This window comes from Streptomyces rishiriensis, assembly GCF_003112535.1.
GTDB classification, from domain to species: domain Bacteria; phylum Actinomycetota; class Actinomycetes; order Streptomycetales; family Streptomycetaceae; genus Streptomyces; species Streptomyces rishiriensis.
Genome location: NZ_BEWA01000005.1, coordinates 213,857 through 269,174, shown reverse-complemented (window position 1 = coordinate 269,174; position 55,318 = coordinate 213,857). Strand labels below are relative to the sequence as shown.

Genomic DNA, 55,318 nt, shown 5'->3' with positions numbered 1-55,318 from the left:
ATCGTCTTCCCGCAGGCGCTGCGCTCGATCATCCCGAACTACGTCAACCAGCTCATCGGCCTGATCAAGGGCACCTCGCTGGTCTTCTACGTCTCCCTGCTCGACCTGTTCGGCTCCGCGCAGACGATGGGTTCCACCTACCCCGGCGACATCGTGCCGCTGCTGCTGGTCGTCACCGTCTGGTACCTGATCCTGACCAGCGTCGTCTCCGTCGTCCAGTTCTACGTCGAGCGGCACTACGCCCGCGGGGCCACCCGTAGCCTGCCGCCGACGCCGCTGCAGAAGCTCCGCACCGGTCTTTACGACCTGCGGGCCCGTATCCGCCGGGAGGCCGCCGTATGACCGCCGACACGCTCGAAGCCCTGGCGGACGTCGAGGCGGCCACCGTCGAGGTGCACGACGTGCACAAGTGGTACGGCGCCCACCGGGTGCTGGACGGCGTCGACCTGACCGTCCGCCCCGGCGAGGTCACCGTCGTCCTGGGCCCCTCCGGCTCCGGCAAGTCCACCCTGCTGCGGGTCATCAACCACCTGGAGAAGCCCGAGATCGGCTACGTCAGCATCAACGGCGAGCTGATCGGCGTGAAGCGGCAGGGCGACCGGTTGAAGGAGCTGAGCGAGCGGGCCATCCTGACCCAGCGCGGCAGGATCGGCTTCGTCTTCCAGAACTTCAATCTCTTCCCGCACCTGACGGTCCTGGACAACGTGGCCGCCGCGCCGGTCGCCACCGGCAGGCTCGGCAAGCCCGAGGCCCGGCAGCTCGCCCGCGAGCTGCTCGACCGGGTCGGGCTCGCAGGGAAGACCGGCGCCTACCCGCGGCAGCTGTCCGGCGGCCAGCAGCAGCGCGTCGCCATCGCCCGCGCCCTCGCCCTGCGCCCGGGCGTGATCCTCTTCGACGAGCCCACCTCCGCCCTGGACCCCGAGCTCGTCGGCGAAGTCCTCGCCGTCATCGAGGACTTGGCGACCAGCGGCACCACCCTCGTCATCGTCACCCACGAGATCGGCTTCGCCCGGGAGATCGCCGACCGGGTCGTCTTCATCGACGGCGGGAAGATCGTCGAGCAGGGCCCGCCCTCCGAGGTCCTCGACAGGCCGCGGCACGAGCGGACCCGGGACTTCCTCAGCAAGGTCCTCTGACCCTCCGCACCCCCAGACCTCCCCCCTCACGCCACCCTCATCACCTTCAGCGACAAGGAACGGCCATGCCCACCCACTTCACCCGACGCAGCCTGATACGCGGCATCACCGTGGCGACCGCCGTCGCCTCCCTGGCCACGGGGCTCGCCGCCTGCGGTGGCACCAGCGACGCGGCCACCACCACCGACAGCGCCAAGTCCGGCGAGGTCGTCATCGGTCAGGTCTCCAACGGCGCCGCCACCCGGACCACCGTCAAGGTCTCCGAGGTCAAGTCCATCAGCGCCGAACTGCCCGCCGCCGTCAAAAAGCGCGGCAAGCTGGAGATCGGCATCGGTGCCCTGCCCGCCGGGTTCCCGCCGCTGGCGTACGTCGGCGACGACCAGAAGACCCTCACCGGTTCCGAGCCCGACCTCGGCCGCCTGATCGCCGCGGTGTTCGGGCTCAAGGCCGAGGTCAAGAACTCCACCTGGGAGAACCTCTTCGTCGGCGTCGACAGCGGCAAGGTCGACGTGGCCTTCTCCAACGTCACCGACACCGAGGAGCGCAAGAAGAAGTACGAGTTCGCCTCCTACCGGCAGGACAACCTGGCCTTCATCGTGCCGAAGAAGAGCACCTGGAACTTCGACGGCACCTACGAGAACCTCGCCGGCAAGACGATCGCCGTCGGCTCCGGCACCAACCAGGAGAAGATCCTCCTGGAGTGGAAGGCGAGGCTGGCCAAGGAGGGCAAGAAGCTCACCGTCAAGTACTTCCAGGACAGCCCCAGCACCTACCTCGCCCTGAACAGCGGCAAGATCGACGCCTCCTTCGGTCCCAACCCCGGCTTCGCCTACCACAACCGTCAGGTGGCCGGCACGCCCAACGCCACCCGCACCGCGGGCACCTACTCCGGCGCGGGCGCGAGCCTGCAGGGCCTGATCGCGGCAACGGCGAAGAAGGACAGCGGACTCGCCGAGCCGCTGGCCGCCGCGATCAACTACCTGATCAAGAACGGTCAGTACGCCGAGTGGCTCAAGGCGTACAACCTCTCCGACGAGGCCGTCGCCAAGTCCGAGGTCAACCCGCCGGGCCTGCCGCTCGACAACTCCTGACCACCGCGTGCCGGGGACTCCACCGCCACCCCCGCGATGGAGACCCCGCGCGCCGGCCACCCCGAGCCGCACCCCGGAGACCGCCACACCATGTCCGTCACCACCCTCGACGCCAGCCCCTCGCACATCCTCGACAACCCCGCCTGGGCCGCGCTCACCGGCCCCCACGCCCTCCCCCATAGCCTTAAGGGCATGGGCGGTACCCCCATCGCCGAACGAATCGGCCACGCCGCCCGCTATCACCAGGACGTGGCTCCCTTCCACGCCGTCTCCGACGAGGACGCCCCGCGCGCCTGGGCCGACCTTGCCGCGCTCGTCGGCCCCGGCGGCACCGCCTCGGTGCGGGGCGTCACCGAGGCGGCGCAGGGCTGGGAGGTCGTCGGCACCGGACACGGCGTCCAGCTCGTGGACACCGGCCTGCGCGCGGAGCCCGACCCCGAGGCCGTACGGCTCGGCCCTCACGACGTGCCCGAGATCCTCGACCTGGTCGCCCGCACCGAACCCGGCCCCTATCTGCCCCGCACCGTCGAGATGGGCGCCTACCTCGGCATCCGCCACGACGGCCGCCTTGTCGCCCTGGCCGGTGAACGCCTCCATCCGCCCGGCTGGACGGAGATCAGCGCCGTGTGCACAGACCCGGCGTACCGCGGCCGGGGTCTGGCCACCCGCTTGGTCCGGGCCGTCGCGGCCGGCATCAAGGAGCGCGGCGAGCGGCCCTTCCTGCACGCCAGAGCCGACAACGCGAACGCGATCCGGCTGTATGAGCCGATCGGCTTCACCCTGCGCCGTCGTACGGCCTTCTCACTCGTACGGCGGACCGAAGCCGCCGTACTGGAAGAAACGGCATAGCCGTGCCGTTGTCCTTGTCGAAGGCGATGACTCGGAGGTGGGCCGCGTGACACGTGCACCGCGTGCCGTGCGCCTCCACAGCCGGCCCCACATCGACCTCCAGCGCGTGGCCGGCGCTCTCTGTCGTTCCTGACCCCCAGTCTTCGGCCGGGCCCCATCTCCCTGCGGTCGCCCACCACCGTTCGCCCCGCTCCGCGGGCCGGTGATCTTGTACGGACCTCCAGGAAGGCACCCTCGTGTCCTCAACTCCCTCTTCCCACCTGCACCTTGCCGTCGCCCTTGACGGCACCGGCTGGCACCCCGCCTCCTGGCGTGAGCCGGTCGCGCGCCCCCGGGACCTGTTCACCGCCGGCTACTGGGCCGACCTGGTCGCCGAGGCCGAGCGCGGCCTGCTCGACTTCGTCACCTTCGAGGACGGCCTCGGCCTGCAGTCCTCCCGCTACGGCGAGCTGGACGGCCGTACCGACCAGGTCCGCGGCCGCCTGGACGCCGTGCTGATCGCATCCCGCATCGCACCGCTCACCCGGCACATCGGACTGGTGCCGACCGTGATCGCCACCCACACGGAGCCGTTCCACATCTCCAAGGCGATCGCCACCCTCGACTACGTCAGCACCGGCCGGGCCGGCCTGCGCGTGCAGATCAGCGCCCGCCCGCACGAGGCCGACCACTTCGGCCGCCGTGCCTTCCCGCCGATCGACCTGGCGGAACTCCAGAGCCCGGCCGGACAGGAGCGGCTCACCGGCCACTTCGACGAGGCCGCCGACTACGTCGAGGTCGTCCGTCGCCTCTGGGACAGCTGGGAGGACGACGCCGAGATCCGCGACGTCGCCACCGGCCGCTTCGTAGACCGTGACAAGCTCCACTACATCGACTTCGAGGGCACGCACTTCAGCGTCAAGGGCCCCTCCATCACCCCGCGCCCACCGCAGGGCCAGCCCCTCGTCACCTCCCTCGCCCACCAGGCCGTCCCGTACCGGCTGGTCGCCCGCCAGGCCGATGTCGGCTATGTCACCCCGCACGACACCGACCACGCCCGGGCGATTGTCGCCGAGATCCGGGCCGAGCAGGAGGCTGCCGGACGCGCCGGTGAACTCGTGCACATCTTCGGTGACTTGGTGGTCTTCCTGGACGACGAGCAGGCCGCCGCCGAGGACCGGCGCACCCGCCTCGACGCCCTGGCGGGGGAGCCGTACACCAGCGACGCGCGCGTCTTCGCCGGCACACCCGCCCAACTCGCCGACCTCCTTCAGGCGTTGGCGGCAGAGGGGCTGAGTGGGTTCCGGTTGCGGCCCGCCGTCGCCGGCCACGACCTCCCGGCCATCACCCGTGGGCTGGTCCCCGAACTCCAGCGCCGGGGCGTCTTCCGCACCGCGTACGAGGCCGACACCCTGCGCGGTCTGCTGGGCCTGACCCGCCCCGCCAGCCGCTACGCCGCAGCCACCACCGCCTGAAGCCGGAAGGACCACACCGACATGAGCAAGCCGCTGAAGCAGATCCATCTGGCCGCGCACTTCCCCGGCGTCAACAACACCACCGTGTGGAGCGACCCGAAAGCCGGCAGCCACATCGAGTTCAGCTCCTTCGTGCACTTCGCGCAGACCGCCGAACGCGCCAAGTTCGACTTCCTCTTCCTCGCCGAGGGACTCAGGCTCCGCGAACAGGGCGGAAAAATCTACGACTTGGACGTCGTCGGCCGCCCTGACACCTTCACGGTCCTCGCCGCGCTCGCCGCCGTCACCGAATACCTCGGCCTGACCGGCACCATCAACTCCACCTTCAACGAGCCATACGAGGTCGCCCGCCAGTTCGCGAGTCTCGACCACCTCTCCGGCGGCCGCTCCGCCTGGAACGTCGTCACCTCCTGGGACGCCTTCACCGGCGAGAACTTCCGCCGCGGCGGCTTCCTCCCGCAGGAGGAGCGCTACTCCCGCGCCAAGGAGTTCCTGGCCACCACCCAGGAACTCTTCGACTCCTGGCACGGCGACGAGATCATCGCCGACCGGGCGACCGGCGCCTTCCTGCGGGACGCGAAAGCCGGCTCCTTCGTCCACACCGGCCGGCACTTCGACATCCACGGTCAGTTCAACGTGCCCCGCTCCCCGCAGGGCCGTCCCGTCGTCTTCCAGGCGGGCGACTCCGACGAGGGCCGCGAGTTCGCCGCCTCCGACGCCGACGCGATCTTCAGCCGGTACGCCACTCTCGAAGGAGGCCGGGCCTTCTACTCGGACGTCAAGAGCCGCCTCGCCAAGTACGGCCGCCGCCACGACGAACTGCTCATCCTGCCCGCCGCGAGCTTCGTCCTCGCCGACACGGACGAAGAGGCCGGGGAACTGGCCAGGGAAGTGCGCCGGCAGCAGGTCAGCGGGGCCACCGCCATCAAGCACCTGGAGTTCGTCTGGAACCGGGACCTGTCCTCCTACGACCCCGAGGGCCCGCTTCCCGGCATCGACCCCGACGTCAGCGACGACCACATCTCCAAGGGCCGTGCCCAGGTCCGCATGTACCGCGACCCGCTGGCCACCGCCCGCGAGTGGCGTGAGCTGGCCGCGGCCAACAACTGGTCGATCCGCGACCTGGTCATCGAGACCGGCAACCGCCAGAACTTCATCGGCTCCCCGTCGACCGTCGCCCGCACCATCAACGAGTACGTCCAGGCGGACGCGAGCGACGGCTTCATCCTCGTCCCGCACATCACCCCCACCGGCTTGGACGACTTCGCCGACAAGGTCGTCCCGCTCCTGCAGGAACAGGGAGTGTTCCGCAGCGACTACGAGGGCCCGACCCTCCGCCACCACCTCGGCCTCGACCTCCCCCGCTCTCGGCCTCGCTCGAGCGGCGGGACCCCCACGGACGACCTGAGGGGCGAGGAGCGGGCGGCGTCGTGAAATTCCTCGCCATCACCCTCATCGTGCACCGCCCGGATCCCCTCACCGGGATACAGAAGGCGACCCACGACCGCTTCCGCGAGGTCCTCGACAACGCGCTGCTCGCGGAGGAGCTGGGCTTCGACGGCTTCGGCGTGGGGGAGCGGCACGAGCGGCCGTTCATCTCCTCCTCACCGACCGTCGTACTCAGCCATGTGGCCGCCCTGACGAAGAGGATCCGCCTGTTCACGGCCGTCACGACGCTCAGCCTGCTGGACCCGGTCCGGGCATACGAGGACTACGCCACCCTCGACCACCTGTCCGGCGGGCGTCTCGACCTGATCATCGGCAAGGGCAACGGCGCCGCTCAGCGCGACCTGTTCCACGTCACCCCTGAGGACCAGTGGGACCGCAACGCCGAGAGCTACGAGGTCTTCCGCAAGATCTGGCGCCAGGACAAGGTCACCGCCGACACCCGCTTCCGTCCCCCGCTGACGGAGGCCGAGGTGTGGCCGCGGCCCTATCAGCGGCCGGTCCGGATCTGGCACGGCAGCGCGACCAGCAAGGAGTCCGTCGACCTGGCGGCCCGCCACGGCGACCCGCTGTTCTCGGCGAACGTGACCAACCCCGTCGAGCCGTATGCCGAGTTGATCCGGCACTGCGCCCCGTCGCTCCAGAGGGTCGCCGACGACGCTGAAGTCCGGCAGCACCGTGGCCCCCGGCCCTTCGGCCACCATCAGCTTGCCCATCTCCGCGCCGTCGGTGGAGTACGAGAAGGACGGAGTCCGGCCACGGAGCAGCCGGTGCACGAAACGGTGCATCACATAGCCGGATCGCATCACGACCAGCGGCTCGGCCAGGAGACTGTCCGCGTCCACCGCGTCCAGGGCCGCCAGCAGACTGTCCGGACGCACGCACACCACCGGCCGGCCGCACAGCAACTCGGTCGTCTCGAAGCCCGGCGGCATGTCGTCGCCCCGGAGGTAGTTCACCAGTCCCAGGTCGAAGGCGCCCTCCAGCAGTCCACGGTGGATGTCCGCCTGCTGCGCGCCGACCAACTCCACCTGCGTGACCGGGTGCGAGGCCCGGAACTCCCGCACGGTCGGGATGACCAGCGGCACGGTGGCCGTGTTCACCGTGCCGAGCCGGACCATACGGCTGATGCGGTGCTGGTCGCCGGCCGCGCCGCGCAGCCGGTCCACCGCGTCCAGCACACTCGTGATGTGCGGCAGCAGCTCCCTGCCCTCATCACTGATCTTCGCCCCGGACCGCTTGCGCTCCAGCAGGTCCACGCCGAGCTCGCGCTCGAGATCGCGAACATCCCTGTCACAACCTCGTGAATACCGACTCTCACCATGTGGAATCACATCCGGGCGTTCTTGACCGGCCGGACTCCCTCCTGGTTCGATCGATGACATGAAGCGACAGGACCTCACGCAGCGACGCCACGTCGACCTTGCGCGTGTATCCAGCGCCTTCTGTCGCTGTCGGGTCTGAGCGCACCCGAGGGAAACCCTCCCACCCGCTCCCTCCACGACTGCCTGCCGTGCATTCCGGCCCCGGCTCATCTCCGTCGTGACGACGGCTTTCCCGGAAAACGCCGCTCCAGCGTGTCTGAATTCCGCGGAGCTCATTCGTCCCGCCCGCGCAGCATTCCCTGCCAGGAGTTCCCATGCCCGCCTCCTCCGCATACCCCGGACCCGATCCCGTCCGCTTCGCCTACTGGGTGCCGAACGTCAGTGGCGGTCTGGTCACCAGCAAGATCGAGCAGCGCACCGACTGGGGCTACGACTACAACCGCGAACTCGCCGTCCTCGCCGAGAACAACGGCTTCGACTACGCCCTCAGCCAGGTCCGCTACATGGCCGGCTACGGCGCCGAGTACCAGCACGAGTCGACCAGTTTCAGCCTGGCCATGCTCCTCGCCACGCAGCGGCTGAAGGTCATCGCGGCCGTGCATCCCGGCCTGTGGCACCCGGGCGTGCTCGCCAAGTTCGGGGCCACCGCCGACCACCTGTCGAAGGGCCGCTTCGCCGTCAACGTCGTATCGGGCTGGTTCAAGGGCGAGTTCACCGCGCTGGGCGAGCCCTGGCTGGAGCACGACGAACGCTACCGGCGCTCGGAGGAGTTCATCCGCGCCCTGCGGCAGATCTGGACCGAGGACCATGCCGAACTCGCCGGTGACTTCTACCGGTTGCGCGACTTCTCCCTCAAGCCCAAGCCACTCGGCACCCCCGAGCGCCCTCACCCGGAGATCTTCCAGGGCGGCAACTCCACCGCCGCCCGCGCCATGGCCGGCCGCGTCTCCGACTGGTACTTCTCCAACGGCAAGGACTTCGACGGCGTCACCGAGCAGATCCGGGACGTCCGTGCCTCCGCCGCCCAAGCGGGCCGTACCGCACCGAGGTTCGGCCTCAACGGCTTCCTCATCGCCCGCGACACCGAGGCCGAAGCCCGCGACACGCTCCGCGAGATCGTCGCCAAGGCCGACACCCGGGCCGTGGACGGCTTCCGCGACGCCGTCCAGCAGGCCGGCCCGTCCACCCGCGACGGCAAGGGCATGTGGCAGGACTCCACGTTCGAGGATCTCGTCCAGTACAACGACGGCTTCCGCACGGGTCTGATCGGCACCCCCGAGCAGATCGCCGAGCGGATCGTCGCCTACAAGCGGCTCGGCGTCGACCTCTTCCTCCTCGGCTTCCTGCACTACCTGGAGGAGGTCGAGTACTTCGGCAGGCGGGTGCTGCCCCTGGTGCGCGAACTGGAGGCACGGGAAGCCGCGTCCGAGCCCGCCGCTGCCCGCGTCTGACCGCGGGCCGCACACGAAACGACGAACCGAAAGGTCCTCCCATGGCCACTGTCCTGTCCGTCTCCGGAAGCCCCTCCGCGACCTCCGGCACCGCCCGGCTGCTGCGCCACCTGGACGAGCGGCTCATCGCGCAGGGGCACGAGGTGATGGCGCTGGATGTTCGTACCCTGCCGGCCGAGGCGCTGCTCGGGGCCGACTTCGCTCACCCGGCGATCGTCCGGGCCACCGCCCTGTTCGCGCAGGCGGACGGGGTGGTGATCGGTACCCCCGTCTACAAGGCCGCCTACGCGGGGCTGCTGAAGTCCCTGCTCGACCTGCTCCCGCAGTACGCCCTGGCGGGCAAGACGGTCCTCCCGCTGGCCACCGGCGGCTCCACCGCCCACGTCCTGGCCATCGACTACGCCCTGCGCCCGGTCCTCGCCTCCATGGGCCCGGCCCATGTCACGCCGGGCTGGTTCACGCTCGACAAGGACATCACGGTGGGCGAGGACGGCACGCTGACCGTCGCGCCGGGCTCGGCCGAGGCCCTCGCCCAGGTGACGGACCGGTTCTCGGCCGCGCTGGGCGGTCGGACGACGCTCCTGGCGGCCGCCGGATGAGCGTCCCGCACGTCATCGCGGACGACGTCGAGGCCCTTGCGGTGGCCGCGGAGCTGGCCGCGGGCTTCCGCAAGGGCGCAGCCGAGCGGGACGCGCGGCGCAGGCTCCCGCACACGGAGCTGGAACGGCTGTCCGCCTCCGGGCTGCTCGCCGTGACCGTGCCCGCCCGGTTCGGCGGCGCGGACGTCCGTGCGGTCACGCTCGCCGAGATCTTCCGACTGCTCTCAGCCGCCGACGCCAGCCTCGCCCAGATCCCGCAGAGCCACTACGTGTACGTCAACGTGCTGCGCCGGCAGGGGACTGACGAGCAGCAGGAGTTCTTCTTCGGCGAGGTACTGGCCGGCAAACGGTTCGGCAACGCCCAGTCCGAGGCGGGCACGCAGCACGTCCAGGACATCCGCACCCGCCTCGCCCGGCTCCCGGACGGGTCGTACGCACTCGACGGCGTCAAGCACTACTCCACCGGCGCGCTGTTCGCCCACTGGATCCCCGTCCTCGCCCGCACCGAGGACGACACGCTGCACGTGGCGTACGTCCCGCGCGACGCGCCCGGCCTCACCGTCGTGGACGACTGGGACGGCATGGGACAGCGCACCACCGCCAGCGGAACCGTCCGCCTGGAGTCTGTGCCCGTGCCCGCCGACCGTGTCGTGCCGCACCACCTCACCTTCCGGGGTCCCCAACTCCACGGCGCGGTAGCTCAGTTGCTGCATGCGGCCATCGACGCAGGGATCGCCTCCGGGGCCCTGGCCGAGGCGGTGGAGTTCGTCCGTACGAAGAGCCGCCCCTGGTTCGAGAGCGCAGCCGAAGGGCACGCGACCGCCGCGGAGGATCCGCTGCTGATCCAGCGGTTCGGCGAACTGGCGATCAGGGAACGGGCTGCCGGAGCGTTGCTTCGCGAGGCCGCCCGCGCGGTCGACGACGCCCGCGCCGACCTGACCGACGACTCGGCCGCCGAGGCCTCGATCGCCGTGGCCGCCGCGAAAGTGACGGCGGCCGAGGCCGCCGTGGAGGTCGCCAGCGCACTTTTCGAGGTCTCCGGCACCCGTTCGGCGCTCGGCTCCCTGGGCCTGCACCGCCACTGGCGTGACGCGCGCACCCACACCCTGCACGATCCGGCCCGCTGGAAGGTGCAGCACATCGGCCGTTACGTGCTCAACGGCGCCAAGCCGCCCCGTCACGGCCTCCTCTGACGAGCGCTGACCACCGCTGACCACCGCTGACGAACACCGAACGGAGCCCCTGCATGGCCCTCACCTTCCACTGGTTCCTGCCCACCAACGGCGACAGCCGCCACGTCGTCGGCGGCGGCCACGGCACCCCCGCCACGGAGTCCGGGCGCGACCGGCCGCCGACGGTCGCCTACCTGAGCCAGATCGCCCGCGCCGCCGAGGACCTCGGCTTCGTCGGTGCGCTCACGCCGACGGGCGCGTGGTGCGAGGACGCCTGGCTGACCACCGCCATGGTCAGCCAGAACACCGAGCGCCTGAAGTTCCTCGTCGCCTTCCGCCCCGGCTTCGTCTCACCGACGCTCGCCGCGCAGATGGCCTCCACCTTCCAGCGGCAGACCGGCGGACGGCTCCTGCTCAACGTGGTCACCGGCGGTGAGAGCCACGAGCAGCGGGCCTACGGAGACTTCCTGGACAAGGACGCGCGGTACCGGCGGACCGGCGAATTCCTCGAAATCGTCCGGGGGTTGTGGGAGGGCAAGACCGTCGACCTGTCCGGTGAGCACCTCCATGTCGAGGACGCCAGGCTCGCCCGGGTGCCCGACCCGGTGCCCGAGGTGTACTTCGGTGGTTCCTCGGCGATCGCCGGGGAGGTGGCCGCGCGGTATGCCGACGTCTACCTCACGTGGGGGGAGCCGCCGGCGCAGGTCGCCGAGAAGATCGCCTGGATCCGGAAGCAGGCCGCGCAGGAGGGTCGCAGCGTCCGCTTCGGAATCCGGTTGCACGTCATCACCCGCGACACCTCCGAGCAGGCCTGGGCCGAGGCGGAGCGGCTGCTGGCGGGCTTCGACGCGGAGACCGTGCGGCAGGTTCAGGCCGGGCTTGCCCGCAGTGAGTCGGAGGGACAGCAGCGGATGCTGGCCCTGCACGGGGGTGGCAGCGGGGACGGGCTGGAGATCCATCCCAACCTGTGGGCGGGCATCGGGCTGGTGCGGGGTGGTGCGGGGACCGCCCTGGTCGGCAGTCACACCGAGGTTGCCGAGCGGATCCAGGAGTACGCCGCCCTGGGGATCGAGGAGTTCGTCTTCTCCGGGTATCCGCATCTGGAGGAGGCGTACTGGTTCGGCGAGGGCGTGCTGCCGAAGCTTCAGGCGCAGGGTCTGTGGCGGCACCCGGACGGGGAGCAGGCGGCCCCCACCGCCCAGGTCCCCTTCGCCGGGGCCGGGAGCGCCCGCTGACCCAGGTGATCGCCGACGACGCTCAGCAAGGGCCGCCACTTCGCTGTCCCGGGCGTCTTCCCGCCCGAGCCGTCCCCCGGCGCACCCCGGTCATCTGCCGGGACTGCGCCTCCCGGGTGGCCGGCAGCCCGGGGCAGGGACGACCACCCGGCCGCCCGCCCTCGCGAACTCGCCATCCGGGAAAGCGAATCAGCCGGATCGTCCCGGCTTTCATAGTTTTCCTATCGGATTACTAGGGAAAGTGTTGACGGTGGTCGAAGAGGAGGGTGAGGATGACGAAGCCGACGCATCGCTGCGCACCGCCGCACCCCCACACCGCCTCGCCGGGCACCGCGTCGTCCTCGGTCCCCTGAAGGAAGACGCCGCCATGACCACAGCACTGAGCTGTAGCGACAGCCGCAGCCGCAGCCGTATGAAGCGGGCGGGGATATGACGGTGACGGCGGACGAGGTGAGCGACGCGGGAGCCGGGCAGTCCGACTGGCTGCACATCGCCCGTGAGATGGCGGACGATCTGGCCACGGACGCGGTCGAGCGCGAACAGGCCGGCAAGGCGCCGCTCGACGAGGTGGCACGGTTGCGCGAGTCGGGACTGCTGACGCTGCCGGCGCCGGCCGATCTCGGGGGAGGCGGTTCGGACTGGCGCACGGCCTACGCGGTCATCCGGACCGTCGCCGCGGCCGACGGGGCCATCGGCCGCCTGCTGGGCAACCACTACTTCCTGTCCCGCAGCGCCCGGTTCTTCGCCGACCGCACCCGTGCCGCCCGCATCGAGCGGGAGTCGACGGCGGGGCAGTGGTGCTGGGGAGGCGGTATCGCCTCACATGAACCACCACTCATCCTGACCCCCACGTCGGGCGGCTATCTGCTCAACGGCTTCCAGAGGTATGCCACCGGAGTCGGGGTCGCCGACCGGCTGATGGTTCGAGCCGCCAAGTACGGCACCGGTGAGCCGTTGGCCGTCCTGGTCGACCCCGCCCGCCCGGGCGTCGTGGGCAGCAGCGGGGACGCCTTCGGCCAGCGGCTGGCGGCCGGTGGCGGCGTGGAGTTCGATTCCGTGCCGGTCGCGGCCGACGATGTGCTCGGCACCCTCTCGCCGGACGAGGGCGTCCTGTCACCCTTCGCCTCTCTGGCCGCGCCGACCGCGCGTCTGGTCTCCGTCCAGTTCTGTCTGGGCGTGGCGGAGGGCCTGCTGGCCGAGGTTCGCGAGTGCGGAAGGGGCATGAGGTCCTCCTGGCAGCCGCTCTCGCCTCTGACCTGGCCGGACGGTCCGCCGCAGGATGCGTACGCGCTGACCGTGTACGGCGAGCTCACGGTCGTCGCACGGGCCGCGTCCGCCCTCGCCGAGCAGGCGGTGGACGCCCTGGTGTGCGGCCTCGCGCAGGGTGAGGATCTCGACGACGAGGAGTGCGCGGAGATCGCCGTCCTCGCGAGCGTGGCCGAGTCGGCCGCCTCCCGGGCCGCGCAGGAGATCACCACTCGTGCCCTGGACGTCATCGGCGCCGACGCCGCCTCCGCTCGGCACGGCTTCGACCGCTTCTGGCGCAACGCCCGGACACACACTCTGCGCGAGCCGGTCGCCCACAGACTGCGCGAGGTGGGCGACTACTTCCTCAACGGCGCGCACCCGCCCTTCGCCCTTCCAGCCTGACCGGGAGGGCGACCGGTGCGGGGGCCCACACGACAGTGATGAATAATCGCGGCATGCGGATCTCGGCGCGAGCGGACTATGCGGTGCGGGCGGCACTGGAGCTGGCCGCAGCAGGGAGCGAGGCCTCGCTCAAGGCCGAGGCGATCGCAGCGGCGCAGGGCATCCCCCACAAGTTCCTGGAGGGCATCCTGGGCGACCTGCGCCGGGGCGGTCTCGTGGTCAGCCGGCGGGGCGGCCAGGGCGGCTACCGGCTCGCCCGCGCGGCGGAGTCGATCGCCATCGCCGACGTCATCCGCGTCGCGGACGGCCCCCTGGTCTCGGTGCGGGGAGTGCGCCCACCCGAGCTCTCCTACTGCGGTCCCGCGGAGTCCCTGCTGCCGCTGTGGATCGCCGTACGCGCCAACGTCCGCAAGGTCCTCGGCGAAGTCACCCTGGCCCACGTGGCCGCGGCCAAGCTGCCCGACGAGATCCTGAGCCTCGCGGAGGACCCCGAGGCCTGGACGAATCCCTGACCGACGTCCGGTGAGCGCGACGAGCTGACCTCCGGGACGGACGGCCCGAGGGGAAGCGGAGGGCGGCAGCACGTCGGCCGGGCGGGCTCGGCGAAGGGCGCCTGACGGGGTGGACCGGGGAGGCCGCTCGACCGGGCTCGGGGAGCCTCCGTCGTGCACCGGGTGGACGCCCTGATCGGCCGGCCGACGCTGTGCCGCATCCGCACGAAGCGGCCTGCGGCCGCGGGCCGATGGCCGGGAGGCGGATGTGGCTTGCGGACGGGTACTCGCCCGCCGGGCCGCGCTCTAGACTGCGACCGCTCCGAAATCTGACGATCTTTTGGAGGGTGTGCAGGATGAACCGAGCTGTCATCACCGCATGGGCGGCAGCCGCGTTGGTCGTGTCCGGGGGCAGCACCACCGCCTCCGCTTCCGACGCCCCGCCGCGAACCACGCACGGTCCGTGCCAGTACACCCAGACCCCGGACGAGCCGGCGGCGCGGCCGGTTCCCCTGCCGCCCGACCCGCGGCACACCCCCGGTCACGGCACCGTCGATATGGCAGTCCCGACCAGCCAGGGCCCGCTCCCGCTGCGTCTGGACCGGGCGAAGGCGCCGTGCACGGTCCAGAGCTTCGTGCACCTGGCGCGGCACGGGTTCTACGACCGTACGGTGTGCCATCGGCTGACGGCGTATCCGACGCTGAAGGTCCTGCAGTGCGGCGACCCGACCGGCACTGGCGAGGGTGGGCCGGGGTACGAGTACAAGGACGAGCTGCCGGTTGACCTGCCGCCGGCGCCGAGCGATCCGACCGGCGTCCGTCGCCTTTACGGTCGTGGTGTGCTGGCGATGGCCAACGCCGGTCCGGACACGAACGGTTCGCAGTTCTTCGTCGTCTACGGCGACTCCGCGCTGCGACCGAATTACACGGTGTTCGGCACGGTCGGTGCCGCCGGCCTGAAGACGCTCGACAAGATCGCTGCTGGCGGAATCGAGCCAACTACCGAGGACCCGGCGCCCGTCGACGGCACGCCCGTGCTGCGGACCGAGCTGCTCAGCGTCCGGCCGACCTGCCGGCCCCGATGAACTGAGGTGCGGTCACCGTGGGTCCAGCTGTGCCTGGTCTCACGGTGATGTGAAGTAGCCGTTGCTGAACGCCGCGTGCCGCAATCCGCTGTGCCGCTGGGCGGGCCGTCGGGCGGGTGGCGCGTGGGCCGTAGGGGCTCCAGTGCCCGAGCAAGGGCTTCGGGCCGTCGGCTCGCGGCTCGGGGATGTCGGGCAACTGGGGCGGAGTCTCCAGGAGGCCGAGACGTTCCACGGCGTCCGCTGCCACCTGGCTCCAGGGCTCGTCGAGCACCTTGATGTCGCGCCATACGCGCTCGTACTTCGCACGTACCGCACGCACCGCACGGACCCACGGGGGTGGAGCGCTCACAGGCTGTGGGCGATGGGGTGCAGCGGTTCGTAGAGCGGAAGTTCGGCGCCGCTGGGGAGCCGGATGGCAGTCAGTCTGCCCCAGCGTTGTTCGCTGACCGGGCGGGTGATCTCCACGCCCTTGGCGCGGAACTCGCCGAGCTGGGAATCGAGGTCGTCGCACATCAGGTAGAACTCCTGCTGGGGCCGGCCATCGGTCGGGTGCACGGCGACTTCGGCCGGGGGCAGCTTGAAGAGGAGCCAGCCGCCGCCCGCATCCACGCCGGGAAAGTCGAGGACGTCACGGATGAAGGCACGGTCCGCCTCGGCGTCCTGGCTGTAGAGGATGACATGCGCGCCGCTGATCATGGCTGGCTCCGGTCGATCGACGTGCTGGCGGTCGTGTCCCCGGCATCCTGCCACGCCAAGGCCAGGAAGATCTTCGACTGGGTTCGATGACACGGCGGCTGACTTGAAGGTCAACGGACAACACGTCGTTCGTTCGCCGTCGCGTGGCATCGTCCGTACCCGAGCCCGTACCCGTACCTCAGCCCGTACCCCGAGCCCGAGCCCGAGCCGGAAGGATGAACGGTCTTGCCCGCCGGGTCACTCCTGGTGTCGGCGGCGCAGCAGGTGCCGGAGGACGAGGGCGGCGATCAGGACGCCGAGAGCGATGAGGGCGTAGAGCTGGTAGCGGGTGATCACGGCGTAGACGGCCGTGATGTGGGTGCCCGCCGCGTAGGCCAAGGCCGCCCACAGGCCGACCCAGAGCGCGGCGCCGATGGCGTTGAAGACGAGGAAACGGCGCCAGGGCATGCCGCTGGTGCCCGCGATGATGCCGTTGACCTGGCGCAGTCCCTCGACGAAGCGGGCGACGACGACGATCTTGCCCCCGTGTCGGGTGAAGAACTCCTCGGCCTTCCGGAAACGCTCCGGGGTCAGGTACACGTACTGGCCCCAGCGGTGGACGACGGCCCGTCCGCCGGTGTGGCCGATCAGATAGCCGATGTTGTCCCCGATCACGGCGGCGGCGAACGCGATGACCGTCACGGCCACGATGTTCAGCTGTCCCGCCCCCGCGTAGATTCCGGCGGCGATCAGGACGGTTTCTCCGGGGGCGGGGATGCCGAAGTCCTCCACGAGGACCACGGCACCGACGGCCCAGTAGCCGTAGTGGGTGAGCAGCGGGGCCAGGTGAGCCAGCGGGCCCGGCAGAGGGGGCGCCATGCCCCCACCGTACGCGGGCGACGAGTCGGTGGGCCGGTCAGCAAGGCAGGTCGAGGACGACGCGGGCTCCGTGTGCGGTGTTCTCGGCGTGGGCGGTGCCGCCGTGGGCGGCGGCCACCGCCTGGACGAAGGCGAGGCCCAGGCCCGACCCCCTGCCGGTGCGGCTGGCCTCGGCGCGGGCGAAGCGGTCGAACGCCCGGGGCAGGAACTCCGGCGGGAAGCCCGTCCCCTCGTCCGTGACGCACAGCCGCAGTCGGCCCTCGTGGACGGCGGCGGTGAGGCGGACGTCCCCGGTGGCGTGGCGCAGGGCGTTGTCGAGGAGGTTGCCGATGGCGGGCCGGAGCCAGCGGGTGTCGACGTCGACCTCTGTTCCGGGCGCCTCGACCGTCGCGGCGCGCCCCTCCAGTCCGGCGGTGCGCAGGTGGGGAGCGACGGCGGCGGCGAGAAGGCCGGCAAGGCCGGCGGAAGCCCGGCTGATGTGCTGGGTGGTGCCGAGTTCCTCCAGGTCGAGGAGCGCGTCGGAGAGGTCGATCAGTCGCTGGACCTCGGTGTCCACCGAGCGGAGGGTCTCGGCGAGTTCGTCGGCGGAGCGTGGGCGGTGCAGTGCGACGTCGAGTTCGGCCCGCATGAGGGTGAGCGGGGTGCGCAGTTCGTGGCTGGCGTCGGCGACGAACCGGCGCTCGCGTTCGGCGGACGCTTCCAGGCGGTCGAGCATGTGGTTGAGGGTGTGGCCGAGCCGGGTGATCTCGTCGTCTCGGTCGGCGGGCACGTCCAGGCGCAGGTTCTGGGCGCCGTCGGCGAGCCCGGCGGCGCCGGCGCGGTAGCGCTCGACGGGTCGGAGGGCGGCTCGGGCGGTGCGGTAGCCGACGTAAGAGGCGGCGATCAGGGTCAGACCGGAGGCGAGGGCGAGCTGGGCGAGAAGTTCGCGCAGCGCCTCGTCGCGGTGGCCGCGCCGGACGGCGGCGATCACGATCCGGCCCTGGCCGCCGACTGTGACCCGTCTGGCCTGCAGACGCAGGGTGTCCGAGGTGATCGGCAGGAGGGAGCCGACGTCCCGCCGGACGGTGGCCCCGTGCGCGGTGGCGCCCAGCTCGGCCACGGACAGCAGCGGCCGGTCGCGCAGGGCGGCGCTGCAGACCAGGACATGGCCCCGTGCGTCCAGGACCTGCTGGAGGCTGCCGCTGGGGCCCGGCGGGGGTTGGACTCCGTCCCGTACCGCCTGGTCGAGGCTGCGTTGGTAGGTGGTCAGGTCGTCGTTCAGCTGCCGGTCCAGGGCGGTCTGGACCCGCCAGTAGACCAGGCCCGCCGCGCCCGCCAGAACCAGGGACATGGTGACGGCGACGGCCAGCACCAGGCGGGCGACGACGGGCAGCCGCCGGAACCAGGGCCGCAGCCGCCGGGGAAGACGGCTCACGGGGCGGTCTCCAGGCGGTAGCCGCGTCCGCGCAGGGTGGTGATCGTCGTACGACCGAAGGCGCGGTCGGCCTTGGCGCGCACCTTGGAGACGTGCACGTCGATGGCGTTGCTGCGCAGGTCGGTCTCGCCGTCCCAGACCTCGTCGAGCAGCTGGAGGCGGGTGACCACGCACCCGGCGTTCTCCATGAGCACCCGCAGTACGTCGAACTCCCGCCGGGACAGCTCCAGTTCGGTGTCCGCACGCCAGGCTCGCTGCTGTTCGGGGTCCAGGACGAGGTCGCCGACCGTCAGGCGTCCCGAGTGTTCGGGGCGTCGCCGGGATATCGCCCGCAGCCGGGCCAGCAGCTCCTCCATCGCGAACGGCTTGACCACGTAGTCGTCGGCGCCGGCGTCGAGCCCGGCCACCCGCTCACTGATCGCACCGCGCGCGGTGAGCAGGATCACGGGTACGTCGATGCCCTCACCGCGCAGGGTCCGGCAGACCTCCACGCCGTCCATGCCCGGCAGCATCACGTCCAGCAGTACGGCGTCCAGGCGGGGGTCGCGCGCCGCGGCGAGGCCGGACGGGCCGTCGTAGCGGCCCTCGGCGGTGTGTCCGGACTCGGTCAGGTAGCGGACGACCAGGTCGGTCAGGCGGGTCTCGTCGTCGACGACCAGGCAGTGCATCCGGTCAGGCTAACCACCCGCCGGGCGCACCAGGACCACCGGGAAGGCTTCATGGTCTGTTCATGTGACATCCCTACCGTCCTTCAGGTCGCGGTGCTCCGCGGGCCGCGACCGGTCCTCGTCCGACGTGCCGTGACGGAAAGGACCCCCATGCGCGCATCGGTGCTCGCCGCCAAGGGCATCACCGACCACCTCACGGTCACCGATCTGATGACCCACGGCGGTCTCGACGTCATCGCCCTGCTGATCCTCGTCGGCTGGCTCTACCGGCGCCGCCCCAGCGTGCCGGCGATGCCGCTGGTGCTGGCCGCGCTGAACATCGGCCTGTTCGCCGCGATGAGCACGATCAGCGCCGGCAAGTTCCCGGCCGGGGTCGGGTTCGGCCTGTTCGGCATCCTCTCCCTGGTCCGCCTGCGCAGCGCGGCGTTCACCCTGCGGGACGTCGCCTACACCTTCGTCACCCTGGTGATCGCCCTGTGCACGGGGCTGCCGCACCGGCAGACCTGGCTCGTGGTCGCGCTGGACGTCGTGGTGCTCGTCGCCGTCCTCGTGGTCGACGACCCCACGTCGTACGAGCCGCCCACCCGGACGGTCAGGCTCACCCTCGACCGGATCTACCCGGACCCCTCCGTGATCGCCGGGGACGTGGCCTTCCGCTTCGGCCAGGTGCCGCTGTCCGTGGTCGTGGACGAGGTCGACTACGTGCGGGAGACCACCCGGGTCTCCGCCCGTTACCCCGCCGAGCCGCAGGAGTCCGCCACCGCTTCGGACACCGAGCCGCGCGAGCCGGTGATGACGCCATGACGTTCGCCCCGTCTCTCGCGACCCGGCTGGGCCTGGCGGAGCTGCGCTGTGCGACGCTCGCCGAGGTGGACGCGGCGGCGGCACTCCAGCACCGCGTCGACCGCAAGTACCTGGTCCCGTTCGACCGGGCCCGGCGCCTCGTCGCCCGCCTCGCCGACAGCCACCACGTCCTCGACCTGGGCGACGGCCGTCGTACGACGAGCTACCTGAGCACGTACTTCGACACCCCGGAACTGGGCTCCTGGCGCGCCCACGTCCAGCAGCGGCGACGCCGCTGGAAGATCCGCACCCGCCTGTACGCGGAGGACGGTCTGTGCCGGGTGGAGGTGAAGACGAAGGACGGCCGCGGTGCCACGGTCAAGCACGCCCTGCGGATCCCGGCAGCCGAGTACGGCGAACTGACCGCCCTTGCGGCCGAATTCGTCGACGACGTACTGGAGCGGGCCGGTGTCCCCGTCACGGCCGGGGAACTGTCCCCCGTGACCGAAGTCCGTTACGTCCGCGCGGCCCTCGCCGACCTCGGCCACGGCAGCCGCGTCACCCTCGACAGCGCCCTCAGCTGCCGGCGTGACGACCGTACCGCCGCGCTCGATCCCGGGTACGTCCTGATCGAGACCAAGGGCGCGGCCGGCCCCGCCCTCGCCGACCGTCTCCTGCTCGGCATGGGGGTCCGCCCGGTCTCGCTCAGCAAGTACGTCGTCGGCCAGTCCCTGCTCACCCCTGGCCTGCCCGACAACGACGTACGCCGCCTCGCCCGCGCCCACTTCACCACCGAGGCACACCCGGCACCGCTCTCCGCGCCGCTCTCCGCACCGTTCTCCGAAAGGATCCCCGCCGCATGAACGTCCTGCGTGGCGTCAAATGGCGCTACCCGCTGATCGCCCTGCTCGCCGTCGCGGCCCTAGGCATCGGCACTCTGCGACCGCAACTGGTCACGGCCGTCACCTCCGCGGTGAAGAACCCGAGCGCGACGGACCTGATCAAGCAGGACCCGCCGCCCACGCTCTTCACCGACACCGAGATCGCGGCGATCGGGAAGGCGGTGGAGGCCCAGCGCGCTAAGGCCGACGCTCTCTTCGCCCAGTGGAAGAAGGCGCACGGCACCGCTCGCGACGACAAGGCGTTCACCGACTGGGCGGCCCAGCAGGTCCCGGCCCCGCCGTCGGCGAAGGCGCGCACCGCCGAACTCCGCCAGGACCAGGCCCTCGCCAAGACCCGCACAGCGGCGGGGAGGAAGGCCGCGACCTGGCTGGAGCTGCACGGCAAGAAGGACATCTGGCAGGTCTACCTCCACGATCAGCGCGAACTGATCCCGGCCGCGCGAGGCGCGACGGAGAAGGCCGAGCTCAAGGCAACCCTGAAGCTGGCCAAGACCATCAGCGACCAGCTGGCGGCCAGGGACAAGCAGCCGGCTCCGTTCGTCCTCGACCCGGCCCTGCGCCCCGACAAGCACATCACGCCTGGCGCCAAGGGCCCGTACTCCTACCCCTCCCGGCACGCGACCCGCTCCGCCGCGGCCGTCACCTTCCTCACTGCCCTCGCCCCGCACCGCGCCGGGGACTACCGGTGGATGCAGGACGAAGTCCTCTACTCCCGCCTCTACATGGCAGGCCACGTCACCAGCGACCTCACCGCGGGCACGCTGCTCGGCAACCTGATCGGCGACTACGAACTCACCGTCAGCGGCCACTGACCCCCTGACATCTCACCGATCTGCCCCGTACACCTCACCGAGCTGCCCGTCCCGCGACTCGCGTGGGCGGCACCGGTGGCCCGGCCGGATCGGGCCGGACATCTCGCACCGGAGCCGGCCGCGGTGGCTACACCTGGGTGAGGCTCAGCGGACCCCGGCCGCCTCCGCGGTGGCGGGAGTGTCGCGCAGGCCGAGGCGCAGGTGCTCGACGTGGTGGAGGGCCTGTTCGAGGAGTTCGGCGACGTGGTGGTCGTAGAGGGCGTAGATGACCGAGCGGCCCCGGCGCTCGCCGGTGACCAGGCCGAGGTTGCGCAGCAGGCGGAGCTGATGGGAGCAGGCGGACTGTTCCATGCCGACGGCGTCGGCGAGTTCGGTCGCCGCGCACGGGCCCTCCTGGAGACGGGCCAGGATCCGCAGTCGGGACGGGGTGGCCAGGGCCTGGAGCGTGGTGGCCACGTCGGTGGCGCCGACGGTCTCCAGGCGCTCGCGCACGGTGGCGGCGGTCTTCTCGGCATCAGCTCCATGGCCCATGAGCTTCATCCTACGGATCCCCGCACATGAACGCATGAACGGATCTTCATTCATTCCTGTACCGTGGGAAGCGCGGAACCCGTGCATCCGGTGTCCGCAGCCGCGCCGTACTGTCCGTCGTGAAGGACCTCCGCTCCGATGACCTCCGCCACCCTCGCCCCGCCGTCCGTCGGCCGGGGCACGCCCGCACGCGAGGACACCGCACCCCGTCGCACCCGCGTTCTCGCGCTGTCCGAGGCCCGCTGGGCCGCCGCCGCCCTGGTGCTCTTCCTGCTGGCACTGCCCCTGCAGCTGACCGGCGCCCCGGCCTGGACCTGGGGGCCGCTGTACGCACTGACCTACGCGGCCGGCGGCTGGGAACCGGGCTGGGCAGGGCTGAGGGCACTGTTGGAGCGGACGCTCGACGTCGACCTGCTGATGGTCGTCGCGGCGCTCGGCGCGGCGGCGATCGGGCAGGTCACGGACGGCGCGCTGCTGATCGTCATCTTCGCCGCCTCCGGCGCCCTGGAGGCGCTGGCCACCGCCCGGACCGCCGACTCGGTGCGTGGCCTGCTGGACCTGGCACCGGCCACGGCGACGCGCCTGACGGCGACCGGGGAGGAGAGGACCGTCCCCGTCGAGACACTGGCTGTCGGTGACACGGTCCTCGTGCGGCCCGGTGAGCGGGTCGGCGCCGACGGCCGCGTCCTGCACGGGGCGAGCGACGTCGACCAGGCGACCATCACCGGCGAACCGCTGCCCGTGGTCAAGGAGCAGGGCGACGAGGTCTTCGCCGGCACGCTCAACGGCACCGGCGCGCTGCGCGTCCGGGTCGAGCGGGAGGCCTCCGACTCGGTGATCGCGCGGATCGTGCGCATGGTGGAGGAGGCGTCCGGGACCAAGGCGCCCACGCAGCTGTTCATCGAGAAGGCCGAACAGCGCTACTCGCTCGGCATGGTGGCGGCGACCCTCGCCGTCTTCCTCGTCCCGCTCGCCTTCGGCGCCGCGCTGGCCGGCTCGCTGCTGCGGGCCATGACCTTCATGATCGTGGCCTCGCCGTGCGCGGTCGTCCTGGCCACGATGCCGCCGCTGCTGTCCGCGATCGCCAACGCCGGACGGCACGGGGTGCTGGTCAAGTCCGCGGTGGTCATGGAACGGCTCGGCGAGGTCGACGCGGTCGCGCTCGACAAGACCGGCACGCTGACCGAGGGCACCCCGCGCGTCACCGATGTCCGGCTGCTGCCGGGCTCCGGCCTGGACGAGGAGGAGCTGCTGACGCTGGCTGCGGCGGCCGAGCACCCCAGCGAGCACCCGCTGGGCCGTGCCGTGGTCGAGGCGGCCCGGGAGAAGGGCCTCGCCATGCCGACCGCGGAGGACTTCGCCTCCACGCCCGGTGTCGGGGTCACCGCGACCGTCAGCGGCCGAAAGATCTCCGTCGGCGCACCGACACGACTACTCGTCGGGGCGGGGGGCGGCGCCGGAACCGCAGCCACGGTCGAGGACGGAGCGGGGGCCGCGGCCCTTCGATCGGCGCGGGCCCTGGTGGTCGCCGACGGGCTGGAGGACGGCGGCCGGACCGCCGTGGTGATCGTCGTCGACGGCGCCCCGGCCGGACTGCTCGGCATCGCCGACCGGCTGCGCGCCGACGCCGCCGCGACCGTGTCCGCGCTGACCGCTCTCACCGGCACCGCGCCCCTACTGGTGACCGGTGACAACCCGCGTGCCGCTGCCCGCCTCGCCGCCGAGGTCGGCATCGGCGATGTGCGGGCAGGGCTGCTGCCCGGGCACAAGGTGACCGCTGTGCGGGAACTGGAAGACGCCGGCCGCAAGGTCCTGGTCGTCGGCGACGGCGTCAACGACTCCCCGGCGCTCGCCGCCGCCCACACCGGCATCGCCATGGGCCGGGCGGGCTCCGACCTCGCGCTGGAGACCGCTGACGCCGTGATCGTGCGCGACGAACTTCGCACGGTCCCCGCCGTGATCGCGCTGTCCCGGCGCGCCCGCGAGCTGGTCGTGCAGAACTTGGTGATCGCGGGCGTCTTCATCGCCGGCCTGGTCGCCTGGGACCTGCTCGGCACCCTGCCACTGCCCCTGGGCGTGGCCGGCCACGAGGGTTCCACCGTCATCGTCGGCCTCAACGGACTGCGCTTGCTGCGCGAGGCGGCCTGGCAGCGGGCCGCCGAATGAGCCGCCGCAGGCCACCCGCGGCACAGGGCTAGCCGCACTGCATGGTCACCGTGTGCCGGGGCTGCTGTTGCGGCACCGACAAGATCCTGGGTGTCGACCACACTGCCCAGGTCGTCACGCTCACGTCCGAGTTGAGCTCCATCGCCCGGGTCCGTGCCGTGAACTGCCTGGACGCCTGTGAGCAGGCGAACGTCATCGTCGTCCAGCCGTCCTCCGCAGGGCGGCCCGCGGGAGGCCGGCCGGTCTGGCTCGGACTGGTCAACGACCCCGACGCCACGGCCGACATCGCCGCCTGGGTCGCGGCCGGAGGGCCCGGACTCGCCGATCCTCCCGCCGTCCTGGACCTGTACGAGTTCGCCCCGTCGCGGCGGGTGCGACGGGGCGTGGAGGACTGAGCAGCCTCGTCCACTGTCGCGGGCCCAGGACGCGTCCGCCCCGGTGGCGACGCGCCCCACCGCCTGCTCGGCCGGCTGCCGCGCTTCCTCCGGCCGACGAGTTCGGCCATGAGGGCGGCCTTGCAGCCGCCGGAGCCGGTCTCCAGGCAAAGTCGAGAGCAGGTTGAGCGACGGGCGCCTGACGGGTGAAAAGCCAGGTCAGACGCCTTTCGCAGGCGCCTAGAAGAAGCCCAGCTTCTTCGGCGAGTACGACACCAGAAGATTCTTCGTCTGCTGGTAGTGCTCCAGCATCATCTTGTGCGTCTCGCGTCCGATCCCGGACTGCTTGTAGCCGCCGAACGCCGCGTGCGCCGGGTAGGCGTGGTAGCAGTTCGTCCACACCCGGCCGGCCTGTATCGCCCGGCCGGCGCGGTACGCCGTGTTGATGTCACGGGTCCACACGCCGGCTCCCAGGCCGTACAAGGTGTCGTTGGCGATCTTGATGGCGTCGTCGAAGTCGTCGAAGGAGGCCACCGACACCACCGGGCCGAAGATCTCCTCCTGGAAGATCCGCATGCGGTTGTCCCCTTCGAAGATCGTCGGTCGGACGTAGTAGCCGCCCTTCAGCTCGCCGTCGTACTCGGCGCGTTCGCCGCCGGTGAGGACCTTGGCGCCCTCCTGCCGGCCGATGTCGATGTACGAGAGGATCTTCGCCAGCTGGTCCCCCGACGCCTGCGCGCCGATCATCGTGTCCGTGTCGAGGGGGTGGCCCGGTTTGATGAGTTCGGTGCGGGCCACGGCTGCCTGGAGGAAGTCGCCGTAGTTGCCGCGCTGGATCAGGCCGCGCGACGGGCAGGTGCACACCTCGCCCTGGTTGAGCGCGAACATGGTGAAGCCCTCCAGGGCCTTGTCGCGCAGGTCGTCGTCCTTGTCCCACACGTCGTCGAAGAAGATGTTCGGCGACTTGCCGCCCAGTTCCAGCGTGACGGGCTTCAGGTTCTCGGCGGCGTACTGCATGATCAGGCGGCCCGTGGACGTCTCGCCCGTGAAGGCGACCTTCGCCACCCGTGGACTGGACGCGAGCGGCTTGCCCGCCTCCGGGCCGAAGCCGTTGACGATGTTCACCACGCCCGGCGGCAGCAGGTCCGCGACCAGGCTCATCCAGTAGTGCAGCGAGACCGGCGTCTGCTCGGCGGGCTTGATCACCACCGCGTTGCCCGCGGCGAGAGCCGGAGCGAGCTTCCATGTGGCCATCAGGATCGGGAAGTTCCACGGAATGATCTGCGCGACGACCCCGAGGGGTTCGTGGAAGTGGTACGCCACGGTGTCGCCGTCGACCTCGCTGAGGGAGCCTTCCTGGGCGCGGACCGCGCCGGCGAAGTAGCGGAAGTGGTCGATGGCCAGCGGGATGTCCGCCGCGAGCGTCTCGCGCACCGGCTTGCCGTTCTCCCAGCTCTCCGCGACCGCCAGCGGCTCCAGGTGCGCTTCCATACGGTCGGCGATCCTCAGCAGGATGTCGGAACGCTCGGTCGCCGACGTGCGGCCCCAGGCCGGCGCGGCCGCGTGCGCCGCGTCCAGCGCCCGCTCCACGTCCTCCGCCGTGCCGCGCGCCACCTCCGTGAACGTCTCCCCGTTCACCGGCGAGGGGTTCTCGAAATACCGTCCGCGAGCCGGGGGCACGTACTCGCCGCCGATGTAGTGGTCGTAGCGCGCCTGGTAGGAGACGATCGCACCTTCGCTTCCGGGTGCCGCGTAACGGGTCATCCTGGTCAGCCTCCTTCAGCAGCGCTGCCCGCCGTCGGACAGCTCTGCGGGCGACGGTAGGGAGTCGGACGTTGCGGTCACGTTGCGGCGCCGGCCGTGTTCACGGACGCGGCCACTCGCGCGGCGCCGTCAGTTCGAACTCCAGCGACGCGAGGCGGGCCCGTGTCGCGGCCGTCGGACGGGCCGCCGCGAGAGCACGCCACACGTCGAGGTCGTCCTCGCCCCACGGTGCGTGCGCCCAGTCCGCCAGCAGGTCGGGGTCGCCGCAGGCGATCAGTGCGGCGCGCAGCCCGTCGGCGAGACGCCGTCTGAGCCGCGTCACCGCCGGCGCCCGGGACCCCGGCAACGGCGGCCCGGTGTACGCCGTCAGCGCCCCCGTCACCGCGCCGGCGGCCAGCCGTCGTTCGACGACGTCAAAGTCGGACTCGAAGGCGGCGGTGAGCCGGTAGGGCCGCGAGACCAGCAATCCGGGGCCCAACACCCCGCGCAGCCGGGCCAGTTCGGCCCGCAGCGTCACCGGTGTCACCGACTCGTCCTCGTACAGCGCGCACAGCAGTTCATCGCCCGTCAGGCCTTCGGGGTGACGGGCCAGCAGCAACAGGATCTCGCTGTGCCGACGGCTCAGCCTGATGCCCCGTCCGCCGGTGACCACGTGTGCCTCGTCCCGGCCCAGCACGGTCAGGCGCGATGTCTCGGCGGCCGGCCGCACCGGGGTGAGCAGCGCCAGGTGGGCCTCCGCGGCCCGGGCGACCGCCTGCACGAAGCCCAGACTGTGCGGGTGCGCCAGCCCGTCCCCGCCCGTGATGTCCACGGCGCCCAGCACCCGGCCGGTCCGCGGATCGTGCACGGGGGCGGCTGCGCACGTCCACGGCTGCACCCGCCGGATGAAGTGTTCGGCCGCGAACACCTGCACCGGCCGGTCCAGGGCGACCGCCGTGCCCGGCGCGTTCGTCCCCACCGCGCTCTCCGCCCAGCGCGCGCCGGGCACGAAGTTCATCCGCCCCGCCTGCCGCCGGGTCGCCGCATGTCCTTCCACCCACAGCAGCCTGCCGTGCGCGTCGCACACCGCCAGCAGATGCTCACCGTCGGCGGCGAACGTGCCCATCAACTCGCGGAACAGCGGCATCACTCGCGCAAGCGGGTGCTCGCTCCGGTAGACGCCGAGCTCGCCGTCGTCCAGCTCGACGCTCGCGGCGCCGTCCGGTCCGACGCCTGCCCGCGCGGAACGCCGCCAGGAGTCGGCCACGACGGCCCGCACCGGCCGGGGCACGGTGCCCGCCTCGGTGAACGTGTCGTGCGCGCGGCGCAGGAGCCGTACGCGCTCGGTGGGATCGGCCCCGGGTTCCAGGGCCACCCAGGGATCGGTCAACTGGTCCTCCCGGAAGGCGTGACGGCTGAGGGCGGGTCTCAGGGTGCGGCTGGGGACATCGTCACGCCGGGTGCGCGGGCCGACAACCGTCCGGGCGACGTTCAGCCGAATCGTCGCCGTGCGATCACGCTACGGTGCCGGTCGGGCGGACGCGGGGCGCGGCCGAGATCCGTGGATGAACCCGCGTATGGGGACAACTCGCTCACCCGAATGTGGAATTCCGGTCGGTCGGCGGCCCCGGTGAGGTATACGCTCCGGCCCTCGATCCCGGCGGTCACACGGACGAGCGTGCACTCCGCACGCGTCAGGCCCGGCCCTCAGGCCCGCTCCGCCACCGTCGCAGGGTCGTCCAGCACGGACCGCACCACCGAGTGCGCGGCCCCGAGCAGGGGGCCCTCTGGGCCCAGCCGGGAAACGGAGACGGGACAGGCGGGGCCCGCCGTGCGCCGGGAGAGTTCGGCCTCCAGCGACGGCACAAGCCACGGCGCGAGTCCCGCGAGGGCGCCGCCGAGCACGACGGCCTGTGGATCCAGCAGGTTGAGCGCCCCGGTCAGGGCGATGCCGAGGGCTGTTCCCGCCTCGCGCAGAGCGCGCCGCACCTCCGGATCGCCGTCCGCGGCCCGTCCTGCGAGGAGGCCGACCCGGTCCTCGCCCGGTTCCAAGCCGGCCGACCGCAGCACCGCCTCCTCGCCGGCGTACTGCTCCAGACACCCGCGTCCGCCGCACCCGCACCGCGGCCCGTCGGGATGCACCGGCACATGGCCCAGCTCGCCCGCGAAGCCGCGGGTGCCGCGCAGCAGGCTGCCTTCCACGACCAGCGCTGCGCCGATGCCGATCTCGGCCGACACGTGCAGGAAGTTTCCAGGAGTGTCCGCGCCGAGCCAGAGTTCGGCCAGCCCGCCGAAGTTGGCCTCGTTGTCGACCGTCAACGGGAACTCGCCGGGCAGCAGCGCGCCGAGGTCGACGTCCTGCCAGTCGAGGTTCGGCGCGCGGACCACCGTGCGGGCGTCGCGTGCGACGAGGCCGGGGACGGCCACCGCGAGCCCGGCCGGCCACAGCCCCTCACGCTCGGCGTCGGCGACGACCCGGCGCACGAGCCCGGTCAGTTCCTCGACCACCGGCCCGGGGGAGCGGCCCCGGTTGGCGCCGTGCCGTTCGGCGCGCGCCCGCACCTCGCCGCGCAGGTCGACGGCGCAGACCGCCAGGTGGTCGACGCCCACCTCGGCGCCGATGCCCGCCGGGCCGCGCCCGCTCACCGCCAGCGCCGATCCCGGTCGCCCCACCCGGCCGGGTCGCTCGGGGCCGAGCTCCTCCAGCAGGCCGGTGCGTATGAGCTCGTCGACGAGGGTCGAGACCGCCGCCCGGGTCAGACCGATGTGTGAGGCGACCCCCGCGCGCGAGAGCGGCCCCTCCGCGCTGACGGCGTGCATCACCCTGGCCAGGTTGCGGCGGCGCATGCCCTGCTGGGTGTCGGGCAGCGCGCGCCCCGGGCCGGTCGGCCGGGCCTCGTGCGGCGGTGCGGTCATGCCTCCGTCGATTCGTCGATTCGTCGATGTTCCGGCGTTGATGTTCTGCGTCGTACGGTCGGTCCTTGATGTCAGCGGGCGTCCGTGCTCCGTTCCAGCAGCGGGGCCGCGTCGGAGAGTACCCCGGCGATCCTGGCCAGCGTCGCCTCGTCCCGCTCGACGGCATCGAGGACCGGGCCTCGTGCGGTGTTCCAGCGGCGGGCGACCGCGGCCGGGTCCTCGCCGGTCAGCAGGCCCGCCGCCTGGGCCGCGGCCCCCAGCGCGACGAGTTCCCTGGCCTCGGGCACCTGGACCGGCCGTCCGGACAGCCGGCGCACGGTCTGCTGCCAGGCGCCGCCCCGGGCTCCGCCGCCGATCAGCAGAAGGGGGACCGAGCGGTCCGCGTCCGCGTCCAGGACCAGGTCGAGCGCGCCGAGCAGCGAGTGCACGGCGCCGTCGTAGGCGGCCTGGAGGAGCTGGCCGGCGGTCGTGTCGTGGCGCAGACCGTGCAGCAGGCCGGAGGCGTTCGGCAGGTTCGGGGTGCGTTCGCCGTCCAGGTAGGGCAGCAGGGTGAGGTGTGCGGTGGGCTCCACGGCCTCGCGGTCCAGACCGAGCAGGGCCGCGACGCGGTCGACGGCGAGCGTGCAGTTCAGGGTGCAGGCCAGCGGCAGCCAGTCACCGTGGGCGTCGGCGAAGCCGGCCACGGTGCCGGTGGGGTCGGCGGGGCGGTGCTTCGCCACCGCGTACACCGTGCCCGAGGTGCCCAGGCTCAGGACCGGCGTGCCCGGGCGGAGCCCGAGACCCAGGGCTGCCGCCGCGTTGTCGCCGGTGCCCGGGGCGACCAGCGTCCCCTTGGCGAAGGGCAGGTCGTGGCTGTCGCGTACGGTGCCGGCCACCTCGCCGGGCCGCGCCACACGGGGCAGCAGCGCCGGGGACAGCCCCACGTGGGCGAGGATCTCCTCGTCGTACGCCTCGGTGGCCGAAGCCCACCAGCCGGTGCCGGAGGCGTCGCCGCGGTCCGTGGTGCCCTCGCCCGTCAGGCGCTCGGTGAGGTAGTCGTGGGGGAGGCGCACCGACTTCGTGGCGCGCAGGGCCTCCGGCTCGTTCTCGGCCAGCCACGCCCACTTCGTGACGGTGAAGGAGGCCGCCGGCACGGATCCGGTGCGCTCCGCCCAGAACTTCGCGCCGCCCAGTTCCTCGGTCAGCCGACGGGCCTGCGGCGCCGACCGCACGTCGTTCCACAGCAGCGCCGGACGTACCGGCTCCCCGCGCGCGTCCAGCGTGACGAGCCCGTGCTGCTGCCCGCCGACGGAGACCGCGGCCGCCTCGCGCGCCGCGTCGCCGCACTGGTGCAGCGCCTCGCGCAGGGCGTCCCACCACTGGCGCGGGTCGCTCTCGCGACCGGCCCCGGAGGACACCGTGTGCGGCGCCTGGCCGCTCGCGACGACCTCGCCGGTGGCCGCGTCGACGACCAGCGCCTTGGTGGACTGGGTGGACGTGTCCACGCCGACGACGAGCGGACCCTCGGCTGCTGACATCGGGTTCTCCCTCAAGTTTTTCCGCGGCTCTGCGGGATCTGTCTTCCCAGAGATGCGTCCGCATACTAATTTGTAAACGGCCATGACGAAATAGTTCGCCACCGCCAGCACGACAGTCTTCCAAGCAAGGAGCCGCGGCATGAGCTACCAGCCCACCCCCGACGACAGGTTCACCTTCGGCCTGTGGACCGTCGGCTGGCAGGGAAGGGACCCGTTCGGCGACGCCACGCGGCGTGCCCTCGACCCGGTCGAGACGGTGACGCGCCTGGCCGAGCTGGGCGCCTACGGCGTGACCTTCCACGACGACGACCTGATCCCCTTCGGATCCTCCGACAGTGAGCGCGAGGAGCACGTCAAGCGCTTCCGCCAGGCGCTGGACACCACCGGCATGACCGTGCCGATGGCCACGACCAACCTGTTCACGCACCCCGTCTTCAAGGACGGCGCGTTCACCGCGAACGACCGTGACGTGCGCCGTTACGCCCTGCGCAAGACGATCCGCAACATCGACCTGGCCGCCGAGCTGGGTGCGAAGATCTACGTCGCCTGGGGCGGCCGTGAGGGTGCGGAGTCCGGCGCCGCCAAGGACGTGCGCGTGGCCCTCGACCGCATGAAGGAGGCCTTCGACCTCCTCGGCGAGTACGTGACCACCCAGAACTACGACCTGAAGTTCGCCATCGAGCCCAAGCCGAACGAGCCGCGCGGCGACATCCTGCTGCCCACGGTCGGCCACGCCCTGGCCTTCATCGAGCGCCTGGAGCGCCCGGAGCTGTACGGCGTCAACCCAGAGGTCGGCCACGAGCAGATGGCCGGGCTGAACTTCCCGCACGGCATCGCCCAGGCGCTGTGGGCGGGCAAGCTCTTCCACATCGACCTCAACGGCCAGTCCGGCATCAAGTACGACCAGGACCTGCGCTTCGGCGCCGGTGACCTGCGTGCCGCGTTCTGGCTGGTCGACCTGCTGGAGAGCGCCGGGTACGCAGGTCCGAAGCACTTCGACTTCAAGCCGCCGCGCACCGAGGACCTCGACGGCGTGTGGGCGTCGGCCGCGGGCTGCATGCGCAACTACCTGATCCTCAAGGAGCGGGCGGCCGCCTTCCGCGGCGACCCGGAGGTCCAGGAGGCCCTGCGTGCCTCGCGCCTCGACGAGCTGGCCCAGGCCACGGCCGCCGACGGGCTGCAGAGTCTGCTCGCCGACCGTACCGCTTTCGAGGACTTCGACCCCGCGGCGGCCGCGGCCCGCGGTATGGCCTTCGAGCAGCTCGACCAGCTCGCCATGGACCACCTCCTCGGCGCCCGGGGCTGAGCCGCCGCACACGCGCGCGTGTGCGGCGCGGGGCCGGACGCACGCACGTCCTGCGGTGGGGGCCGCACACACGCGTGCTCCGTGGAGGCCGCACACGCGCGTGCCGCCGGGCGCTCCCGTCCGGCGGTCGACGCAACCTCCGCGCGCAATACGCCGGAATCATGTCCTCCGTGACCTGAACCGGTATCAACTCGCGCGCGGGGGTCGCGTCCCGGGCGGGCCCACGGCCACGCTGGGCGGCATGGCCCTACCGCCCGTACCGCCTCAGCCGCCCGTACCCCCGGGTGACATGCCGCCTTCCGGCGGCTTCGGACCGCCCACCGCCCCATACGCCACCGTCGGCGCCGGCGATCCCGGGAGCCCCGGCGGCCCCGGCCGGCGCAGGAACCCGCTCATCGTGGTGCTCGTCCTGCTGCTCGTGGCCGGAGCCGTGCTCGCCGTCGTCCTGATGGCTGCGCGCAACGGCTCGTCGGACGACACGCCGAGCCCCGCGGGCAGCGCCACGACGTCTCCGACGCCCTCCGTCAGCCTCCCGGTGGAACTGCCCAGCGGTTTCCCGAGCGGCTTCCCCAGCGAACTGCCGTCGCACCTGCCGAGCGAGCTGCCCACGGAGCTGCCGGGCACCCTGCCGACGGAGTTGCCGAGCACGTTGCCGTCCGAGTTGCCGAGCGCGCTGGAGTCGCTGCTGTCCCAGGCGGGGGAGCCTGCGTCGTAGCCGGCGTCACCACCCCCGCGGCAGCCGCACGTACGTGACCGTCGTCTCGATGCCGCTGTCGACCAGCCGGCCCTGCGCGTCGAAGGCGCCGGCGCCGTCCGTCATCCCGAAGTCGTTGTCGTTGACGAGGGCCAGCGTGTCGTGGTCCACGCGGGCCACGCCCTCGATCTTCCCGGGCACCCCGGCGACCTTGCCCAGATCGACGACCAGCCGCTTGGACAGCACCGCAACCCCCGAGCCGGCCGGGTCGTCGAGTTGCTCCAGGGACGGCGACGTGGCGTCGTCGTCCCAGCGGCTGCCCAGGATGTCCGACTCCCGCCCCAGTCGCACCGCCTGCAGTCGAGCGGCCTTGTCCGTGCGTTCCTCCACCAGCAGTCGGTCGCCGCCCACGGCCACCACCGAGGAGATCTTGAGTTCGGAGGGGTCGTCCTCCCCGGGGTCGACCACGTTCACCGGGTCGAAGCGGTACGCGTACTCGGCGGTGACCGTCTTGCGCCTCGGGGAGAAGCGCAGCAGACGCGCCGTGCGCGAGGCCTCTCCCGCAGCCGTGTCCGGGAGCGACAGCGGGCTCTGCACCGCCAGTACGAGGTCTCCGCCCGGGAGTTGTGCGAGGCCCTCGAAGCCGCGGTTGACCTTCCGGTGGAGCAGGACCGCGGGCAGCGCCTCCACCACGGGGTAGTCCGCCCCCGTGAGGTTCAGCCCCTCGGGCACGTAGCGCGTCAGCACCCTCCCGCGCGCGGAGACGTGCACCAGCGAGGGCCCGTACTCGTCGACGAGCCAGAACGTTCCGTCCGCCGCCCGGACGACGCCCTCCGTGTCCAGGCCGTTCGGGTTGTAGGACAAGGGCGTCCGGGCGTCGTACGAGTACGGTGCCTCGTCGCGTCCGGCCTGGTTCGGCAGCCCGGTCACGGGCTTCCCCGACGACGTGGTGACGGGGATCGCCTGCAGTACCTTCACCGTCTTGGCGGACACCCGGATCCGCACGATGGCCGGATCGAACCCGGGCACGGGGAACGTGCGGCGCTTGGCGCCGCCCACCTTGATCTGTCCGTTGGGACCGCGGTCGGTGACCGTCCAGAACTCGCCCTTGCGGCCCGCCGGGTAGATGTCGCTGCCGATGCCGCCCAGGTCCACGCCCCGGTCGTCGTCCACCGTGCCGGGCAGCAGAGCGTTGCTGAACGCCCCCAGCGGGATGTCGCCGAGCGTCGCCGTCCGGGTGACACGGGCCGTCGGGGACGACGTGCCCGCCGCGACCGGTCCGGCAGGGGAGAGCGCGGCCAGGGCGGCGAGCGGTACCCCCGCCGCGAGGCAACGGCGGACGCGGCGCCGGCCGGTGACGTGCCAGGACATCGGGCCTCCTGAGGAGCGGTTCGGCAAGTTCGTCGACAGCGGCCAGAGTTGAGGCGCGCGCCGAACGGCGTGCTGCCTGGAGGTGAACGCGGGGCGTCGAGCGTCCGTCGGGCCGGCACTCCGCCGTTCGGACCGACCGGCAAGCAATCGCGCTTCGCGAACGGGCCCAGCAGTTGGAGATAAAAGCCGGCCACGTTCCTGGTCCACTGGCAGACCGCGGTCCCGCGGCAGCCCGGCAGTTCCGCGGCCAAGCCGACGAACACGACCGCAACGTCACTCCGCTGCGGGCGGGACCATCAGGTAGCCGGTGAGCGGTAGTGCGGGACAGCATCGCGCACAGTGAATCCACTACAGCCTGGTGGTAGCCCGCCCGCCCGTCCGTCCGTCCGAGACGAACCCTCGGACGGGTAGCAGGTCGCAGATTCCGTCGTCATCAGGCGGGCTGGACGGTGATGGTGCAAAGGCGCTTGGTGGCCCGGGTCAGGGCTACGTACAAGTCCCTTTCCCCACCTGGGCGGGCCGTGATGATTTCCTCGGGGTTCATGACGACGACCCCGTCGAATTCCAGGCCGCGTGCTTCGGACGCCGGCACGATGCGGGCGTGGTGAGCGACGCCCTGGGCCGTCAGCTCACCCACCCTGGTGTCCGCGCAGATCACTCCCAGAAGCTCGCCCGGGTGCGCGGTGCTTTGGGTGCGGAGTTCATGAACGACGGCGGTGACCGACCCGTCCGCAGATGTGGTCACGGTGCGAGGGCTCTCACCGCGTCGCAGTGACCGTGTGGGCTTCTGGTCCGGAGCGATCCGCGTGAGCAGGTCCCGGACGCTCTCCAGGATCTCCCGCGTGGTGCGGTAGCTGACGGTCAGCTCGTGCAGTTTGAACCGCGGTCCGACGTGGGGGCTCAGTGCTTCCTTCCAGTCGCGTGCTGTCGCGACCGGGCCTGCCTGGGCGAAGTCGCCCACCAGCGTCATCGACCTCGGCGGGCAGCGCCGGACGATCATCCGCCACTGCATGGCGGTCAGTTCCTGCGCCTCGTCGACGACGACGTGCCCGTACGTCCGCTCAGGGGGACCGTCGACCAGGTTCGCCGCCTCGTCCAGCAACGGCGCATCGGCATCGGTCCACGGGTCGCCCGGACCACGCAGCAGAAGGGACCGCTCCTGCGCGGTCAGGTGGGGCAGGCGCTCGGCGAGAGTGTCGGCGTTCGTCAGGAGCGCCTTGACGAGGTCACCGGCTACCAGCCGCGGCCACAACGCCTCGACCGCTCGGTCGACGCCGGTGTCGTCGAGGAGATCGGCTCGAATGGCGTCCAGGTCCAGCGCGTGGACCGGACCTGGGTCGGCCGCACCTTCGGCACGGCGCTGGGCGACTCCCGTGAACCGGTCGAGGTTCAGGCCCGTCATCCTTTCGGTATCGGCGTCGATCTGCTCCAGAAGGTCGCCCATGTCTCGTTGCATCGCGTCGGTGACGGCGTCGACCAAGAGCTCTTTGAACACCTGGCGCGCGGGGTTGTGCCCCGGTACGGCTGCCACGGCGGCGTCGCGTGCCGTGGCGACTTCCTCGCCGGAGAGGTGAACCGGTTCCTGTCCGATCCGCACGGTGAAGTCACCGGCGGGGGCTTGGTGGACGCGCAGCAGGCCGGCCAGGGCGTCGGCGAGGTCGGAGACGCCTTTGAGACGCGCCGTGTCGCACGGGCCGACCGGGTCCGTGGACACTCCGGCCAGTTCCCGGCAGGTCGCCAGAACGACGTCGTTCTCGCCGAGCGAGGGAAGGACTTGGGAAATGTAGTCGAGGAAGCGGGCGTTCGGGCCCACCACCAGGACACCCTCCTCCGTGGCGCGCGGGAACGCGTACAGGACATAGGCCGCCCGGTGCAGGGCGACCACCGTCTTGCCGGTGCCGGGCCCGCCCTGCACCACGGTCACCCCGCGGTGGGCGGAGCGGACGATCTCGTCCTGCTCGGCCTGGAGCGTGGCGACAGCCGCGTGCATCCTGCCCGTACGTCGTGCCGACAGAGCCTCGGTCAACGGGCCGTCCCCCACGACGTCCTCGTCGGTCGGGGCGGTCCCGTCCAGCAGTTCGTCGCTCACCGAGACGACCGCGCGCTCCTCGAGACGCAGGTGCCGGCGCCGCCGCAAGCCCATCGGGTGGACCGGTGTCGCCTCGTAGAAGGGCCGCGCCGCGTTCGCGCGCCAGTCCACGAGCTGAGGCAGGTCATCCTCCTCCGTGTGCAGTCCGATCCGCCCGATGTGCAGGGCCGTGCCGTCCGTCCGGTCGATACGCCCGAAGACCAGCCCCTTTTCGGCGCCCTCCAGCCGGCCGATTTCCTTGGCCAGACGCTCGGCGGCGTTTTCTCTCTCGTATGCCTCACCGGCGCTGTCCGCCGGAGCCTTCAGCACACTCGCTCGGTTTACTCGCGCCTCCGAGATCCGCTCGGTGAGCAACTCATACAAGGAGGACACATAACCCTGCTCCGATTCAACCGCACGCGCAGCAGAATCATTATTTTTCGACAACAAGGGGCTCCTTCGATTCGAGCCTAACCATACGGTCAAGGTTCCCTAAAGGTAAGTCTTGACTTACCTGGTGCGCCTATGTCCTCGCGGCTGATCGCATTTCGTATCACGCATTCCACCGTTCCCCATATCGCCAGTTACGCTCCCGGCGGCCGCCTGACTCATGGCCGAGCCTGCTCTTGAATGCCGACGATATTTTGCCGCATTCGGAAAAAATGGAGGGCATTCAACCTCCCGGAAAGTTTCGTCGTCCGAGTCGGAGGCGTGCTTTATGTCGCCAGCTTGTGGGGCAAGACGCGATCTCGCGATGGTGGTCGCGCCACAGGCCGGGGACGGCACTGGCTTGCATTCCCAAGCGGGATACCGGCGGCCGCCGCGATCCGGTTGTGCGACGCGATGAGTTGGGTGATGTTCCGGAGGAAGGCGGCGCGGCATCGCGCCTGTTCGGAGATCTCGGACGGTGCTTCGACGGGAACCCTCTGCGCGGAGATGAGGCCTCTCCTCAAATTTGACTACTTGGTGAGCCGCCGAGGCTACAGCACCTCGGCGTGAACGTGCACCACCCTCGGATCGGCCTTGCACGCGGACCTCGGACGAGAGGGTTCTCAGGGGAGTCTCGGGGGAGTACCTCAGGGACGTCTCAGGGTCGAGTTCGGAACCGCGGGCGGCGCAGACCCGTTTTCATGACAGAGAGCGGCAGTGGCCGCGAAGGAGGCGACGCAGATGTCGAAGAACGCGAAGATCGCCGCAGGGGGTGTGGCGGTCGGGCTGCTCCTGTTGATCTGGCTGCCCTGGTGGGCTGCCCTGTTGATCGTGGTGGGGGTCCCGGTCGCGGCCTACCTCACGCTGGATCCGTCACAGCGGCGCAGACTGCGCCGCGCCACACGCAAGGAAATCGGCCGCTGAGGCGCGGGCGCCGCGGGTCGGGCGGAACGACCGGTACGGCCCTCTGGAGCCCTTCCGGTCGAAGCGCCCTCCCGGGGACCCCCGCTGCCACCTCGGCCACCGCTGTCGCCGTAGGTGCTTCACAGAGGTCGTACGGCCATCTTGTCGAGCGCCTCCAGAAGCCCGGGCAGTTCGGGCCCCCGGCCCACAGGGAGCACCTCGCCGGGCTCGTCGTCGAGGAGGACGAACGCGATGTCGTCGGTCCTGGCCACCAGTGACCAGCCGGGCCCGTCGGCGCGCAGAGTGCGCGCCTCGCCGGGAGCGAACGAAGAGCGCACGCGTCCGAGCGGAGGCGGGGTGTCCACGTAGGCGCGTACTTCGGCCAGCACACGTCGGATGCCGCTGTGGCCCTTCGGCGCGTCCCTACCGGCCTCTGGCGCCGCTGCAGCCCCACCGGTCCCTGCGGCCTCTGCGGAACCATGGCTCCCGTCGTTCCCGCCGGTCCCGCCGAACCTCGAGGCCTCGTCGCGCGCCGAGGATCTGCCGGGCCGGCCCGCCTCGCGCCCCTGGTCCGCCCGGTCGGCCGTGTCCGGCTGATCCGCGCGGTCCGCCCCCGCGGTGTCCGCCCGAGTCCCGGCGCCGCTCTCCCGGGAGGGCGCGAACTCCGCGTCGTCGATCTGCTCCCGCCACAGCGCCCACTGCAGCGCGATCTCGTCGGCCCCGAGCCGCCGCTGGGCCGGACCCCAGGTGCTCGTGTCGGGCGGGCACAGGGCCGGACCGTCCGTCACCTCCGGGGCGGGATCGTGCGGCGCGGGCACGCCGGGAGCCGCGACCGCGACCGCCAGTGGCCAGCCGGGCAGCGCGGCGACCACCGTCCGCTCATCGGGCGACAGGTCGTACTCCATGCCGCAGTCCCACGACGCGATGGCGACGGCGACCAGTGACACGTCGTCGATGACGACGGTCCAGCGCGCGCCCTCGCCGTCCTGGCCCAGCACCAAGCCGTAGCCGTCGGCGAGCGGCGGGAGGCCGAGCGCCGCACAGGCCTCCGGATAGTCGTCGCCCAGCGCACTCGGGAACTTCGCCGGCGTCAACAGCACCGCCGTGAGCACATAGAGCGCGTCGTCCGCGGCGGCGACGGCGTCCTCGTCCGTCCCGGCCATCCCAGCCTCCCCATCGGTTCGTCCAACGGCGCGCACCCTAGTGCGGTGGGAAGGTGCTTGTCACGGCGGCCGACATACCCGGAGCTGCAGTTTTCCGGTCGGAGGGGGCGAATCGACCACGTTCGGCCGTCGGACGCGTCACGTCGCCGGCAGTCCGAGGAGCGCGCGGGCCACGGCATGAGGCGACCGGTCGCGCTCCCGTGCGAGAGCGACGACGGCGCGACAGGCCAGTTCGTTGACCCCGAAGGACAGGGCCTCCGGCGACACCCAGCCCGCTGCCTCGTCGATCCTGTCCTGGTCGTTCTCCGCGCAGGCCGAGACGTAGGCGGCGGCCGCCTCGAAGAGATTGGGCGCGCGTCTCCTGGCGAGGTTCGCGGTGTCGCCCGGGTGTGCCGGCCCGTCCGGACGCGAGGGCGTGCGCGTCGCGTCGCGAAGTCTCCCGTAAGCCATGCGGATCCTGCCGAACATGCCGACCGCCTTCCCGGGCGATGACTGCGACTGAACGTTCGTCTCCTGGTTTTCAACCTAGAGTTGGCGGCCCGGCGGCAGAAGGGGGACGCAGTGGTGAAGCGCTTCGAGCGACTCGAGCGGATCCGGCGGCTGGACCCGCACGAGGACGCGTCCGAGATCTACCGGCTCACAGCGGCGTACGAGTTCCCCTGGGACGTCACGCGCGCCTTGGAGCTGGCCCTGTACCGCACCTACGCGGTCCCCTCCATCGGGCGTCTGCTCGCGGAGACCGCGGAACTCACGGATCGCGCCCAGAAGCGCTACGACGACACCTCGCTCCTGCTCGACGCCGTCGTCGAGCACGGCTTCGACAGCGAGCAGGGGCGCACGGCCGTGCGCCGTATCAACCGGATGCACCGCAGCTACGACATCAGCAACGACGACATGCGGTATGTGCTGTGCACGTTCGTCGTGATGCCCAGGCGATGGATCGACGCCTACGGATGGCGCAGGCTGTCGCGCCACGAGATCGTCGCCTGCAGCGTGTACTACCGCACTCTGGGGCAGCGCATGGGCATCAAGGACATCCCCGAGAGCTACGAAAAGTTCGAAGCCTGCCTCGACGCCTACGAAGCGGCCCACTTCGCCTGGGACGAAGGTGCGCGACGCGTCTCGGACGCCACCCTCGCCCTGATGGCCTCCTGGTATCCGCGCCCGCTTGCTCCCGTCCTGCGCCGCGCCACGCTCGCCCTCCTCGACGCCTCCCTCCTGAAGGCCTTCCGCTACCCCGCGCCCGACCCTGTCACCCGTGCCCTGGTGCGCGGAGCGGTACGCGCGCGTGGACGAGTGGTGCGGCTGCTGCCGCCACGCCGCGCCCCTCACCACGCCCGACAGAACCGGGAGATCAAGGGTTACCCGAACGGCTACCGGCTGGAGGAGCTGGGCACCCGCCCGACGCCTGGCATCGCGGGCTGTCCCGTGCGGCGGCGCGGCGAGTCGCTCGACCAGTGAGTCGAGCGTTTTCGCGCAGCCGGCGGGGCTCGGCCCGAGACGCGGCCCGCGCGATGGTGAGGATCGCCGCGCCGGAACGGGTCCGCCGTCGTGGTGAAGCTGGACCGCCCGCAGCCCTGGAAGAAGCGCCCCCACGTCTCAGCTCCTCGGCGATCAACGGCCGGTCGCCGTCGCCGAAGAAGCTCGCGGGCTCCTCCACCGGCGGGCGTGCGGGTGGTGACCGTCCGGGCGCGGCCCACAACGGCATGTTCGACCGGCCTGACGCGTTCGTGCGCGCGGTCGCCGGACGGACCCGAGCCGTCAGCCCTCTCGGACGGCCAGGGCGAGGAAGCGGGCGTCCTCGTCGACGTACGACGTCATACGCCAGCCCGAGCGGGCCAGCAGCGGGCCGAGGTTGGGTTCCGCGCGCAGGTCCTCCGGTGTGATCCGCCGGCCCTGCCGAGCTGCGAGAGCCGCCCTGCCGATCGGGTGGAAGAGCGCCAGCGTGCCGCCGGGGCGTACCACGCGTGCCAACTCGCCCAGGCCGTCCGCCGGGTGGGGCAGATGCGCGACGAGCCCCGCCGCGAACACGGCGTCCAGCGAGGCGGAGCGCAGCGGAAGCGCGGTGACGTCGGCGAGCACCAGCCGCCCGTCGCGGTCGCGCCCGGCCTGTACGGCGGCCTCCAGCATGGCCGGCGTCAGATCGACCCCCACGACCGTTCCCGAGGGCCCCACGGCCGCACGCAGCGGCGTCAGGGCGCGTCCGGTGCCGCAGCCGGCGTCCAGCACACGGTCCCCCCGGCGCAGCCGGAGCTCGCCGGCCGCGGCTTCGTAGGCGGGACCGTCGTCGGGGAACCGGCTGTCCCAGTCCGCGGCGCGCGCCGTGAAGAACTCCTGGACGTGTGTGTGGTCGTCGCTCATGTTCCGCATGATCCCTCACCGGCACGGGTGATGCGTCGGCGCACATGTTCGAGCGAGACCCGGTCGTTCTGTCGCACTTCCCCTTCATATTCCAGCAGCTTTCGAAATGCGCCCCCCTTGTGCTTCCGTGCTCCGGCTAGCGTCCCGTGGTCATGGGACATCTGGACCACGCCGCCTTCGGCTGGCTGACCCCGGTGCTGTCGTACGTGATGGCCTGCATCGGCGCCGCCCTCGGCCTGCGCTGCACCGTGCGCGCCCTCGGCGCCACCGGGCGCTCGCGCCGCAACTGGCTGATCACCGCGGCCTCGGCGATCGGCACCGGCATCTGGACCATGCACTTCGTGGCCATGCTCGGCTTCGCGGTCAGCGGCACCGACATCCGTTACGACGTTCCGCTGACCGTGCTCAGCCTTCTCGTGGCCATGGTCGTCGTCTGCGCCGGTGTCTTCGCCGTCGGCTACAGCCGTGACCGCACGCGCGCGTTGTTGGCCGGCGGGCTCACCACCGGCCTGGGCGTGGCGAGCATGCACTACCTGGGCATGGCCGCGGTCCGGCTGCACGGCGACGTGACCTACGACCCGGTGCGGGTCGGGCTCTCCGTCCTGATCGCGGTAGTCGCCGCCACGGCGGCGCTCTGGGCCGCGCTCAACATCAGCTCGCCGATCGCGGTCGGTGTCGCCTCCCTCGTCATGGGGGCCGCGGTCAGCAGCATGCACTACACGGCGATGTTCGCGGTGAGCGTCCATGTCACGCCTTCCGGCGAGGTGCTGCCCGGGGCCACGGCGATGCAGTTCATCTTCCCCCTCGCCGTCGGCCTCGGGTCCTACCTCTTCCTGACCTCGGCGTTCGTCGCGCTGTCACCCACCACGGGGGAGCGTGAGGCCTCCGCGTCCGCACAGCGACCGGGGCGGAAACCCGCCGACCCGCAGCAGACCGGAACTGTCTGATCCGGCCGGCGAGCCCCGTCCCACTTCCGAGCGAGGAGGCCATGCGTACACCCCGTAGGACCCCCACGGCAGGCGCCGACGCGCCGCCCACCACACGCGGGCGCCGCGCCCACGCCGGCCCCCCTGCCGACGAAGCGGCCTACGAGCCGACGGACCTGTCGGCGGACACGGCGCCCCCGCGCGCGGAACGATGGCGGCTGCGGCCGCGCACGGTGCGCGCCAAGATCGTCTGCCTGCTGATGGTGCCGGTCGTCTCCTTGCTGGCCCTGTGGGGGTACGCCACCGTCAGCACCGCACAGGACGTCTCCGCACTGCGTCGGCTGCAGCGCGTCGACTCCGAGGTCCGTGCTCCGCTCGCGGACGCGGTGGCCGCCCTGCAGACCGAGCGCGCGGCCGCCGTGCGGTACGCGACCGACCCCGATCCCAGGCAGGACGGCAGCCTCAGGACCCTCGCCGCACGCACGGACCGCGCGGTCGCCGAACTCAGGGTCGGCGACCACAGCACGGTCGCCGACGGCCGGGAACTGCCCGCGGGGGTGGCCCAGCGGCTCCAGCGGTTCGTCTCCGGGGCCGAAGGGCTCGCCTCGCTGCGAGCCTCGGTGCTCGACGGCGGCGCCGACTGGGAGGAGACCTACGGGCGCTACACGAGCGCGATCTCCGCGGCCTTCTCGGTGGGCGGCGCCCTGTCCGAGGTCCGGGACGTCGAACTCGGTTCGGACGCGCGCGTACTGCTGGAGTTCTCCCGCGCGGGCGAGGCGCTGGCGCGGGAGGACGTCGTGCTCTCCGGCGCACGCCTGGCCGGACGCCTCGACGGAGAGCGCCTGCGCCTGTTCACCGGGGCCGTCGACACGCGTCGCATCCTGACGGAATCGGCCGTCGCCGATCTGCGCGGCCCCGAACGCACCGCCTGGCAGCGTCTCGCGGCCGGCAGTGACTACGCGGTCCTGTACGCCGCCGAGGACAAGGTGCTGGCGGACGGACCCGGAGCCAAGGCGATCGCGGCTGCGCCGGTCGGAGCCTGGGACCCGGCACACGCGCACGTGCAGAACGGGATGCGGGCCATCGAGAGGGACGCCGGACGCGAGGCGGCCGAGCGCGCCGACCCGTTCACCCGCGGTCTGCTCACCGCACCCGGCGCCGCGGTTCTGCTGGGCCTCGCCGCAGTCGTCGCCTCGCTCGTCATCTCGGTGCGCATCGGCCGCGGACTCGTCGTCGAACTCGTCAGCCTGCGCAACGGAGCCCTGGAGATCGCCCGGCGCAAACTCCCGGAGGCCATGGAGAAACTGCGCGCGGGGGAGGAGATCGACGTGAACGCCGAAGCCCCGCCGGGGCCGCCCGCCGAGGACGAGACCGGCCAGGTCGCCGAAGCGCTGAGCACCGTGCATCGTGCCGCCCTGCGCGCCGCCGCGGAACGCGCCGAACTCGCCGGCGGGATCTCCGGGGTGTTCGTCAACCTCGCCCGCCGCAGTCAGATCCTCGTGCACCGCCAGTTGACCCTCCTGGACAGCATGGAGCGCCGCTCCGACGACCCGAACGAACTCAGCGACCTGTTCCGGCTCGACCACCTCACCACGCGCATGCGACGCCATGCGGAGAGCCTGATCATCCTCTCCGGCGCCGCGCCCGGCCGGGCCTGGCGCATGCCGGTCTCTCTCACCAACGTGGTCCGCGCCGCCGTCTCCGAGGTCGAGGACTACGCGCGCGTGGAGGTACGGCAGCTCGCGGAGGCGGCCGTCGTCGGCACCGCGGTAGCCGACCTGACGCACCTGCTCGCCGAACTCGTCGAGAACGCGGCCCAGTTCTCGCCGCCGCACACGCGTGTGCGCGTCACCGGCGAACCCGTCGGCAACGGATACGCCGTCGAGGTCGAGGACCGGGGTCTCGGCATGGGCCAGGAGGCCCTCACCGAGGCGAACCGGCGTATCGCGCAGTCGGAGGCGCTCGACCTGTTCGACAGCGACCGGCTCGGCCTGTTCGTGGTCAGCAGGCTCGCCGCCCGGCACGGCATCAAGGTGCATCTGCGGACGTCGCCCTACGGCGGCACCACCGCGGTCGTCCTGCTGCCCACGCCGCTGCTGCACAGCGGAAAGCCGGAACGTTCCGCCGTCGAGACGGCGGAGCTGCGCCAGTCCGCGGTACGCGAGTACGCGCGTGTGCCCGCGCTGGGCCGTCAGACAACTGCCCCTCGGGCCGTCGACCGGCCGTCCGTCGACCGGCCGTCCGTCGACCGGCCGTCCGTCGACCGGCCGTCCGACGACGGACAGGCCGTCGTCGGGCAGGTCGGCGACCACCGGGCCGCCGACCATGGGGTTGTCGACCGGCAGGCCCCCGAGCGGCGCCAGGCCGCCTTCGCCCCCTCCGCCGACCGCCCCGCGCCGGCGGCCCCCCTGCGGCCCGACGCCGATGCGACGGCCGGCGACCCACCGCCTCCCGGAGTGACCGCCTTGCGCCTGCACCGCCCCCCGGACGACATCGAAGGATCGGACGACCTCCCGCGCCGGGTGCGGCAGGCCAGTCTGGCCCCCCAGCTGCGCCGCCCGCACAAGGAGGAACCGGCCCGGCCGCCGGCCTCGCGCGGCGACGAGCGGCGCACCCCCGAGCTCGTACGGGACCGGATGGCCGCCTACCGGGACGGCTGGGCCCGGGGCGGCGGAAGACAACCCGGCCGCGGAGCCGGACCGGAACCCGCACCGGGCAGCGACAGCAGTGAAGGAGACCCCGCATGATCCAGGATCCGAGTACGCGGTCGGCCCAGCGGTCCGGTGAACTCGACTGGCTGCTGGACGACTTGGTGATGCGCGTGAGCGAGGTGCGGCACGCGGTGGTGCTGTCCAACGACGGCCTCGCGGTCGGCGCCTCGACCGGCCTCAGGCGGGAGGACGCCGAACACCTCGCCGCCGTCGCCTCCGGCTTCCACAGCCTGGCCAAGGGGGCGGGCCGGCACTTCGGAGCCGGCGGAGTGCGCCAGACCATGGTGGAGATGGACGACGGCTTCCTGTTCGTGGCCGCCGCCGGCGACGGCTCCTGCCTCGCCGTCCTCACCGCCGTGACCGCCGACATCGGCCTGGTCGCGTACGAGATGGCGCGCCTGGTCAAGCGGGTCGGAGAACACCTCTACACGCCACCGCGCCTCGGCGCGCGACCGCCCGTCGGATGAGGCCGGAGAGCGACCCGCGCAGATGACCGAGGACAGGACCGCCGCCCCACACGCGTCGGGCAGCCAGTGGTACGACCACGAGGCCGGCCCGCTCGTCCGCCCGTACGCCGTGACGGGCGGGCGCACGCAGCCGGGCCCCACGGGGACGCGCTTCGACCTGATCGCCCTGGTCGCCCTGGATCCGGGCGGCCCCGGCGCGGACGGCACAGCGCTCGGGCCGGAACACCGCACCCTCGTCGGCCTGTGCCGCACGGAGACCCAGTCCGTCGCCGAACTCGCCGCGGGCGCGGACCTCCCCGTGGGCGTGGTCAGAGTGCTCCTCGGAGACCTGCTGGAGCTGGGCTGCCTCACGGTCAGACGACCGGTGCCGCCCGCGCAGTTGCCCGACGAACGGATCCTGCGCGAGGTGATCGAGGGACTGCGGGCGCTCTAGACGAACGTCCGGACCGACCCGGACGCGTACGGACCCGGGCGGTGCCGAGCCGCGCACTTCTTCGGACATCGACGCGCAAGAGTCGGTCAGATGGGTCAGACCCCGGTCGAACCGCTCGAAGAAGGGGCCCGATTGTCATGATGCTGCCTTGGCGTTTCCACGCCGACGCCCCGTGCGACCGCTGCGCCGAGGCCCGGCGTACCCGTACCGACGCAGACCGTTGCCGGCACTCCTGAGAGAAGTGATCCATGGTCTCCGAGCACTCCGACGCCACCGGTGAGACGGCTCCCCTGGCGTTGAAGATACTGGTCGCCGGCGGGTTCGGCGTGGGCAAGACCACGATGGTGGGCGCGGTCAGCGAGATCAAGCCGCTGCGCACCGAGGAACTGCTCAGCGAAGCGGGCCAGTCGGTGGACGACACCGAGGGCGTGGACCACAAGGTCACGACCACCGTCGCGATGGACTTCGGCCGCATCACCATCCGCTCCGGTCTCTCCCTCTACCTGTTCGGGACCCCGGGCCAGGACCGCTTCTGGTTCCTGTGGGACGAACTGTCCCAAGGGGCCCTGGGCGCGGTGGTCCTCGCCGACACCAGGCGTCTGGAGGACTGCTTTCCCGCGGTCGATTACTTCGAGCACCGGCACATCCCGTTCGTGGTGGCGGTCAACTGCTTCACCGGCTCGCGGAACTACGGCGCCCGGGACGTCTCGCGCGCGCTCGACCTCGACGACGGCACACCCGTCGTCCTGTGCGACGCCCGTGACCGCGACTCGGGCAAGGAAGTCCTGATCAGACTGGTCGAGTACGCCGGGCGGGTGCACACCGCCCGGCTGCTCGACTCCGTGGGCTGACGTCGCCTACGACGGCCTGCGTCAGCCAGCGATGCCCTTCTCCGCCAGGACCTTGGTGATCGCGACGCGGACGAGGAGCTCGCCCGGTACGCCGTTACGGGCGCCGAACTCCGCGGCGCGCTCCTCGCCCATGTACCGGGCCCCGATCCGGGCCGCCCAGTGCCCGACCTCGTCGAGATCCTCCGAGATCCGTGCCCGCCCCTGCAGCACCACGTAGTCGAACGGCGGCCGGTCGTCGTCCACGCACAGGGCGACCCGGCCGTCCCGGGCCAGGTTGCGGCCCTTCACCGTGTTCTTGCCGGTGTTGAACACCACGTCGTCGCCGTCGAGCACGAACCAGATCGGCGCCACGTGCGGGCTTCCGTCGGCCCGCACGGTGGACAGTTTTCCGGTGCGGGTTCCGTGCGTGACGAACGCCCGCCATTCCTCATCGGTCATCTTCTGTGCCATGCCGCCATCCTCCTTGCTCCGGCGACCGGTCCTGCGCAAGGCTGGCGAACAGATGCTCCGGCGAGGCGGAGGATCACACGGGGACGTCACACGGGGAGTGGGACATGGCGCAGAACCAGGGCCTGGACCGGCTGTTGGACGATCTGACCGAGCGGGTGGGCCCGGTGCGCCATGCGCTCGTCCTGTCCAACGACGGGCTGGTGGCGGGCGTGAGTTCGGGGCTGCGCCGGGAGGACGCGGAGCACCTCGCCGCCGTCTCGTCCGGGCTGCACAGTCTCGCCAAGGGCTCGGGACGCCATTTCGGCGCCGGTCGAGTGCGTCAGACCATGATCGAGTTCGACGACGCCGTGCTGTTCGTCACCGCTGCGGGCACCGGCAGCTGTCTGTGCGTGCTCAGCGGAGCGGACGCCGACATGGGCCGGATCGCCTACGAGATGACCCTGCTCGTCGACCGGGTCGGCGAGCACCTCAGCGTCGACGCCCGGCAGCCGGAGCGCGCGCCACTGACAGACCTCTGACGCGTAAATAGGTGCAGGTCAGGGTGGCGTTGGGCAGGTCTGGGTGCCCGGTGGCCATGGCGGTCGCCGGGTGTCCGAGGTGCAGGTGTCAGGCTGCGTCCTCGATCGGGTTGAGATAGGGGTTGCCGGGGCGGACCTTGGTGTTCTTGGTGCGGCCGGCGGACTCGTGGTGGCCGGGGCAGACTCCGGCCCAGGACGCGAGGTGCCTGGCTGTGGTGAACCGGGTCATGTCGCCGCCGGTCTCCGCGATGATCACTTCGGCGGTCGCCTGGTTGATCCCGGGGATGGTGTCGAGCAGGTCGAGGGCGCCACGAAAGGGGGCCATCGCCTCTTCGATCCGCTGGTCGAGCTGTCCGACGGCGTCGGTGAGCTGGTCGTAGTGGTCCAGGTGCAGTCGGGTGAGGAAGGCGTGGTGGGCGCGGAAGCGTCCGGTCAGGGCGTCGGTGAGTTCGGGGATCTTGTTGCGGAGTTTGCGCTTGGCCATCTCCGCGAGCGTCTGCGGGTCGCGTTCGCCGTTGACGAGGGCCTCCAGCATGGCCCGGCCGGAGACGCCCATGATGTCGGAGGCGACCGCGGCGAGTTTGATGCCGGTGTCTTCCAGCAGCTTCTCCAGCCGCTGGACGATCTGGCCGCGCTCGCGGGTCATCTGGGTGCGGGCACGGGTCAGGTCCCGCAGCTCGCGCACGGGCTGCGGCGGCACGAACGAGGGGCGGACCAGGCCGTGCGCGCCGAGCTGAGCCGGCCAGGCCGCAGCCGGGACATCGGTCTTGCGGCCGGGCAGGTTCTTGACCTGCCGGGCGTTGACCAGGATCACGTTCAACTCGTCGGCCAGCAGGTAGTAGAAGGGTTTCCAGTAGTCCGAGGTCGCCTCGATCACGACCAGGGTGACCTGGGCGGCGAGCAGGTGATCGCGCAGGGCGAGCACCGCGTTCGTCGTCGATCCCCCGGGTGGTGGTCACGGTGGTGAAAGACCCCCGCCGCCTGGCGCTTGGGGTGCGGACACACGCCTTGGCGTCCTTCTTGCCGATGTCCACACCGGCGCAGCGTTCGTGCGGCACGTCCACGTCTCGATCCCTCCCTCGCAAGGCGGCCGAGTAGTACGCCGTTCCGGGAGGACCAGGGTGGATCAGGAATTCTGACACACGTGCTCACAGCAACACTCCACGGTTTCCGTGGACGGCCCTCGGCACCACGCTGACCTGCGAGCTCACCGGCATCACAGAGCTGTCGGATTCGGCCGGAACGAACCTCATCAGCGTCCCGTACCGACATCAGCCCCCGTCAGGGCAGACAGGAAGCACCTCGGCGCACGCCACGGCATTTACCACGCCCCCGGCGCGCACCGAAGGTGCACTGGGTCGCTGAACTGCACTTTCTCTCCCTCTCTCGAAGTTATCCACAGGCTCGCCACGCTGTCCGCGATTCCGGCTACGGTTTTTTCCGAGGCCACCGCCGACGACGCGGGCCTCGCTCCGGACCACTTCACTCCACGGGGGAGACGACCATGTCCCGCACCGCAATCGCCCCACCCGACGCCGTTTCCTGCACACCGAGCCGCGCCGCACGCGAACTGGATGTGAAGCGCGCCGAATTCGATCTCGCTGTACACCTCGGGCGCATCAGGACCGTGCCCGACGTAGCAGCCGGAGCCCGCAGGGTGCCCCGCGCCGAGATCGACCGGCTGCGCGCGCAGCCCGGCTTCCCCGACTCGCTGCGCGAGAGCGTGCGGGCCGTCGGGACCGCCGAGGGCGCCGCCCTCGTCGACGTGCCGCCGGCTCGCTTCACCCGTCTCGCTCGCCTGGGACTCGTGGTGCCCGTGAGGTTCTACCTCAACCGCTACAGGGTCGTCGTCTGGCTGTATCTCGCCGAAGAGCTGCGCCAGTTCGCCGCGGACCGGACCAACGCCTTCCTGCTCACCGGCCGCACACCCGAGGTGTTGCGGAGCCAACTGGCCGCCGGTGTCGACCTGCGCCCCCGGAACTGGCGCGGACGCCATCTCGGCTTCCTGCTCCGTCAGGCGGAGGACCCCTGGCAGCACGCCGGAGCCCTGGCCGGGTTCCTCGACCCCCTCCAGGTCGCGGAGATCGTCAAGGACCCGTACGAGCGTTCCCACCTGAACCGTTTCCGGCCCGCGCCGCCGGCCCACTGTGCGCCAGGCACACCTGCCGCACACCTCGTAGAGAAGATCACGACCGCGGCGGATCCCGACGAGATCGACTGGCTGCGGTCGGACCTGCGACGCACCTTGGACGAGGCGCGCGCCGACCAGCCCGCACCACGCCCCGCCCCGAAACAGGCCCCGCCACGACCACCGGAGCGGCGGAGCGCGCCCGGGGAGCCCGACCCTGACCGACCCGCGCGAGGGCTGCTGAACCGGCTGCGCCGTCGCGGCGCGTGACCCACAGCGACTCACAGTGCCCCACAGCGCTCCCCAGCGGAGGCGGCGCGACCACAGTGGCTCGGAACAACGGTGCCTACAGCGCCCGGAACAGCCCCTCCTGGACGACCGACACCAACAGGCGCCCCTCCAGGTCGTAGATACGCCCCCGGGCCAGTCCACGTCCGCCGGTGGCGATCGGCGACTCCTGGTCGTACAGGAACCACTCGTCCGCGCGGAACGGCCGATGGAACCACATGGCGTGGTCCAGCGACGCCATGTCGAAGTTGCGCGGCCCCCACAAGGGCTCGACCGGCAGTCGGACGGCGTCCAGCAGAGTCATGTCACTGGCATACGTGAGCGCGCAGGTGTGGACGAGCGGGTCGTCGCCCAGCGGCCCTACCGCACGCATCCACACCGCGCTGCGCGGCTCGGCTCCCTTGAGGTCCTCGGCGCTCCAGCGCAGCGGATCCGCGTACCGGATGTCGAAGGGCTGGCGGCGAGCCATGCGCTCGAGCTGCTCGGGGAGTGCGCCCAGATGCGCCCGGACCTCCTCCGTCACCGTCGGCAGGGATTCCGGGTCCGGGACGTCCCGGGCCGGCGGCAGCTGGTGCTCGAAAGGACCTTCCTCAGGCTTGTGAAAGGAGGCGGTGAGATTGAAGATCGTGCGCCCCTGCTGCACGGCGGTGACCCGGCGGGTCGTGAACGACCGGCCGTCCCGCACCCGTTCGACCTGGTACACGATCGGTACGCCCGGCCTGCCCGGGCGCAGGAAGTACGCGTGCAGCGAGTGCACGGGCCGGTCGCCGTCGGTGGTCCGGCCGGCCGCGACCAGCGCCTGGCCCGCCACCTGGCCGCCGAAGACCCGCTGCAGCGACTCGTGCGGGCTGCGGCCCCGGAAGATGTTGACCTCGATCTGCTCCAGGTCGAGCAGGTCGACGAGCCTCTCGGCCGGATTCGTCATCGGTGCGTTTCTCCTGTGCCCTCTTCTGTGCCTTGTCCCGTGCTTGTGGCGGTGTCTGTTGCGTCTGGCGCGTCCGTTGCGCCTGATCCGGTCAGTGCGGCCGGACCCTTCCCTGACCTCACAACTGGCCGACGGAGGTGACACGCACGACCGCGCGGCCCTCGGCGTCGGACGCCGTGAGGTCGACCTCCGCGCTGATGCCCCAGTCGTGGTCGTCGTTCGGGTCGTCGAAGATCTGGCGGACCCGCCACAGGGCGTTCTGCGGCTCCTCCTGGATGACGAGCAGCTTCGGCCCCCGGGCATCGGGACCGGTGCCGAGGTCGTCGTACTCGTCCCAGTATCTGTCCATCGCCTCGCCCCACGCGTCGGCGTCCCACCCGGACTCGCCGTCCAGCTCGCCGAGTTCGTCGACACGGTCGAGGGCGGCCAGCTCGACCCTGCGGAACATCGCGTTGCGGACCAGGACCCGGAAGGCGCGGGCGTTGGCGGTGACCGGCTTGACCTCGTCGGCCTTCTCCTGGGCCTCCTCCGCGGTCATCTCCTCCGGGTTGGCGAGCTGCTCCCACTCGTCCAGCAGACTGGAGTCGACCTGGCGCACCATCTCGCCCAGCCACTCGATCAGGTCCTGCAGATCCTCGGACTTGAGGTCGTCGGGGACGGTGTGGTCGAGCGCCTTGTACGCGCCGGCCAGGTACCGCAGCACGATGCCCTCGGTGCGGGCCAGCTCGTAGTGCGAGACCAGCTCGGTGAACGACATCGCCCGCTCGTACATGTCACGGATGACGGACTTCGGCGACAACGGATGGTCGCCGACCCACGGGTGGCTCTTGCGGTACGTGTCGTACGCGTGGAAGAGCAACTCCTCCAGGGGCTTCGGGTACGAGACATCCTGGAGGCGCTCCATGCGCTCCTCGTACTCGACGCCGTCCGCCTTCATCGCGGCCACCGCCTCGCCGCGCGCCTTGTTCTGCTGCGCGGCCAGGATCTGGCGCGGGTCGTCCAGCGTGGACTCCACGATGGAGACCATGTCGAGCGCGTAGGAGGGCGACTCCGGGTCCAGCAGTTCGAACGCGGCCAGCGCGAACGTGGACAGCGGCTGGTTCAGCGCGAAGTCCTGCTGCAGGTCGACGGTGAGACGGACGATCCGGCCGCTGGCGTCCGGCTCGTCGAGCTTCTCCACGACGCCGCCGTCCAGCAGCGAGCGGTAGATCGCGATCGCGCGCCGGATGTGCCGCAGCTGTTGCTTGCGCGGCTCGTGGTTGTCCTCCAGCAGGTGCCGCATGGCCTTGAAGGCGTTTCCGGGCCGGGCGATCACCGACAGCAGCATCGTGTGAGTGACGCGGAAGCGCGACGTCAGAGGCTCCGGGTCGGAGTCGATGAGCTTGTCGAAGGTGTTCTCCGTCCAGCCCACGAACCCTTCGGGCGCCTTCTTGCGTACCACCTTGCGACGCTTCTTCGGGTCGTCGCCCGCCTTGCCGAGGGCCTTCTCGTTCTCGATGACGTGCTCGGGAGCCTGCGCGACCACCAGGCCCGCGGTGTCGAAGCCGGCCCGGCCCGCCCGACCCGCGATCTGGTGGAACTCACGCGCCCGCAGCGTGCGCACCCGGTTGCCGTCGTACTTGGTCAGCGCCGTGAACAGCACCGTGCGGATGGGCACGTTCACGCCGACGCCGAGCGTGTCCGTACCGCAGATCACCTTCAACAGACCGGCCTGGGCCAGCTTCTCCACCAGGCGCCGGTACTTCGGCAGCATGCCGGCGTGGTGGACTCCGATGCCGTGCCGCACGTAGCGCGAGAGGTTCTGGCCGAACTTCGTGGTGAAGCGGAAGTTGCCGATCAGTGCGGCGATCCGCTCCTTCTCCTCGCGCGAGCACATGTTGATGCTCATCAGCGCCTGCGCCCGCTCCACCGCCTGCGCCTGCGTGAAGTGCACGATGTACACGGGCGCCTGCCGGGTGTCCAGCAGGTCCGTGAGCGTCTCCGTCATCGGCGTGTACCGGTACTCGTACGACAGCGGCACGGGACGGGTCGCCGAGCGGACCACCGCCGTGGGCCTGCCGGTGCGCCGGGCGAGATCCTTCTCGAAGAAGGACACGTCGCCGAGCGTCGCCGACATGAGCACGAACTGGGCCTGCGGAAGCTCCAGGATCGGGATCTGCCACGCCCAGCCGCGGTCGCCCTCCGCGTAGAAGTGGAACTCGTCCATGACGACCTGGCCGACGTCCGCGTTCCTGCCGTCGCGCAGCGCGATCGAGGCGAGCACCTCGGCGGTGCAGCAGATCACCGGGGCGTCGGAGTTCACCGACGCGTCACCGGTCAGCATGCCGACGTTCTCCGTGCCGAAGATCTTGCACAGCTCGAAGAACTTCTCCGACACCAGCGCCTTGATCGGCGCCGTGTAGAAGGTGACCTCGTCCCGGGCGAGGGCCGCGAAGTGCGCGGCCGCAGCGATCATGCTCTTCCCGGACCCCGTGGGCGTCGACACGATCACGTTCGCTCCGGAGACGACCTCGATCAGCGCCTCCTCCTGGTGAGGGTAGAGCGTCAGACCGCGCTCCTGCGCCCAGGACTCGAAGGCTTCGTACAGGGCGTCGGGATCTGCGGTCGGCGGCAGCTGATCGATGAGGGTCACGACCCCATCTTGCCTGCCGTCACCCCTGAGGGGGGAATCGGCTGCCGACCCGAAGATCACGGCGGCTACGCTGTGTCGCCGACGGAGCGTCATCGCACCCGGTCAACTGGACAGCGGCACACGAGGAATGGGGCGGGCAACGGCCATGATGGGACCAGCACACTCACTGTCGGGGGCCGCCGCCTGGCTCGGCGTCGGTGCGGCCGCCGCCGCCGCAGGGCACACGATGCCCTGGCCGGTCCTGCTCGCCGGCGCGCTGATCTGCGCCGGCGCCGCGCTCGCCCCGGATCTCGACCACAAGGCCGCCACCATCTCCCGGGCCTTCGGCCCCCTCTCCCGCTGGCTGTGCGAGATCGTCGACAAGCTCTCCTACGCCGTCTACAAGGCCACGAGGAAGCAGGGCGACCCGCGCCGCTCCGGCGGCCACCGCACGCTCACGCACACCTGGCTGTGGGCCGTCATGATCGGCGCGGGGTCCTCGGCGCTGGCGATCACCGGCGGCCGCTGGGCCGTGCTGGCGATCCTGTTCGTGCACATGGTGCTCGCGATCGAGGGACTGCTGTGGCGGGCGGCCCGGGGCTCCAGCAGCGACGTGCTGGTGTGGTTGCTCGCCGCGACCAGCGCGTGGATCCTGGCGGGCGTCCTGGACAAGCCCGGCAACGGCTCGGACTGGCTGTTCACCCAGCCCGGTCAGGAGTACCTGTGGCTGGGTCTGCCCATCGTGCTGGGTGCTCTGGTGCACGACATCGGCGACGCCCTGACCGTCTCCGGCTGCCCGGTCCTGTGGCCCATCCCGATCGGGCGCAAGCGCTGGTACCCGATCGGTCCGCCCAAGGCGATGCGGTTCCGGGCGGGCAGCTGGGTCGAGCTGAAGGTGCTCATGCCCGTGTTCATGCTGCTCGGCGGAGTGGGCGGGGCAGCCGCCCTCAACTACATCTGACGGCCGGCTCAGGTCATCGCGCCGCCGTCGCCGTAGCGCCGCTCGAAGCGGGCGACACGGCCCTCCGAGTCCACCGTGCGCGCCTTGCCCGTGTAGAAGGGGTGGCTCTCCGAGGAGATCTCCACGTCCACGACCGGGTAGGTCTCGCCGTCGTCCCACTCGATGGTCTGATCGCTGACCGCCGTGGACCGGGTCAGGAAGGCGAAACCGGCGGCGCGGTCACGGAAGACCACCTCGTGGTAGTCGGGCTGCTTGTCCTGCTGCATGAATGCTCCTCGGGCGGTTCAACCGGACAGGGCGTCCTCGTCGACGATGTGCATCGCGGCCTCCTCCGCGGAGGAGGCCGCGCCGTCGATGCCGACGTCCGTGGCGATCAGCGCGCTCTCCTCGTCCTCGTGGACTCCCTCGTCGGGCGCCACGAGCCGTCCGGAGCGCATGGCGCCGACCTCGTTGTCGAGGAGTTCCCCGTCCGTGCCGTCGCAGTCACCGAGGCCGTCACCGTCGGGCGCCTCGGGGTCCGGCAGCTCCTCCGCGAGGCGCTGGTCCAGGCTCTCCCCCTGCCGGCGCTCCGCGGCGGTCACACCGACGTGCTCCACGGCCCAGGGGCGGTCCGGCGGGGACCAGCCGCGGTCGAGGGGGTCCTCGACGCCGTCGTTCTCCAGCGTGTCCTCCCCGTCGAGCAGCCCCGAATCCTCCTGGATGTCGGAGGCGTCGGGCTGATAGACGTCGTCTCCCCATCCGTCGGCGCTGTTCACGGCTACCTCCAGGGGGTGACAGGCCGGTTCCCACCGCGGTCGGCGGTCGGGTGCCGCCGTACGGAGAGCCGGCAGGGCGCGGCGTGGGCCGGATGGATTCCGACGGTCTCCCGCGCGGGTGCCGTTATCCAGCGTTCCACCCTGCTTCGGTACTGCGCAACGCCAGAGGCCGCGCGAGGGCGGGCCCCGGTGGCCTCGGACGAGGCGCCGCCACTGCTCCCCGGCGCCCTGATCGCGCACTGCGTCGACCTGGGGCCGGGGCCGGGGCCTGCCCTTGGTACGGAGCCTGCGCCCGGTACCGGATCGGCCACGGCCACCCGCTCCGGCGCGGACGCCCCGGCCGACAACGACGCGAATACCGGCACCCGCACCCGCACCCCTCGTGTCAGCCTCAGCGTTCGACGTGGGCTGCGCCTGCCGCAGTGCCGCTCAACCGTGCCACGACCGCCAGAGCGCCGCGTACGCTCCGTCCGCCGCGACCAGCTCGGCGTGGCTGCCCAGCTCGCTGATGCGGCCGTTCTCGACGACGGCGATCACGTCCGCGTCATGGGCGGTGTGCAGCCGGTGGGCGATGGCGACGACCGTGCGGCCGTCCAGGACACGGGCCAGGGACCGTTCCAGATGGCGGGCGGCAC

General features: G+C 71.5%; 52 protein-coding genes and 3 pseudogenes (2 of these 55 cut by a window edge). 33 read left to right on the top strand and 22 right to left on the bottom strand.

What is annotated here, in order from left to right; translation table 11 throughout:
• The 8 genes and pseudogenes from Sri02f_RS09570 to Sri02f_RS09540 form a co-directional block, all read left to right on the top strand.
• On the top strand, positions 1-342 hold the final stretch of the coding sequence (locus tag Sri02f_RS09570) for an amino acid ABC transporter permease (RefSeq protein ID WP_109000666.1). It extends 639 nt beyond the left edge of the window; only the last 342 of its 981 coding nucleotides appear in the window; its start codon lies off the left edge, out of view; its stop codon occupies positions 340-342.
• Positions 339-1,136, top strand: a complete 798-nt coding sequence (locus Sri02f_RS09565) for an amino acid ABC transporter ATP-binding protein (protein ID WP_109000665.1) — start codon at positions 339-341, stop codon at positions 1,134-1,136. The genes Sri02f_RS09570 and Sri02f_RS09565 overlap by 4 nt, the downstream gene beginning before the upstream one ends.
• A gap of 65 nt (positions 1,137-1,201) precedes the next feature.
• Positions 1,202-2,227, top strand: a complete 1,026-nt coding sequence (locus tag Sri02f_RS09560; RefSeq protein ID WP_109000664.1) for an ABC transporter substrate-binding protein — start codon at positions 1,202-1,204, stop codon at positions 2,225-2,227.
• A 90-nt stretch (positions 2,228-2,317) separates the two neighbouring features.
• Positions 2,318-3,076, top strand: a complete 759-nt coding sequence (locus Sri02f_RS09555) for a GNAT family N-acetyltransferase (RefSeq protein WP_174855628.1) — start codon at positions 2,318-2,320, stop codon at positions 3,074-3,076.
• Positions 2,988-3,209, top strand: coding sequence for a putative leader peptide (locus tag Sri02f_RS44030; protein WP_359440388.1), 222 nt, complete (start codon positions 2,988-2,990; stop codon positions 3,207-3,209). Before Sri02f_RS09555 ends, Sri02f_RS44030 begins: the two co-directional genes overlap by 89 nt.
• Positions 3,210-3,312: 103 nt before the next feature.
• Entirely contained in the window at positions 3,313-4,530 is a 1,218-nt protein-coding gene (locus Sri02f_RS09550) for an LLM class flavin-dependent oxidoreductase (RefSeq protein ID WP_109000662.1), read from the top strand.
• 21 nt (positions 4,531-4,551) lie between these two features.
• Positions 4,552-5,964, top strand: coding sequence for an NtaA/DmoA family FMN-dependent monooxygenase (locus Sri02f_RS09545; protein WP_245970572.1), 1,413 nt, complete (start codon positions 4,552-4,554; stop codon positions 5,962-5,964).
• Positions 5,961-6,602 (top strand): annotated as a pseudogene (locus Sri02f_RS09540) (LLM class flavin-dependent oxidoreductase); the annotation flags it as partial. The gene Sri02f_RS09545 and the pseudogene Sri02f_RS09540, both read left to right, overlap by 4 nt.
• A gap of 66 nt (positions 6,603-6,668) precedes the next feature.
• Here the strand turns inward: Sri02f_RS09540 and Sri02f_RS42650 are convergent.
• Positions 6,669-7,097 (bottom strand): annotated as a pseudogene (locus Sri02f_RS42650) (substrate-binding domain-containing protein); the annotation flags it as partial.
• Positions 7,098-7,359: 262 nt separating this feature from the next.
• On the opposite strand from Sri02f_RS42650, the gene Sri02f_RS44025 reads away from it, so the two are divergent.
• The 8 genes from Sri02f_RS44025 to Sri02f_RS09500 all read left to right on the top strand — a co-directional run bounded on the left by Sri02f_RS44025 (position 7,360) and on the right by Sri02f_RS09500 (position 14,984).
• Positions 7,360-7,440: a putative leader peptide gene (locus Sri02f_RS44025; RefSeq protein ID WP_359440503.1), complete on the top strand. Its 81-nt coding sequence runs from the start codon at positions 7,360-7,362 to the stop codon at positions 7,438-7,440.
• 175 nt (positions 7,441-7,615) lie between these two features.
• The gene (gene sfnG / locus Sri02f_RS09530) at positions 7,616-8,752 is read left to right on the top strand and encodes a dimethylsulfone monooxygenase SfnG (RefSeq protein WP_109000661.1); all 1,137 of its coding nucleotides are present in this window, start codon (positions 7,616-7,618) and stop codon (positions 8,750-8,752) included.
• Positions 8,753-8,793: 41 nt separating this feature from the next.
• Entirely contained in the window at positions 8,794-9,351 is a 558-nt protein-coding gene (gene ssuE / locus Sri02f_RS09525; RefSeq protein WP_109000660.1) for an NADPH-dependent FMN reductase, read from the top strand.
• Positions 9,348-10,544 (top strand): SfnB family sulfur acquisition oxidoreductase, encoded by a 1,197-nt coding sequence (locus tag Sri02f_RS09520; protein WP_109000659.1) that lies wholly within the window; start codon positions 9,348-9,350, stop codon positions 10,542-10,544. Before ssuE ends, Sri02f_RS09520 begins: the two co-directional genes overlap by 4 nt.
• 53 nt (positions 10,545-10,597) lie before the next feature.
• Positions 10,598-11,758: an LLM class flavin-dependent oxidoreductase gene (locus Sri02f_RS09515; RefSeq protein WP_109000658.1), complete on the top strand. Its 1,161-nt coding sequence runs from the start codon at positions 10,598-10,600 to the stop codon at positions 11,756-11,758.
• 429 nt (positions 11,759-12,187) lie between these two features.
• On the top strand, positions 12,188-13,408 hold the full coding sequence (locus Sri02f_RS09510; RefSeq protein WP_109000657.1) for an acyl-CoA dehydrogenase family protein: 1,221 nt from the start codon (positions 12,188-12,190) through the stop codon (positions 13,406-13,408).
• Between the two features lie 53 nt (positions 13,409-13,461).
• Positions 13,462-13,920, top strand: coding sequence for an RrF2 family transcriptional regulator (locus Sri02f_RS09505; protein WP_109000656.1), 459 nt, complete (start codon positions 13,462-13,464; stop codon positions 13,918-13,920).
• A gap of 335 nt (positions 13,921-14,255) precedes the next feature.
• A complete protein-coding gene (locus tag Sri02f_RS09500; RefSeq protein ID WP_109000655.1) occupies positions 14,256-14,984 on the top strand; it encodes a peptidylprolyl isomerase in 729 nt (242 codons plus the stop codon).
• A 345-nt stretch (positions 14,985-15,329) separates the two neighbouring features.
• Here the strand turns inward: Sri02f_RS09500 and Sri02f_RS09490 are convergent, their stop codons facing one another.
• The 4 genes from Sri02f_RS09490 to Sri02f_RS09475 form a co-directional block, all read right to left on the bottom strand.
• A complete protein-coding gene (locus Sri02f_RS09490) occupies positions 15,330-15,680 on the bottom strand; it encodes a VOC family protein (RefSeq protein ID WP_109000653.1) in 351 nt (116 codons plus the stop codon).
• 237 nt (positions 15,681-15,917) lie between these two features.
• Entirely contained in the window at positions 15,918-16,538 is a 621-nt protein-coding gene (locus Sri02f_RS09485; RefSeq protein ID WP_109000652.1) for a DedA family protein, read from the bottom strand.
• Between the two features lie 37 nt (positions 16,539-16,575).
• Entirely contained in the window at positions 16,576-17,952 is a 1,377-nt protein-coding gene (locus Sri02f_RS09480; RefSeq protein WP_109000651.1) for a sensor histidine kinase, read from the bottom strand.
• On the bottom strand, positions 17,949-18,620 hold the full coding sequence (locus Sri02f_RS09475; RefSeq protein WP_109000650.1) for a response regulator transcription factor: 672 nt from the start codon (positions 18,618-18,620) through the stop codon (positions 17,949-17,951). The genes Sri02f_RS09480 and Sri02f_RS09475 overlap by 4 nt, the downstream gene beginning before the upstream one ends.
• Positions 18,621-18,770: 150 nt before the next feature.
• Here Sri02f_RS09475 and Sri02f_RS09470 point away from each other — a divergent pair, with 150 nt between their 5' ends.
• Genes Sri02f_RS09470 through Sri02f_RS09460 form a run of 3 tightly spaced genes read left to right on the top strand, consistent with a single transcriptional unit; the run spans position 18,771 to position 21,117 of the window.
• The gene (locus Sri02f_RS09470; protein WP_109000649.1) at positions 18,771-19,424 is read left to right on the top strand and encodes a DUF4956 domain-containing protein; all 654 of its coding nucleotides are present in this window, start codon (positions 18,771-18,773) and stop codon (positions 19,422-19,424) included.
• Positions 19,421-20,266 (top strand): polyphosphate polymerase domain-containing protein, encoded by an 846-nt coding sequence (locus tag Sri02f_RS09465; RefSeq protein ID WP_109000648.1) that lies wholly within the window; start codon positions 19,421-19,423, stop codon positions 20,264-20,266. The genes Sri02f_RS09470 and Sri02f_RS09465 overlap by 4 nt, the downstream gene beginning before the upstream one ends.
• Positions 20,263-21,117, top strand: a complete 855-nt coding sequence (locus Sri02f_RS09460) for a phosphatase PAP2 family protein (RefSeq protein ID WP_109000647.1) — start codon at positions 20,263-20,265, stop codon at positions 21,115-21,117. The genes Sri02f_RS09465 and Sri02f_RS09460 overlap by 4 nt, the downstream gene beginning before the upstream one ends.
• Before the next feature lie 144 nt (positions 21,118-21,261).
• Here Sri02f_RS09460 and Sri02f_RS09455 read toward each other — a convergent pair whose 3' ends face one another.
• Positions 21,262-21,648, bottom strand: a complete 387-nt coding sequence (locus Sri02f_RS09455; protein WP_109000997.1) for an ArsR/SmtB family transcription factor — start codon at positions 21,646-21,648, stop codon at positions 21,262-21,264.
• 138 nt (positions 21,649-21,786) lie between these two features.
• Here Sri02f_RS09455 and Sri02f_RS09450 point away from each other — a divergent pair, with 138 nt between their 5' ends.
• Positions 21,787-23,814, top strand: a complete 2,028-nt coding sequence (locus Sri02f_RS09450) for a heavy metal translocating P-type ATPase (RefSeq protein ID WP_109000646.1) — start codon at positions 21,787-21,789, stop codon at positions 23,812-23,814.
• A 41-nt stretch (positions 23,815-23,855) separates the two neighbouring features.
• Positions 23,856-24,209 (top strand): hypothetical protein, encoded by a 354-nt coding sequence (locus Sri02f_RS09445; RefSeq protein WP_109000645.1) that lies wholly within the window; start codon positions 23,856-23,858, stop codon positions 24,207-24,209.
• 219 nt (positions 24,210-24,428) lie between these two features.
• Here Sri02f_RS09445 and exaC read toward each other — a convergent pair whose 3' ends face one another.
• The 4 genes from exaC to xylB all read right to left on the bottom strand — a co-directional run bounded on the left by exaC (position 24,429) and on the right by xylB (position 30,364).
• Complete coding sequence (gene exaC / locus Sri02f_RS09440; protein WP_109000644.1) at positions 24,429-25,952, bottom strand: acetaldehyde dehydrogenase ExaC; 1,524 nt, start codon at positions 25,950-25,952, stop codon at positions 24,429-24,431.
• A 100-nt stretch (positions 25,953-26,052) separates the two neighbouring features.
• A complete protein-coding gene (locus Sri02f_RS09435) occupies positions 26,053-27,321 on the bottom strand; it encodes a GAF domain-containing protein (protein WP_109000643.1) in 1,269 nt (422 codons plus the stop codon).
• A gap of 317 nt (positions 27,322-27,638) precedes the next feature.
• Positions 27,639-28,847, bottom strand: coding sequence for an ROK family transcriptional regulator (locus tag Sri02f_RS09430; protein WP_109000642.1), 1,209 nt, complete (start codon positions 28,845-28,847; stop codon positions 27,639-27,641).
• A 71-nt stretch (positions 28,848-28,918) separates the two neighbouring features.
• Entirely contained in the window at positions 28,919-30,364 is a 1,446-nt protein-coding gene (gene xylB / locus Sri02f_RS09425) for a xylulokinase (RefSeq protein ID WP_109000641.1), read from the bottom strand.
• 139 nt (positions 30,365-30,503) lie between these two features.
• On the opposite strand from xylB, the gene xylA reads away from it, so the two are divergent.
• Entirely contained in the window at positions 30,504-31,670 is a 1,167-nt protein-coding gene (gene xylA / locus Sri02f_RS09420) for a xylose isomerase (protein ID WP_109000640.1), read from the top strand.
• A 289-nt stretch (positions 31,671-31,959) separates the two neighbouring features.
• Positions 31,960-32,385, top strand: coding sequence for a hypothetical protein (locus Sri02f_RS09415; RefSeq protein WP_245970571.1), 426 nt, complete (start codon positions 31,960-31,962; stop codon positions 32,383-32,385).
• 6 nt (positions 32,386-32,391) lie between these two features.
• Here Sri02f_RS09415 and Sri02f_RS09410 read toward each other — a convergent pair whose 3' ends face one another.
• Positions 32,392-33,735 carry an esterase-like activity of phytase family protein gene (locus tag Sri02f_RS09410; protein WP_109000638.1) on the bottom strand — a complete coding sequence of 448 codons (1,344 nt, stop codon included), beginning with the start codon at positions 33,733-33,735 and terminating at the stop codon, positions 32,392-32,394.
• 433 nt (positions 33,736-34,168) lie between these two features.
• The gene (locus Sri02f_RS09405; protein WP_174855615.1) at positions 34,169-36,196 is read right to left on the bottom strand and encodes a HelD family protein; all 2,028 of its coding nucleotides are present in this window, start codon (positions 36,194-36,196) and stop codon (positions 34,169-34,171) included.
• A 777-nt stretch (positions 36,197-36,973) separates the two neighbouring features.
• Between Sri02f_RS09405 and Sri02f_RS09400 the strand changes: the two genes are divergently transcribed.
• Positions 36,974-37,156: a tail-anchor membrane protein gene (locus Sri02f_RS09400; protein ID WP_109000996.1), complete on the top strand. Its 183-nt coding sequence runs from the start codon at positions 36,974-36,976 to the stop codon at positions 37,154-37,156.
• Positions 37,157-37,275: 119 nt separating this feature from the next.
• On the opposite strand, the gene Sri02f_RS09395 is transcribed toward Sri02f_RS09400, so the two are convergent.
• Both Sri02f_RS09395 and Sri02f_RS09390 read right to left on the bottom strand, forming a co-directional pair.
• Positions 37,276-38,298 carry a hypothetical protein gene (locus Sri02f_RS09395; RefSeq protein ID WP_109000636.1) on the bottom strand — a complete coding sequence of 341 codons (1,023 nt, stop codon included), beginning with the start codon at positions 38,296-38,298 and terminating at the stop codon, positions 37,276-37,278.
• Positions 38,299-38,436: 138 nt separating this feature from the next.
• A complete protein-coding gene (locus Sri02f_RS09390; protein ID WP_109000635.1) occupies positions 38,437-38,766 on the bottom strand; it encodes a hypothetical protein in 330 nt (109 codons plus the stop codon).
• A gap of 96 nt (positions 38,767-38,862) precedes the next feature.
• On the opposite strand from Sri02f_RS09390, the gene Sri02f_RS09385 reads away from it, so the two are divergent.
• Positions 38,863-39,759, top strand: a complete 897-nt coding sequence (locus Sri02f_RS09385; RefSeq protein ID WP_167467526.1) for an oxygenase MpaB family protein — start codon at positions 38,863-38,865, stop codon at positions 39,757-39,759.
• Positions 39,760-40,059: 300 nt separating this feature from the next.
• On the opposite strand, the gene Sri02f_RS09380 is transcribed toward Sri02f_RS09385, so the two are convergent.
• Positions 40,060-40,659: a class I SAM-dependent methyltransferase gene (locus tag Sri02f_RS09380; RefSeq protein ID WP_109000995.1), complete on the bottom strand. Its 600-nt coding sequence runs from the start codon at positions 40,657-40,659 to the stop codon at positions 40,060-40,062.
• A 152-nt stretch (positions 40,660-40,811) separates the two neighbouring features.
• Here Sri02f_RS09380 and Sri02f_RS09375 point away from each other — a divergent pair, with 152 nt between their 5' ends.
• From Sri02f_RS09375 to Sri02f_RS09355, 5 genes are all read left to right on the top strand, one after another.
• Complete coding sequence (locus Sri02f_RS09375; RefSeq protein WP_109000633.1) at positions 40,812-41,606, top strand: MHYT domain-containing protein; 795 nt, start codon at positions 40,812-40,814, stop codon at positions 41,604-41,606.
• A gap of 41 nt (positions 41,607-41,647) precedes the next feature.
• Positions 41,648-44,332, top strand: coding sequence for a sensor histidine kinase (locus Sri02f_RS09370; protein ID WP_109000632.1), 2,685 nt, complete (start codon positions 41,648-41,650; stop codon positions 44,330-44,332).
• On the top strand, positions 44,329-44,763 hold the full coding sequence (locus Sri02f_RS09365; protein ID WP_109000631.1) for a roadblock/LC7 domain-containing protein: 435 nt from the start codon (positions 44,329-44,331) through the stop codon (positions 44,761-44,763). Before Sri02f_RS09370 ends, Sri02f_RS09365 begins: the two co-directional genes overlap by 4 nt.
• A gap of 22 nt (positions 44,764-44,785) precedes the next feature.
• A complete protein-coding gene (locus Sri02f_RS09360; protein ID WP_109000630.1) occupies positions 44,786-45,196 on the top strand; it encodes a DUF742 domain-containing protein in 411 nt (136 codons plus the stop codon).
• Positions 45,197-45,444: 248 nt separating this feature from the next.
• On the top strand, positions 45,445-46,047 hold the full coding sequence (locus Sri02f_RS09355) for a GTP-binding protein (protein WP_109000629.1): 603 nt from the start codon (positions 45,445-45,447) through the stop codon (positions 46,045-46,047).
• Between the two features lie 21 nt (positions 46,048-46,068).
• On the opposite strand, the gene Sri02f_RS09350 is transcribed toward Sri02f_RS09355, so the two are convergent.
• A complete protein-coding gene (locus tag Sri02f_RS09350) occupies positions 46,069-46,497 on the bottom strand; it encodes a PPOX class F420-dependent oxidoreductase (RefSeq protein WP_109000628.1) in 429 nt (142 codons plus the stop codon).
• A gap of 104 nt (positions 46,498-46,601) precedes the next feature.
• On the opposite strand from Sri02f_RS09350, the gene Sri02f_RS09345 reads away from it, so the two are divergent.
• Positions 46,602-47,015: a roadblock/LC7 domain-containing protein gene (locus Sri02f_RS09345; RefSeq protein ID WP_109000627.1), complete on the top strand. Its 414-nt coding sequence runs from the start codon at positions 46,602-46,604 to the stop codon at positions 47,013-47,015.
• A gap of 112 nt (positions 47,016-47,127) precedes the next feature.
• Here Sri02f_RS09345 and Sri02f_RS09340 read toward each other — a convergent pair.
• Positions 47,128-48,079: pseudogene (locus Sri02f_RS09340) on the bottom strand (IS110 family RNA-guided transposase); the annotation flags it as partial.
• Positions 48,080-48,519: 440 nt separating this feature from the next.
• On the opposite strand from Sri02f_RS09340, the gene Sri02f_RS09335 reads away from it, so the two are divergent.
• Entirely contained in the window at positions 48,520-49,413 is an 894-nt protein-coding gene (locus Sri02f_RS09335; protein WP_109000626.1) for a DUF6397 family protein, read from the top strand.
• 76 nt (positions 49,414-49,489) lie between these two features.
• Here the strand turns inward: Sri02f_RS09335 and Sri02f_RS09330 are convergent, their stop codons facing one another.
• On the bottom strand, positions 49,490-50,356 hold the full coding sequence (locus Sri02f_RS09330) for an acyl-CoA thioesterase (protein WP_109000625.1): 867 nt from the start codon (positions 50,354-50,356) through the stop codon (positions 49,490-49,492).
• A gap of 118 nt (positions 50,357-50,474) precedes the next feature.
• Positions 50,475-52,988, bottom strand: coding sequence for a DEAD/DEAH box helicase (locus Sri02f_RS09325; protein ID WP_109000624.1), 2,514 nt, complete (start codon positions 52,986-52,988; stop codon positions 50,475-50,477).
• A 145-nt stretch (positions 52,989-53,133) separates the two neighbouring features.
• On the opposite strand from Sri02f_RS09325, the gene Sri02f_RS09320 reads away from it, so the two are divergent.
• Positions 53,134-53,928 carry a metal-dependent hydrolase gene (locus tag Sri02f_RS09320; protein ID WP_109000623.1) on the top strand — a complete coding sequence of 265 codons (795 nt, stop codon included), beginning with the start codon at positions 53,134-53,136 and terminating at the stop codon, positions 53,926-53,928.
• An 8-nt stretch (positions 53,929-53,936) separates the two neighbouring features.
• On the opposite strand, the gene Sri02f_RS09315 is transcribed toward Sri02f_RS09320, so the two are convergent.
• From Sri02f_RS09315 to Sri02f_RS09305, 3 genes are all read right to left on the bottom strand, one after another.
• Positions 53,937-54,194, bottom strand: a complete 258-nt coding sequence (locus tag Sri02f_RS09315; protein ID WP_109000622.1) for a type B 50S ribosomal protein L31 — start codon at positions 54,192-54,194, stop codon at positions 53,937-53,939.
• A gap of 18 nt (positions 54,195-54,212) precedes the next feature.
• Positions 54,213-54,683 carry a DUF5709 domain-containing protein gene (locus Sri02f_RS09310; RefSeq protein WP_109000621.1) on the bottom strand — a complete coding sequence of 157 codons (471 nt, stop codon included), beginning with the start codon at positions 54,681-54,683 and terminating at the stop codon, positions 54,213-54,215.
• A 429-nt stretch (positions 54,684-55,112) separates the two neighbouring features.
• Positions 55,113-55,318, bottom strand: the 3' end of a protein-coding gene (locus Sri02f_RS09305) for an ABC transporter ATP-binding protein (protein WP_109000620.1). The gene runs 1,612 nt beyond the window's last position; 206 of the gene's 1,818 nt are visible here — the last part of the coding sequence; the start codon falls outside the window, past its right edge; it ends in the stop codon at positions 55,113-55,115.

Bases quoted from the DNA above. Each gene is read 5' to 3' on its own strand.
- Sri02f_RS09410 (WP_109000638.1), bottom strand. From the start codon at position 33,735: ATGTCCTGGCACGTCACCGGCCGGCGCCGCGTCCGCCGTTGCCTCGCG.
- Sri02f_RS09455 (WP_109000997.1), bottom strand. From the start codon at position 21,648: ATGGGCCATGGAGCTGATGCCGAGAAGACCGCCGCCACCGTGCGCGAG.
- Sri02f_RS44030 (WP_359440388.1), top strand. From the start codon at position 2,988: ATGAGCCGATCGGCTTCACCCTGCGCCGTCGTACGGCCTTCTCACTCG.
- Sri02f_RS09365 (WP_109000631.1), top strand. From the start codon at position 44,329: ATGATCCAGGATCCGAGTACGCGGTCGGCCCAGCGGTCCGGTGAACTC.
- Sri02f_RS09415 (WP_245970571.1), top strand. From the start codon at position 31,960: ATGCCGCCTTCCGGCGGCTTCGGACCGCCCACCGCCCCATACGCCACC.
- Sri02f_RS09335 (WP_109000626.1), top strand. From the start codon at position 48,520: ATGTCCCGCACCGCAATCGCCCCACCCGACGCCGTTTCCTGCACACCG.
- sfnG (WP_109000661.1), top strand. From the start codon at position 7,616: ATGCCCGCCTCCTCCGCATACCCCGGACCCGATCCCGTCCGCTTCGCC.
- xylB (WP_109000641.1), bottom strand. From the start codon at position 30,364: ATGTCAGCAGCCGAGGGTCCGCTCGTCGTCGGCGTGGACACGTCCACC.
- Sri02f_RS09520 (WP_109000659.1), top strand. From the start codon at position 9,348: ATGAGCGTCCCGCACGTCATCGCGGACGACGTCGAGGCCCTTGCGGTG.
- xylA (WP_109000640.1), top strand. From the start codon at position 30,504: ATGAGCTACCAGCCCACCCCCGACGACAGGTTCACCTTCGGCCTGTGG.
- Sri02f_RS09400 (WP_109000996.1), top strand. From the start codon at position 36,974: ATGTCGAAGAACGCGAAGATCGCCGCAGGGGGTGTGGCGGTCGGGCTG.
- Sri02f_RS09315 (WP_109000622.1), bottom strand. From the start codon at position 54,194: ATGCAGCAGGACAAGCAGCCCGACTACCACGAGGTGGTCTTCCGTGAC.
- Sri02f_RS09320 (WP_109000623.1), top strand. From the start codon at position 53,134: ATGATGGGACCAGCACACTCACTGTCGGGGGCCGCCGCCTGGCTCGGC.
- ssuE (WP_109000660.1), top strand. From the start codon at position 8,794: ATGGCCACTGTCCTGTCCGTCTCCGGAAGCCCCTCCGCGACCTCCGGC.
- Sri02f_RS09465 (WP_109000648.1), top strand. From the start codon at position 19,421: ATGACGTTCGCCCCGTCTCTCGCGACCCGGCTGGGCCTGGCGGAGCTG.
- Sri02f_RS09505 (WP_109000656.1), top strand. From the start codon at position 13,462: ATGCGGATCTCGGCGCGAGCGGACTATGCGGTGCGGGCGGCACTGGAG.
- Sri02f_RS09565 (WP_109000665.1), top strand. From the start codon at position 339: ATGACCGCCGACACGCTCGAAGCCCTGGCGGACGTCGAGGCGGCCACC.
- Sri02f_RS09380 (WP_109000995.1), bottom strand. From the start codon at position 40,659: ATGAGCGACGACCACACACACGTCCAGGAGTTCTTCACGGCGCGCGCC.
- Sri02f_RS09370 (WP_109000632.1), top strand. From the start codon at position 41,648: ATGCGTACACCCCGTAGGACCCCCACGGCAGGCGCCGACGCGCCGCCC.
- Sri02f_RS09475 (WP_109000650.1), bottom strand. From the start codon at position 18,620: ATGCACTGCCTGGTCGTCGACGACGAGACCCGCCTGACCGACCTGGTC.
- Sri02f_RS09345 (WP_109000627.1), top strand. From the start codon at position 46,602: ATGGCGCAGAACCAGGGCCTGGACCGGCTGTTGGACGATCTGACCGAG.
- Sri02f_RS09470 (WP_109000649.1), top strand. From the start codon at position 18,771: ATGCGCGCATCGGTGCTCGCCGCCAAGGGCATCACCGACCACCTCACG.
- Sri02f_RS09545 (WP_245970572.1), top strand. From the start codon at position 4,552: ATGAGCAAGCCGCTGAAGCAGATCCATCTGGCCGCGCACTTCCCCGGC.
- Sri02f_RS09360 (WP_109000630.1), top strand. From the start codon at position 44,786: ATGACCGAGGACAGGACCGCCGCCCCACACGCGTCGGGCAGCCAGTGG.
- Sri02f_RS09460 (WP_109000647.1), top strand. From the start codon at position 20,263: ATGAACGTCCTGCGTGGCGTCAAATGGCGCTACCCGCTGATCGCCCTG.
- Sri02f_RS09430 (WP_109000642.1), bottom strand. From the start codon at position 28,847: ATGACCGCACCGCCGCACGAGGCCCGGCCGACCGGCCCGGGGCGCGCG.
- Sri02f_RS09555 (WP_174855628.1), top strand. From the start codon at position 2,318: ATGTCCGTCACCACCCTCGACGCCAGCCCCTCGCACATCCTCGACAAC.
- Sri02f_RS09395 (WP_109000636.1), bottom strand. From the start codon at position 38,298: ATGGCCGGGACGGACGAGGACGCCGTCGCCGCCGCGGACGACGCGCTC.
- Sri02f_RS09445 (WP_109000645.1), top strand. From the start codon at position 23,856: ATGGTCACCGTGTGCCGGGGCTGCTGTTGCGGCACCGACAAGATCCTG.
- Sri02f_RS09450 (WP_109000646.1), top strand. From the start codon at position 21,787: ATGACCTCCGCCACCCTCGCCCCGCCGTCCGTCGGCCGGGGCACGCCC.
- exaC (WP_109000644.1), bottom strand. From the start codon at position 25,952: ATGACCCGTTACGCGGCACCCGGAAGCGAAGGTGCGATCGTCTCCTAC.
- Sri02f_RS09515 (WP_109000658.1), top strand. From the start codon at position 10,598: ATGGCCCTCACCTTCCACTGGTTCCTGCCCACCAACGGCGACAGCCGC.
- Sri02f_RS09350 (WP_109000628.1), bottom strand. From the start codon at position 46,497: ATGGCACAGAAGATGACCGATGAGGAATGGCGGGCGTTCGTCACGCAC.
- Sri02f_RS09485 (WP_109000652.1), bottom strand. From the start codon at position 16,538: ATGGCGCCCCCTCTGCCGGGCCCGCTGGCTCACCTGGCCCCGCTGCTC.
- Sri02f_RS09390 (WP_109000635.1), bottom strand. From the start codon at position 38,766: ATGTTCGGCAGGATCCGCATGGCTTACGGGAGACTTCGCGACGCGACG.
- Sri02f_RS09330 (WP_109000625.1), bottom strand. From the start codon at position 50,356: ATGACGAATCCGGCCGAGAGGCTCGTCGACCTGCTCGACCTGGAGCAG.
- Sri02f_RS09375 (WP_109000633.1), top strand. From the start codon at position 40,812: ATGGGACATCTGGACCACGCCGCCTTCGGCTGGCTGACCCCGGTGCTG.
- Sri02f_RS09510 (WP_109000657.1), top strand. From the start codon at position 12,188: ATGACGGTGACGGCGGACGAGGTGAGCGACGCGGGAGCCGGGCAGTCC.
- Sri02f_RS09560 (WP_109000664.1), top strand. From the start codon at position 1,202: ATGCCCACCCACTTCACCCGACGCAGCCTGATACGCGGCATCACCGTG.
- Sri02f_RS09490 (WP_109000653.1), bottom strand. From the start codon at position 15,680: ATGATCAGCGGCGCGCATGTCATCCTCTACAGCCAGGACGCCGAGGCG.
- Sri02f_RS09500 (WP_109000655.1), top strand. From the start codon at position 14,256: ATGAACCGAGCTGTCATCACCGCATGGGCGGCAGCCGCGTTGGTCGTG.
- Sri02f_RS09355 (WP_109000629.1), top strand. From the start codon at position 45,445: ATGGTCTCCGAGCACTCCGACGCCACCGGTGAGACGGCTCCCCTGGCG.
- Sri02f_RS44025 (WP_359440503.1), top strand. From the start codon at position 7,360: ATGAAGCGACAGGACCTCACGCAGCGACGCCACGTCGACCTTGCGCGT.